Genomic DNA, 56,868 nt, shown 5'->3' on the forward strand with positions numbered 1-56,868 from the left:
AGGTTCGATTGCGATGTGGTTCCCCCAATCCGTCGCTGCTTCGCAGCGCCACCTTTCCCCCCTCCGGAGGGAAAGGAAGGGAGCTTTTCTGGACGGGCGTCGTGCGCAAAAAAGCCAAGCGCCTTTCCTCTCCCCCGTCGATCGGAGGAGAGGTGTCGAGCGAAGCTCGACGGAGTGGGGGTCGACCTGCGCGGCATAAGACAATTCGCCAAGCTGCCGCGCACGCACGCCAACGACCAACAACCTGGAAATGCATCCCTGGCCGCGATCGGCGGGGGCAGGAACGGCACAAGGTCATCGCCACCACCTCACCTGCAAAAAACGCAGCCCCTGTCGGGAACCACGAGCGCCGTTCGTCCTTTGGGAACAAGACCTCACCCGGAGCCTCCCATGATCCCCACCATCACAGCCTTTGAACGGTCGCCCGATGGCGGCAAGGGACTGGCGCGCGATACACGCGTGCGCTGGGCGCTCGAGGAAGTGGGCCAGCCTTATGAGGTTCGTTTCCTTTCCTCTGCCCGGATGAAGGCGCCCGAGCATCTGGCCATCCACCCGTTCGGCCAGATCCCAACCTATGAGGAAGGCTCGCTGTGCCTGTTCGAAACCGGCTCGATCGTTTTTCACCTTGCCGAGCGGCATGCGGGCTTGCTGCCGGCGGAACCCGATGCCCGCGCCCGCGCGATCAGCTGGATGTTTGCCGCGCTCAACACCATCGAACCGCCGGTCCTCGATTTGACGACCGCAAGAATATTCGAAGCCGACAAGCCCTGGGCTCAGCAGCGCCTGCCGCTGGTGAAAGATCGTATTCGGGCAGTGCTGGACAGGCTCTCGGCCTATTTGGGCGCCGCCGACTGGCTGGACGGCGCCTTCAGCGCCGGCGATCTGTTGATGGTATCGGTGCTGCTGCGGCTGCGCATGTCGGGCATTCTGGACGAATATCCAAACCTGGCCGCCTATGTCGCGCGCGGCGAAGCGCGGCCCGCCTATGCCAGGGCCTTCGCCGCGCAATTCGCGGTCAACGCTCCAGCATAAGGCAATGCTCAGCGGTCCTGCGACCATGCGCCGAGCCCGGCCATGTCGGTCAGCCGGATCGCCGCCAACGTGTCGAGTTCCCTGGAAATCGGCGTCGGCCGGGTGGTCTGCGCTTCCGGCTCGCTCTTTGGCGCGGTAATGCGGGTTTGGCCAAACATGGCCCGAACGGCGGTCAGCATGTGCGATGTCCCTTCGCTTGTCCTGACGCTAGAAACTTCACCGGGGCATTTGCGTTCCAAGGCCGGTGACAAAAACGCTGGCTCAGGCCGATCTCCCCAGGGCAGCTTGCTGGATACATCGGTTCAAACTGCCGCGCTTTCCCGTCGCGATGGTCCGGGACGCATTGGTCGTCGGCAACGCCAGGAAGCGTCTGCCTCCCGGCAGCGCCCTCGCCTGCGCCACCGATGCCGAGCCTGTTCCGGAGGTCACTGCCCAGGCCGTATGCCACGGACGCCGAGTGGATTGGAACGAGGTGAATTTGACTCGCTGGTAAACACTATTTGCACCATCTGGCCTACTACTTGACTGGTCGTGAGGCGTGGTAATAACAAGCCGGTGGGATGGGGTGATAAATTGCAACGCGATGTATTTTCATTCGCTTTGGCTGCGAACTGCTTGCCATGCATATGCGCGGCCAAGCGGCGGTCCGTGCGATGAGGTGTCTGGTCATCAATCTAGACCGATCGCCTGGTCGGCTTGCTCACATGACTGCCGAATTTGCACGCATCCAGATCAAATTCGAGCGTGTTTCCGCTGTTGATGGGTTGATGCGGCCGGAGATCGTCGAAATGTCGCAAATCCTGTCGCCCACCGAAATTGCCTGCCTTTTAAGCCACAAGGCATGCTGGCAGATCATCGCGGAAGGTGACGAAGCCTATGGCGCGGTCTTCGAGGATGACACCGTCTTTGCCGCCAAGGCAGGTCCGTTGCTTGCCGACGTCAGCTGGATACCGGCTGACGCAAGCATCATCAAGCTGGAGACGGTGTTCAGGAAGGCCGTGATAGCGATGATGCAGTCGCATGTCGGCTTCGGCTTTTCGGTGGCGAGGCTTTACGGCGTGCATCTCGGCGCCGGCGCCTACATCATTTCAAGAAAGGCGGCCCGCGATCTCCTTCAAGCAGCCGAAGATTTCAACATTCCAGTCGATCACGTGCTTTTCGACCCCACACTGGCAACATCGTCGTCCAAGACCATCTATCAGATCTTGCCGGCGGCCTGCGCGCAGGGGCTGTTTCTCAAGGACAAATCGATCGAATTGGCGAGCCAGATGGAGCAGGATCGATCGCCGTACCTGATGAAGCGCAATCCCGCAAAAAACCGCAGGAAAACGCCGTTGACGAACGTCAAGGCCGAAGCACGGCGGATAGGCTTGCAAATCGCCAACATCTGCAGGCTAAGGCTGGAGAAGAGGATCCCCTTCCACCATCATGGTGCGCGCATCCAGCGCGGCATGAACTGGATGGAATATCCGACAAACCATGCGGTACCGCTTAATGCCAATACCAATCTTGATGTACCATCAAATCGATGAGGCCGCCGGAAAGGACAGCCCGTTCGCTCATTTGACGGTCTCTCCGCGCGCCTTCCGCCGTCAGATGAACTGGTTGAAGCGCCTGGGATGGACAGGCCTGTCGATGCGCGACCTGAAACCCTATTTGAGCGGAGAAAGGTCCGGCAGGGTGGTTGGCATCACGTTCGACGATGGCTTTCGCAATGTGCATTCGAGCGCGCTTGCGACCCTCGCGAGATGTGGTTTCACCGCAACCAACTACCTGGTCAGCAGGCAGATTGGTGGTTTCAACAAATGGGATGCAGGGCTCGGCATTCCGCGCTGGGACTGCATGTCGAAGGAGCAGGTGCTGGATTGGAAACGCTCAGGCCATGAGGTAGGCGCCCATACGTTGGACCACATTCACCTCACGGCTGCCGCGCCGGCCGAATCCCGGCGTCAGATCACCGATGTTCGCCACGAATTGGAAGATCTGACCGGCGATACGGTCGATGCTTTCTGTTACCCCTACGGCGATGTTTCCGAGGAGATCAGGAGCGTGGTTGAGGAAGCCGGCTACACCAGCGCCACAACCATCCGCAGCGGCCGGGTGCGATCGGGAGACGACAGGCTGCTTCTGCCACGCATATCCGTGCGCCAAGACGACGGCTTCTACAGAATCCTGCGCAGGTGGCTCACTGGCTGATTGCCGTTCTCGCACAGCGCCGGGGCGTGGACTGTGCAAGCCGGCTGGACCAGAGGAACTGTTTTGGCCCGATCTCGGTTGTCCACCGTGCTAAGGTCGTTCCAGCAAGGCACCTGTTGGGTGAAAAGAACACATGGCGGAGAAGAAGCGCGGTTCCCTGCGCAAGATCGTGAGCGGCATCGTCGCGGCAATTGCCACCGTTCCCGATCGCACATCCGAACGCGGCGAGAGAACAACTGCGTCAATGGTCGCCGAATGGCCGCTGCCGCTCTCGGCAACGCTTGGCTCCGCTATACGCCTGAAGGGTATCGAACGCGAAATCCGAGCCCGCCTGCCGTGGGCGATACAGAAATACGCCAAGGCCGAGACGGGCCGCATTGTACTGCGCATGTTGAAGACCGAAGCGGATGCGTTCCAGGCCGGCTCGGCGACCATCTCCCGGACTCTTGAAGGGATCGAATCCCTGCCCGTGCTGCCGCGCGAGGCGGAGGACATCCTGACCATCTCCGGCCGCGAACGCCACAAATGGCTCAGGGACGGGCGCCTGAAAAGCATTGGCACCCGCACCGTCAAGATGCGTGGCCGATCCAGGGCCGTAACATTCCATGTCTTCGACCCGCGCCACATCGAGGACATTCTCGATCGCGATTTGGCGAGCGCCTGGCGGGATGAGGATGCGCTCGAAGTCACCGAGAACAGGCGGCGCGGCGCCGGCAAGGCCGCGCTGACGCGGGCGGGAAAACGAGAGCGCAAGGCGCGCGGTGCAGGAGGCCCGGGAAAGGACGGCGGTCCGCAGCCAAAGCTGCAAGGCTGGAACACATTCGAGGCGGAAGGCCTGCTGCGCTAGACCGAAGACCGGGGCAGTTCCGGATCGTCCAATCCACGGCCGGAAAAAACGCGGCAGCTGGCGCTATGTGCAGATAAGCCAGCGCGCTGCGCCCCACCAGGATTACGGATATTTCGCCTTCTCGCCCGCCGGGCTCGGATCGCCCTGCAACGCCTTCGGCAGGGGCAGGCTGGAGCACTGCAGGTGCACGTCACGGGCATGAAGCTTGCGTTGCTTCTGCTCGGCCTCCTTGGTGGCGGCGATGATGCCCAGCCCGTATGGCCCGAGCGCCGCGAACTCCCAGCCGGGGTGCTTCTGTTCGCGGGCCGCGTAGTCCGATGCCGCCGTGCGGGCCTGCTGGCATTGGGGCGACGCCCATTTCGGATCCTGCTGTGAAAGCGAGGCGCCGTAGTCGACCGGAGAAGTGGCGCACCCGCTCAATGCCGCAGCCAATGCGGACATTGCAATTTCCATCGCAATTTTCATCCCGAAGCCCTTGCCAGCCGCTGCTGAGAGTACAGGGAATCGTTCCTGCCACAAGCAGGCCGGTGCCGCCAAACTGCCCTGCCCTGTCTCAAGATGGCTTTCCCAGGCGGATTCCGGCCCAGATTCAGACCACGAGCCTTGGAACCAAATGACGGGCGAGACTGTTCAGTTGAAACTTGAATGCGACGCTGACATCTTGGCCACCGGGCACGGCGGCGACTCTCCAGGAGCTCTCACCATGAATCTTCCATCCGGACTTCGTTCACTCGCGGTTGCCGCCATCGCCACCGCGGGCATCGGCTTTGCCAGCGCAGCGCACGCCGACAGCGGCACGATCCGCTTTTCCGTCTACAAGGCGGCCTTCTTCGTCGGCGGATCCGGTGGTGAAGGCACGTTCACCTTCCGCGGCAAAACCTATCCGATCTCGATCGGCGGCGTCTCGGGCGGCCTCGCTTTCGGCGTTTCCAAGACCTATTACCGCGGCACCGTGCGCCACATCCGCAATGTGCGCGACGTGACCGGCGTCTACGGCGCGGCCGGCGGCGGCGGCGCGCTCGGCAAGGGCGCGCAGGTGATCGTGATGACCAATGACAGGGGCGCCCAGCTCGAACTCACCGGCAAGCAGGTCGGGCTGCAGGTCAACGCCGACCTCAGCGGCATGGCCATCTCGCTGCGGTAGGAGCGGTTATTCCGCAGGCAAGCTGATCCCAAGGGCGGCGTCGGTTTCGGCGACCGCCCTTTTCGTCAGCTCCGCAGGCCCGGCGCTTCCTGCCCGGTGCGCTCGACATATTCGGTATAGCCGCCGCCATAGGTGTCGATGCCTTCGGGCGTCAGCTCCAGCACGCGGTTCGAAAGCGCTGCCAGGAAATGCCGGTCGTGCGAGACGAACAGCATGGTCCCCTCATACTGCGACAGCGCCTCGATCAGCATCTGCTTGGTGGTGATGTCGAGGTGGTTGGTCGGCTCGTCGAGCACCAGCAGATTGGGCGGGTCGAACAGCATCAGCGCCATCACCAGCCGCGCCTTCTCGCCGCCTGACAGCACGCGGCATTTCTTCTCGATCTCGTCGCCGGAAAAGCCGAAGCAGCCGGCAAGCGCCCTGAGCGGCGCCTGGCCCGCCTGCGGGAAATTGTCCTCCAGCGTCTGGAACACGGTCCGCTCGCCCTCGAGCAGTTCCATCGCGTGCTGGGCGAAATAGCCCATCTTCACGCTCGGCCCTCGCGCCACCGTGCCGGTGTCGGGGTCGGAAGCGCCGGCCACCAGCTTCAGCAGCGTCGACTTGCCGGCGCCGTTGACGCCCATGATGCACCAGCGCTCGCGGCGGCGGACCTGGAAGTCGAGCCCCTCATAGATGGTGCGGCTGCCATAGGCCTTGTGCACATTCTTCAAGGTGACGACGTCCTCGCCGCAGCGCGGCGCCGGCTGGAACTCGAAATTCACCACCTGGCGGCGCTTGGGCGGCTCGACACGGTCGATCTTGTCGAGCTTCTTCACCCGGCTCTGCACCTGCGCGGCATGCGAAGCGCGCGCCTTGAAGCGCTCGATGAAGGCGATCTCCTTGGCCAGCATCGCCTGCTGGCGCTCGAACTGCGCCTGCTGCTGCTTGTCGGCGATCGCGCGCTGCTGCTGGTAGAATTCGTAGTTTCCCGAGTAAGCGGTAAGCGAACCGGCATCGATCTCGACGATCTTGTTGACGATGCGGTTCATGAATTCGCGGTCGTGCGAGGTCATCAAAAGCGCGCCGTCATAGCCCTTCAGGAACTGCTCCAGCCAGATCAGGCTTTCCAGGTCGAGATGGTTCGACGGTTCGTCGAGCAGCATCACATCGGGCCGCATCAGAAGGATGCGGGCCAGCGCCACGCGCATCTTCCAGCCGCCGGAAAGCTTGCCGACATCGCCGTCCATCATTTCTTGCGAAAAGCCAAGACCATCGAGCACCTCGCGCGCGCGGCCGTCCAGCGCGTAGCCGTCGAGCTCCTCGAAACGGTGCTGCGCCTCGCCATATTTCTCGATGATCTCGTCCATGCGGTCGGCCTGGTCGGGATCGGCCATGGCGGCTTCCAGCTCCGCCATCTCGGCCGCCACTTCGCTCACCGGCCCGGCGCCGTTCATCACTTCGGCCACGGCGCTGTGGCCTTCCATGTCGCCGACATCCTGGCTGAAATAGCCGATCGTGACGCCGCGATCGACTTGCACCTGGCCCTCGTCGGGCAGTTCCTGCCCGGTGATCATGCGAAACAGCGTCGTCTTGCCGGCGCCGTTGGGCCCGACGAGCCCGACCTTCTCGCCTTTCTGCAAGGCGGCCGACGCCTCGATGAAGACAAGCTGACGACCGTTCTGCTTGCCGATATTTTCCAGTCTGATCATGCGGATTCCGGAGGAACTTTGAATCTGAGAGGATTTTCCCCGGGGCCATACGCGATGGCGAGCGCCAGAGGAAGAGGCGCAAGCGCCGCAGATAGCCGATCTCCCCCCTTGTGGGGGAGATGGCCGGCAGGCCAGAGGGGGGCGCTGTCCCGCCAGCCTATCAATCCGTCGACACGCGCCGAAGCGTCGTGATCCTATCGCGACACAAAAACGGAGGTTGGCGATCCTTCACGCCCCCCTCTGCCCTGCCGGGCATCTCCCCCACGAGGGGGGAGATTTGCAGCTTCACCCTCAGAAACACTCCAGAAACAAGATTCAACATCCGGGAAAAACTGGCGAAAAAATCACCTGTCATAACCATACCCATGGCAGCCGGATCAGTGGCCGCCACAAACGCACAAGGGATGGTCCCGAAAATGCAACGACGTTCGACCGGATGGATGGGTGCCCTCGCCGGCATTTCGCTCGCCATGCTTGCGGTCGCGCAGTCGAGCGCGGAAGCGGCGGTTACCCGGAGCGAATACTGCAGCCGGCTCGGTCTTCAACTCGACGGAGCCATCCAGACCAAGGCCAAACCCGGCGCCAGTGCGAGCGAGATCGCAGAGGCAACGGCACTCCAGGACAAGGCGAACCGGTTCTGTGCAGAGCGCAAGCAGGCGCAAGGCATCCGCACCTACGCCAACGCCCTGAAACTCCTCGGCGTGACGCCGGTAGATCTCGACCAGTGACAGCAACCCTCAACAAGGAAAGCCTATCATGAACAAGCCCATCCTCTCCGCGCTCGGCCTGGCCATCGCTCTCGGTCTGGCAATGCCGGTCGTCGGCACCGCCTATGCGGACTCGACCACCACCACGACGACCGCTCCGGCAACGACCACCGCGCCCGCAACGACCACCGCCCCGGCGACGACGACTGCCCCGGCGGCGGCCCCTGCCGCGGCCGATGCGGCGAAGACGCCAGTGAAGGCGCCCGCGCACAAGCGTCACCGCCATCACAGGAAGCATCACAGGCATGGTCACAAGCATGCTCACCGCCACGCCCACAAGAGGCATGGCCACAAGCACGTCGCCAAGAAGCATCACCACAAGCGTACCCACAAGAAGCACGGCCACAAGCACGCCAAGGCCGCTTGATATCAGCCTCTTTCTGACTTCCTCCCTCTTCTGACTTCCTCCCGGGAAAAGGCCGCCATCCGCAAAAGCGGAGGCGGCTTTTTCTTGTGCGAAAACAGTTTATTGGAGTGATCCGGCGATTCAGGCCATGAACGGCCTCACGGCAAGCCGGGCGCTGCTTCTATTTCTTGCCCTGCGGATAGATCGTCTCGCCGCGCTTCAGCATCGCCACGAAGGTCTCGATCTTCTTCTTGCGGCCGGCCTCGGTCTTCATGTTGTGGGTGCGGAACGCCAGCGAGAAGCGGTTCTGCGCGCTGAGTTTTTCCAGCATCGCCTTTGCCGCCGGCTCGGCATCGATCGCCGCCTGCAGATCGTCGGGGATCTTCATCTCCTTGCCGCTGCCATAGGCACGTGCCCAGCGCCCGTCGGCCTTGGCCGCCTCGACCTGTTTCAGCCCATGTGCGGTCATGCGGCCCTCCTCGATGAGCCGCGCGACATTGTCGATGTTGATCTTGCTCCAGATGCTCTTCCTGCCGCGCGGCGTGTAGCGCTGCAAAAAGCTCTTGTCGTCCAGCCCCTTGCGCACCGCGTCGATCCAGCCGAAGCACAGCACGACGTCGATGGCCTCCTTGGGCGTGATCGATTTCAGCCCCGACCCGACCTTGTGCACCTTGATCCACACTTCGGTCTCCGTGGCATGGTTTTCGCCGAGCCAGGCATGGAAACTGGCCGGATCCGGGAATTCGCGGACCTTGTCGGGATCGACCTTGACCGGCGCCATCAGGCGGCCTGCCCGTTCGGAACCGTTATCGCTGGCGTCATTGTCATCCTGCCTCCGTCATCGCGCGATTCCCGGCATCATGGCATGGCCCGCTGTCAGTTTCCGTCAGCAGAGGGACGCGCTGCAAAGCCAGGGAACGCACCATAAATCGCCGTGTTGCGGCAAGAGCGCAACCGCTCCTTACGTCGCGTTCCTTCGCGCCCCCCTCTGTCCTGCCGGACATCTCCCCCACTTGGGGGGAGATCGAATATCGCCACGGCTTTCGCCAATCATCAACGTTAGAAAAGGCGCCATGGCCGAAGCTGCCAATCTCCCCCCTCGTGGGGGAGATGTCCGGCAGGACAGAGGGGGCGCTCAAGCGCAACTTGGCCAAACTTCAATGCGGCTGCGCGCCGCCGCGAGAAAGGTCCTGAGCAGTCTTGGATGCATCGCTGGCCAATGCAGCCCTATTGCAGCTGCGGCTTCTTCAGGAAACTGCCGCGGTCGGCGGATTTCACCCGCAGCCAGGTCTCGCGACCGTCGCGCACCACCCGCATCGGGATTTCGGCGCCGGCCGAACCGCTTTCCCAAAGCTTGCGGTAGAAATCGGCGAGCCCGTCGACGGCGCCGTCGCGCACTTCGGAGATGACATCGCCTTCGCGGAGACCAGCCTTGGCCGCCGGGCCGCCCTCGGTCACGCTCATCACCACCACCTTGCCGTCGCTTTCGGCAGACAGGGCGCCAAGCCACGGGCGTGGCGGCTTCGCCACCTGGCCGCGCGTGAGCAGATCGTCGAGGATCGGCGGCAAAAGGTCGATCGGCACCACCATGTTGATGTCGGCGACCTCGCCGGCGCGGCTCATCTGCAGGCGCAGCGAACCGATGCCGATCAGCGCGCCGTCGGCGTTGAACAGCGGCGCGCCGCCCCAGGACGGATGCGCCGGCGCGATGAAGATCGCCTCGTCGAGCAGATATTCCCAATAGCCGGCGAATTCCTGCTTGGTGACGATCTTGGCCGCGACCGCCCGGCCGATGCCGTCGGCGAGCACGACCGCGTCGCCGATCCTGGTCTTTCCGGCATCGCCCAGCGCCACCGCCGGCAGCCCGGTCGGCGCCAGCGCCTGCACAAGGCCGAAGCCCGATTCCTGGTCATAGGCCAGCGCGTGCGCGGGAATGACGCGACCGTCATGCGCGGTCAGCCACACCTCGTCGGCCTCGGTGATGAGATAGCCGATGGTCAGCACCAGCCCGTCGTCGCGGATGACGACGCCGCTGCCTTCCCTGAGCGTGCCCAGCGCGCCGGCGGTGAAGGCATCTTCGGGAACGGTGGCCCGCACGGCAACGACGGAGCGGGGATTGGGATTGACGGTCATGCTGCTTGTCCTGCGAATGCGGCTCTGTCGGTTTCTCTATAGGTATGCCGTTGAGAGGAGCGCGCAAGGGGTGGTGGCCTTCCCTTCTCCCCTTGTGGGAGAAGGTGGATCGGCGCGCAGCGCCGAGACGGATGAGGGGTGTTCCAGCGGAGTGAGGCGTTGGCGTTCCCTGGAACACCCCTCATCCGACCTCGCTTCGCGAGGCCACCTTCTCCCACAAGGGGAGAAGGAAGAGCCGACACCGACATTAGTTCAACGCAAGTTGAACTTTCCCCTCCGCAGCCCTAACTTCACACTGACCTGCCCACCTTCCCACCACCCGAGGCCCGATATGACCGACTACACCCCGCCGAAAGTATGGACCTGGAACAAGCCCAGTGGCGGCGCCTTTGCTAGCATCAACCGGCCGATCGCCGGACCGACGCATGACAAGGAACTGCCTGTCGGCAAGCACCCGCTGCAGCTCTATTCGCTGGCGACGCCCAATGGCGTCAAGGTGACGGTGATGCTGGAGGAGCTTCTGGCGCTTGGCCACGAGGGCGCGGAATATGACGCCTGGCTCATCCGCATCAACGATGGCGACCAGTTCGGCAGCGGCTTCGTCGAGGTCAATCCCAATTCCAAGATCCCCGCCTTGATGGATCGTAGCGGCAAGACCCCGGTGCGCGTCTTCGAATCCGGCTCGATCCTGGTCTACCTCGCCGAGAAATTCGGCGCCTTCCTGCCGGTCGAACAGCCGGCGCGCGCCGAGGTGCTTTCCTGGCTGTTCTGGCAGATGGGCTCCGCGCCCTATCTGGGCGGCGGCTTCGGCCATTTCTACGCCTATGCGCCCGAGAAGATCGAATACGCCATCGACCGCTTCTCGATGGAAACCAAGCGCCAGCTCGACGTGCTCGACCGCCGGCTTGCCGTGTCGGACTATCTCGGCGGCAAGGACTATTCGATCGCCGACATGGCGGTCTGGCCCTGGTATGGCGGGCTTGTGCTCGGCCGCATGTACAATGATTCCGCCGAGTTCCTGTCGGTGCATGAATACAAGCATGTCCAGCGCTGGGCCAAGGCCATCGACGAACGCCCCGCGGTGAAGCGTGGCCGCATGGTCAATCGCGCCTTCGGCGACCCGGCCATGCAGCTGCACGAACGCCACGACGCCAGCGATTTCGACACCAAGACGCAGGACAAGCTGGCCGCTGCCGCCGAATAGGGCTTTCGCGTCCACTCATCAAAAAGCCCGTCACGGCCGTAAGGCCATGGCGGGCTTTTTCTCGAGCCGATTGTTCGGCTTAGAGCAGTTCAGCGCTTCACGGAATCGTTGAACGGCTCCAACTCTTTGTTTTTACGCAATTCCCAAGGGGAAGCGCTTTGCGCTTCCCCGGGAAAACCGTTTCACACTTTTCCTGGAATTGCTCTAGCTGCGATCAGTGCAGAACCTCGACGATTTCATGCGTGTCGGGGTCCACCAGCACGGTCTGGTCGTTGATCACGGCGACGCGGTACTTGACGTTCGGAACCTCGCGCAGCACGACCTTGTCGGGAACCTGCGAGCCGAGCTTGAGCTCGACGCCGAGCAGGTTGACCGAGGCCAGCGGTTCCTTCTTCACGTATTCACGAACGACCGTTTCCTGCTCGGGCTGGACAACAATCTGATCGGCCGGTTTGACGACGACGACCTCGTCCGCCCAGGCCATTCCGAGCCCGCCCATGAGGATCACGGCAGCGGCAGCACCCGAAAGATAATGTTTCATAACAACCTCCATAGTGGCTAACTGAATTCCGCCCTGGCCAACAAAACCCGGATGACGCCGCGAGGTTCCGCCTCACCTTTTATATTGCTATAACACACAGGTTTATCCAACAATCGCGCGGTGTGTTCTTGGATTCTGTGGAATGTCGAAGTACATGGCGACGCATGGCGCGCCAATTTCCTTTGACGGCTGAATTATTTCGGAAAATTGCGTTCGAATCACTTCTGCGCTACGCGCGTCCGCCCAAGCGGCTTGCCATTGCCTTAGCGATAACTAACGTAATGTCGGTGCGCCCGTTCCCAACAAGTTTGCGCTCGATATGAAAAAGGCTCGTCCAGCCGGGAGCAGGACGAGCCTTCAGACTTGCCGGCGGAGGTGGCGGCCTCACCGGTCATAGGGCAAAACGCGGGCCTCGGCGCCTGGTTCCGCCGGTGCGGACGGATATCGCCCCACGATGCAACCATGTGCCCCAGGCGACGTTGTCGTCGGACCCCGCAGTGTGATCCAGCAGTCTAACGGCTCCCAGCGGGCAAATGGCCTCCAGCAAGGATGATTATCGCATGGCTCCCAGACCCTCCGTGACGAAACACCCTTTCACGCTGATGTTCGTCGTCATCGCGCTGATGGCGCCCTTTGCCGGCCTTGCCTGGCGCACGCGCGAATGGATGGGTTGGTAGTTTCCGGCGCCCGCGATCACAGTTGCGTCCTGGCCGCTGTAACCATGTCAAAATGCTGGGCCGGTATATCTCAATTGACTAAAATAGCGGAACGTCCAATGGACATTGCCGGAACCGAACGTGGCCCCTCGGACCTTTGAGCACCATCACCTAAGACCTTGGTCCTACAGGGAAACCGGGCGGTTCGATGACGGAGAACGGGCGTCTTGAAACGATACAGGAAGCCGCGCCGCTTGCAATGACGGATATCATCGTCCCCGGGAATCTCAGTTGGCCGGTTGCGCCCCATATCGCGGTGCGCCGCCCTTGAAATGCCGCCGGACGGCGTCGTCCTGCGCGCCCGTAGCCTTACAGTCTTCAAGCCCCTGGATTGGCTGCTGATCACGAATCTCTGGGCGTGGCCTTCCCCGGCCAAATTCCATGCCGCGGGATTAGCCGGCGCCGGCGCTACCAGGCGACCGTCACGCCGGCGCGGCCGCCGACAGTGTGATTGCTGGCGCCCACGCCGATGCCGCCGCTCAGGATGACATTCTCGCTGATACGGGCTTGCGCGCTGCCGGCAAAGGCGTTCTCGCCCTGGAACGTGCCCCAGTTCAGCGAGACGGCGTAGTTCTTGTCGCCGGGCAGGCCGCTGCCGGCCATCGCCAGCGCCATGGCCGTGCCCTCGAACGCCTTGTCGATCCTGCCGTTGGCGGCGCTCAGGCCGCTTTCCAGGCTGCCGACACGGCCATCCAGCAACGCGATATTGTTGGTGTTCGTGGCGATGTTCGCCGTGTTGGTGGCGATGTTGGCGGTGTTGACGGCAATGTTGGACGTATTGGTGGCGATATCGGCGGTGTTGGTGGTCACCCTGGAGTCGAGCGAGGAAATCTGCGTCGTGTGCAGGGCAATGTCGCTCTCATTGTTGGTGATGCGCGTTTCGTGGTTGGCCAGTTCGGTGGTGTGACCGCTCACCGTTCCTTGCAGCGCGCTGATGTCGGAACTGTTCTGCGCGACCGTCGCCGGCAGTGTCGACAGCGATGCGAAGTCGAACGTCGAGGCTGCCAGGTTTCCGGCGCTGTCCGTGGTCACCATGTAGGTGGTGCCCGACTGGTTACTTGTGCTGGCTGCGGAAGGAAGGCCGGCCAGCGTGTAGGTCGACTGACCGGTGCCGATCGCCACCTGGTCCGCCCGCGTCGTGGAGACGCCCTGGCCCAAAGCCGTGGACCCGTTGAAGCTGGCGGTAGCACCTTGGCCCACCGCCGTGGCGCCGGAGATCCCGACGCCTCCGGCTGAAGCGCCCTGACCAATCGCCGTCGTGCTGGTGCCAAACGTACTCGAATTATAGCCCAACGCCGTGTTGGATGCGCCATTGGCGCTGGCAGCCGCGCCGATCGCTGTGTTGCCGCCATTGCCGAAGGCGTGGGAATCGTTACCGAACGCACTGTTGGCCTGGCTGTCGCTTGCCACCGCGTTGACGCCGCAGGCATATGAGCTGTCGAGGCCGGACCCGTCGCCACAGTCGTCGGCAAAGGCTGACGTTCCTGAAAAAATCACGATACCGAGCACGAGCGATGAAGCCCTGAGCAGACATCGCATCTTCGTCGGGGATCCGGAAAAAAGGCCATCCCTCGAACCGCCAGCCGCCGACTCGCCCCGAGCCCCGTCACACCGCTTTGTCATCCGCAAACGCCCCCGCCTGATCGAACACAAGATTCGCAATCTGAAAGGACGCTAGCCTCCCTATCTCGCGGCGGCATCCACCAACTGGTGGATACGGCGCAGGTTGTTCCAATGTATCGGTGGCGGCGCGACGATTAACTCGGCGGCTTGATTGCGCAACCTAGCCAAGACAGCGCCACTATGCTGTATTTCCGTCATTCAGCGCTTTCGGGGGAGAGCAGATCTTGCCAGATGATTTTTCCGAACTCGCCGGCATGATCGGCACATTCTATGACGCCGTCATCGAGCCCGATCTCTGGCAGAAGGCGCTCGACGACGTCAGGCGCCATTTCGGCTTCCATCTGGGCGCGCTGTCGGTCATCGCCCTGCCAACCGGTTCGGGTGTGGTGCAGGTGACCACGAACATTCCGGACGGCTACCTCGCCGGGATGAGCGCCTACAATGACGACGTCATCCAGCTCTGGGGCGGTTTGGCCCGGATGGCCGAATTCCCGCTGGAGGAGCCGGTCCTGCAGTCGACGGTCACCGGCCCCGAAATCTGGAATGGAAACCGCTTCTACGAGGAATGGGTGCGGCCGCTCGGCCTCGTCGACCAGGTCGGCATCCTGCTGGCGCGAGACAGGACCATGGTCGGCAATCTCGGCCTCGGCCGCCACGAATCGGCGCCGCCGCTGACGGAGCGCGAGATGGACGGCCTGCGCCTGCTGGCGCCGCACCTGCGCCGCGCCGTCACCATCAGCCGGATTCTCGATGTCGCGACATCGGCCGCCACCACATTCGAGGCCGCGCTCGACGCGACGCGCTCGGCCGTGGTGCTGGTTGCCCAGGATATGGCGATCGTGCATGCCAACGCCGCCGCCAGGACCATGCTGGGCAATGGCGACCCGATATCGTCGGTGCGCGGAAAGCTCACCCTGCCGCGCGAGCTCGTGCCGAACCGGCTGCAGGCGGCCGTGCAGGCGGCGGCGCGCGCCGAGCAGGAACTCGGCCGGCGCGGCATCGGCATCGCCGCGAAATCGCGCGACGGCACGGCGCTCGCCGTGCAGGTGATGCCGCTGGAGAACCGCTCGCTGCGCGGCGGGCTCGACCGGCGCGCCGCTGTCGCGGTGCTCATCAGCGACGCCGCCGCGCCGCTGGAAATGCCGGCGGACGCCATGCGCCTTCTCTACGAGCTGACGCCGGCCGAACAGCGCGTGTTCGAACTGGTGGTGGCGGGAGAAAAGACGGCCGACATCGCCCGCACGCTGGGCGTGGCGCCAAGCACGGTGCGAAGCCATCTGTTGAAAGTGTTCGAGAAGACCGGTCGCCACACGCGTGGCGACCTGGTCAAGCTCAGCCGGGAAATCACCTTGCCGGGCTAGGCCGCATAAGGCGGCGCCAGCAGGGCCGGATCAGACGGGCACCTTGCCGTTCGACAGCGAGGGCGCCGCCGTGACAGCGGACAGTTTCTGGCGGCGAGCCAAAGTCGGCTTCTGATACGTCTTCTTCATTTCAGCCCCTTGCAATTGATGGCTCTTCGTTCGCCGGCGCGCCTCGCGCTGTCAATCCGTTCGTGGTGTCCAATGCCGCAAAGCCATCACTTGACGGTGCGGCGTTGCACAACCGACACGAAAACAAGGACCGGAACGCTTCGATAAGGCGCGCCGAGCCGATGTCAGACCCCGGTGTCGCAATGTCCGCGTAATCCTTCGCGGCTACCCCCCGCCCCATATTGACTGTGGGACATATCTTGACGACTGAAACAAGCGAGCGCGATCGGCTGCGGGACGCCGCCGCCGTGGTTGGCCAGGTCATGAGCCTGTGCGGGCGGCTGGGGCTGCGCCAATCCCGGATTTTCCTGAGCCGCTTCGCCTGCAAGCCGGTCAGCTACTACAAATGGTTTCGCTTCCTCATCGAATACCGGCGCCGTCATGGACTCGGCCGTCCCCATGACGATTTGCTGCGCAAGAAACCCTACAAGTTCCTCGCGCTCGGCCTTTCGGGCCATCGCGGCGTCGATCTCCTGGCCGGCCATTTCGAGCTGGCGGCGGCAGGCATGCCGCGCGACAGGCTGGAGGCCGCCTGGCGGGGAAGGCCGATGGATCTCGGCCTGGTCGGCGGGCGGCGCGATGCCTATGCACTCACCATGCGCCTGTCGGTCCATTCCGGCACCAGCCACGAAGGCGCCTTCTCGATAAAGCTGACGCGGCAGAGCGACCGGCTCGACCTGGTCAAGCTGAGCTTCATCCTCTACCCGCTGGATCAGGACGACGTTTCGTTGAATCGCCATCCTGATCCAACGCCCTCCTGGAGCATGAACTTTTCCGGAAAACCGGTTCCCGCTTTTCGCGATCCTGCTCCGGGTTGCAACCGCTACACGGTGGCGGTCGGCGGCCTGCAGGGCAGCCGCGAGGCGCGGGCCAAGCGCGCCGTCGTCGACGCCACGCGCGACATGTGCGGGCTGAGGCCGAAGGATGCGGCATTGCTGGTCATGGAAGGCATCGCCATCGGCGGCGGCGCCCATCATTTGCTCGGCGTCTCCGACGCCAGGCACACCATCAATTTCCGCGCCTCGGCCAAACGCGCCCGCAAGCGCGCCGACATGGACCAGTACTGGATCGACCGTGGTGGGCTCGAAGGCGGGGAATTCGGCTTCGCCATACCCTTGCGCAACCGCGAGATCACCGAACCGTTCAGCCGCCGCGATTTCTACAAGGCAGAGTTCCTGGAGATCGGCAAGGGCCTGTTCGCACGGTCAGCCGATCCGGCCACGCCGGGCGCTGCGTAACCTAGCGCCTAAGCGGCTGCCCGGATCTCCTGCAACGACCTGATCTGGCGGCCCTCGGAGAAATTGTCTGGAGACAGCCAGGCCCGGAAGGCCGCGTCCGCCAGCGTCCACTCGCGCGCCAGCATCGAATACATGCAGATGTCGCGCGCCTTGCCTTTCAGAACCAGGCCATCGCGCAATATGCCCTCGAAGGCAAAACCCAGCCGGTCGGCCGCCCGCCGGGATTTCGCGTTGTCCGTGGTGCAGGTCCATTCCAGGCGCCGGTAGCCGAGATCGTCGAAGACATGCCGCATGATCAGGTAGAGCGCCTCGCTTGCGGCGACGGTCCGCTGCAGCGCGGGCGCGAAGAGCACATAGCCCAGTTCGATCACCCGATGCGCGGGCCTGGCCTCCATCAGGCACAGCCAGCCTGCCGGCGCGCCGCCCGCCGTCCTGCGCAGCGTCAGTATCACGCGCGAGGGGTCGTTCAGCAGTTCGCCGACGTGGGCCCGGAAAGACTCCACCCCGTCGAAGGGCCCTATCTTCATCTCGGCCCAGATCTGGTCGCACTCCTCCGCATGGGTAAGCTCGAAAATACCGTCGGCGTCCTCGAGCTGGAGCGGCGCAAGCCCGACATGGCTTCCCGTAAGCATCACCGCCCCCGGCTTGCCGGCGCTCCCCGCCTCATGCGACAGCCTCTTCCAGGCCTCCTGCCCCGCCATTCCGCGCCCCCCTCCGGCCGATATCCACCTGCCTTGCCCGCCTCAAACCTCTCACGGTCTTTGTCTCCAGGCAATTCCATCCACGGCCTCGGACACCGCCCTGCCGGGCCCCGTCTCAGCCCAGCATGCTGCCGTCCCGCGCCACCGCCCTGCCCGCCCGGTAGACAGTGCGCGCCTTCGGCACCGCCACCACCGCCTCCGGCACATGTTCGGCCCGCATGGCCACGAAATCCGCCTTGGCGCCGACCGCGATGCCGTAGCCTTCCAGCCCAAGCGCCCTGGCGCCGGCATCAGTCACCACATCGAAGGCTGCTTCGAGCTCGTGGTCCTCGTAGAAGCCGGAGCGGTAACCGATCATGTTGGCCCGGTTCAGCATGTCGCCATCGCCATAGGGCCACCAGGAATCGCGGATGTTGTCGGAACCGCTGAACACGGTGACGCCGGCGCGCCTCAATGCCGCCACCGGCGGGAAAGCATGGTTGCCCGGCGCATTGGTCATGATCGCAACGCCGGCGTCCGCCAGCATCTCGCCGGCCTTCTCCAACGCGTCGGCGGCAATGTCGCCCAGCCCATAGGCATGGCTGACCGCGACATGGCCCTGCATGCCGAGCGCCTTTGTCCGCGCCGCGATCTCCTCGACCTCGAACAGACCGAGCAGGCCGCCATCATGCAGGTGGATGTCGACGCCGGCGCCGTGCTTGTGCGCCAGGCCGAACACCACGTCGAGATGCCCCTTCACGTCGCGGTCGAAGCTCGCGGGGTCGAGCCCGCCGATCAGGTCGCAGCCGAGTTTCAGCGCCTCGTCCAGAAGCTCCGGCGTGCCGGGCGACGACAGGATGCCGCTCTGCGGGAAGGCGACGAGCTGGATGTCGATCAGCGCGCGGTATTTTTCGCGCACCGCCAGGATGGTCTCGATGTGTTTCAGCCCGACCGAACCGTCGACCATGACATGGCTGCGCATGGCGAGGCTGCCATGGCCGACGCAAAGCTCGAGCTGGTTTTTCGCGCGCTCCGCCATCGGCGCCGCGGCGGCAAGGCTGCGCGCCTGGAAAGCGACCCGCTCGCGCACGTCGAAGCCGTCCGTGCAGGGAATGTGCGGCCGCCAGGCATCGCCGTAGAACGAGGTGTCGAGATGGATGTGGCCCTCGACAAAGGCCGGCACGACGAGCTCGCCGGCAAGGTCGATCGTGGCGGCGTCGATAACGGCCGAGGCCTCCTTGACCGGCGTGATCGCGCTGAAGCGGCCATCGCTGACGGTAAGATCGGCCAGCGAGCCATCGGGCAGTCTGGCGTTGGCAAAGCGGGTGTCGGAAGGAGCAGTCATGGCATCACCATCATGGGGTTATCGCCAAGGGGCTAATCATGCGCGGCGCGGGACCGTCAACACGGCAACTGATGGAAACAGTTTCAGGCCAGACCACGGCACAATGCCGAAAATCGTGTCCGAACAACGCTGTGCGGCGGGTTGATGACTCTGGACGGCAGGCTTTTGGTCTCGCGTCACCGTTCGCCGCGCGGCTCCAGTCACGCGGACCGCCATATCGGAAAATGGACCAGCGCGGCTCCCGGCTATTCCGCTTTCGCGGAAGTTCGGCCCGTCCGGCAATATGCGATGGTCTGGTCGCGGCGGTACGAGCCGCCCTGGTTGACGCGGGCGCCAAGCCATCCCAACAATGCGCCCCCCGCGTCCGCGTCGGCCATGGCAGTCACGCCTTGCCCGTCAGTCCGGCAAAGGCCAGCAACGGGCCGAAGTCGTGGAGATCGGCCGCTCTCAGCGCCGAAATATATGCTGCCCGCCTCTCATTCATCTTCATCAGGTCCGCGCCGGCGGTCCAGTCGATCGGCTCGGCACCGTAAACCTTGTCGAGCATCGCGTCCGCCAGGATTCTGCCATGGCGCCCATTGCCGTTCGCGAACGGGTGGATGAAAACGACCCTGTGATGAAGCCGCACGGCCGCTTCTCCAGGCGCATAGATGCCGTGATCCGTCCAGTACAACGCATCGTCCAGGGCCGCTCGCAACCGCATGCCGATCTGCGCCGGATCGACGCCGATGTTCTTGCCGATCCTCCTGAAGGTTCCGGCCCAGGTCCAAACCTCGCCGAACAGCCTCCGATGCAGCTCTACGGCAAAACCGTGGGTGAGGACGTCTTTCCTTCGCGTACGCGAAAGCCACAGCAGGCCGGAGGTGATGTTGGCCTGCTCCAATTCGTCGAGCTCGGCCTGGGTCTTGATATGCCTGTGCCTCAATCCGCCGAATTCGTTGGGGTCAAGTGGTGTCGCGCCCTCGGGATAGACGGACGCAATCGTCATTTGTCACGCCAGAAATCGGCCGGCATATCGTGGATCAGCGTGCTTGTCAGACGGGCCACCTCTCTGTCCGTCCCGCTACCGGTTACCGCCTGATCTTCGAGCGCCATGTGCTTGCCGGCGGTGGCAACGATCGCCTCGGCCTTCCGGCGTGCCTGTGCGGCAATGATCGCATCGATGGAATCGGACGGCACGAATGCGTAAACGAAGCGGCATCCCATCGCCTCGGCCGTTGCCCGCATCGACTTCAGGGTGACGCCGCCTTCCAGCTCGGCCTGTTCGGCCTGGGCAATGCGGGCGCGGGTCACGCCCATGCGGGCCGCAAGCTGGGCGCCGGACATGCCGAGCGCCTTGCGCACAGTCCTTATCCAGCCTTCCCCGGGCATCTGGAACGTGCCGCCCCGGGCGAGTTCCACTATGGCCTGATACTGGTGGCGAACGGTTTGCTTAACACTCATTGTAAACTCATATATCGACAAATCACGATGTTTTGTAAATTCATACCTATACAAATTCGGAAGAAATGTCAACTTTTGTATTGACAATTGACCTACTGCGGTGCGCCCGCAAACAGCACCACGCCATCGCCGCCCGCCGCCGGCCAGTCCCTGATCGTGCGGTCGTAGCCGCCGGTCAGCACCGTGCCGTCTGCGGCGAAGGCGACCGCGTAGATCGGGCCGGTGCGGCTGTCGAACAGGGCGGTCTGGTTGCCGCTTTCCATGTCCCACAGCCGCGCCGAGCCGTCGAGCGAGCCAGACAGCAGGCGCTTGCCGTCCGCTGACAGCGCCAGTGCGTAGACCGTGCCCTCATGGCCTTCGAAGCGCTTGACCTCGCGGCCACTGTCGAGATCCCAGACCTTGATCGTCAGGTCGCCGCTGCCAGTGACGAGATGATGGCCGTCGGCGGTGAACACCGCGCCATAGGCGCCCTGGTCATGGCCGTGCCAGCTGCGCAGCTGCCTGCCGCTTTCGATGTCCCAGAGCTTCAGCGTGCCGTCGATGCTGGCGCTCAGCGCCTTGCTCCCGTCCGGCGACACGGCGATGGAACTGATCGACCAGTCATGGCCGGTCAGCACATGCAGCACGCTGCCCTTTTCCAGGTCCCAGACGATGACATTGCCCGTGTCGTGCCCGCTGACGGCCCGTCTGCCGTCCGGGCTGATGGCGAGCTTGTTGACGCCGCCATTGGCGCCCGAGGAAAAGACATGCAGCACGCTGCCGTCGGACAGTTTGCGTTGCACGATCTCGCCGTCGTCGCCGGCCGTCAGCGCGGTGACGCCGTCGGGCATGAACAGCGCCGTGCGGGCCATGTCGCGGTGCACGCCCAGCGTGCGGATCAGATGCTTGCCGCTGATGTCCCAGAGCTTGATCGTATGGTCGGTGCTGGCGCTCATGATCTCGCGGCCGTCGGGGGCCACCGCCAGCCAGACGACGGCATCGCGATGGCCGTCGGGCTCTGTCGGCAGTGCCGGCGGCGCGGGCGGCAGCGGCGCCACGGTGACAGGCGGCGCGGCGGCCGGCGGCGAAGGCAGGACCTCGGGCGGCGTCGGCGGGGCCAGCGCGACCTGCGGCGGCGGTGCGGGAGCAGGCGCTGGCACTGCTTGCGGCGGCGGTGCCGCGGGTAGCGCCGGCGCGACCGGGGTCGGTTCGATCGGCTTGGCCGCCTGGGGTGGCGCGGGCGGCGAAACCGGCTCCGGCCTGGGTGCGGGTTCGACCGGAGGCGCGCTGGCGACATCCTGGCCCCGGGGCTGCCACGGGCCGAACCGGTCGCCAAGCAGCACCAGCACGACAAGCGCCGGCAGGACGAGGAAGGCGCGGCGCAAGCCCGGGCGACCCCGTGGCTCCATTTCGGCATCCCGCCCGAACAGCGGCGCTCCCGCTGTATGCACGGGCCGTGCGGGCAGCAGCCCGGCCACGAACAGCAGCGCGCCGATGAAACAGCCAAGCGCGCCTGCCGAATATGCTACCAGCCGCTGCGAGGCCGCATCCGTCGCGGAAAAACCCTGCTGGGAGACAACATCGATCAGCGCATAGATCCGCAACAGGCAGGCCGCCGTGACCACGGCAAGCAAAAGCGCGGGCCATCTCTCCGCCAGCCTGTTCATCAGCCCTCCCCCGCCTGATCCTTGGGCGCCAGATTACCAGCGTCGGCGGCGGACCGCAAAACGCCACGTGAAGCCCGGCCATATCAGACCGTTCCGGGTTGAAATCCGGACGCCTTCAAATCGAAGGCGGCAAGGCCTGATTCGAAGGCCGCAAGGCATGATCTCGTCCGAAAATCGCTTCGCGATTTCCGATATCGTGCCCCGAGACCCGCCTATAACCTGGTTGAAAGGTCGATATTGTGAAGAAGTCTACAGCCGACCTGATCGACCGCGCTCAGAAAGTGCCCAATTTACAACGGTAATTGTTGGCGAGGATCGACTATCCCCAGCGAAATATTGACAGCGGGCGATGATATGGCACACTTCGGATCGGGATATAGTGGAGAGCCAGCACGATGAAGAAGATCTACGAGCGGCCCGTTCTGATCAGGAAGGGCAATCTGAAGGCCATCACCGCCATCAACGGTCCGGTTGTGACTTCAAACCGCTCACCGGACTAGTCAGCCTAGCAGCACCAGATCGTCCAGAACCATTTGCCAGCAATGTTTCGTCGACAGGCGGACGCGGGTGACATGCCTGAGCATCGGCGCATAGTGCAGCGGCGTCAGCGCTGACAATACAACTTCGTCGCTGGCGATCAGTTTGTCACCCAGCCAGCTTTCGATCAGCGCCACCTCGCCTTCCGCCTTCAGCCATGCCGCGCTGAGCAGCACCGAGTGGAACCCGAACGGGATTTCGCGGCTGAACTCGGCCGAATAGCCGCTGCTCGTATAAGCGACATGATCGCCCGAAACGTTGCCGTTGACATACCCTTCGCTGCCCTTGGTGTAGTCCTGCGCCATGGCATTGAGGTTGCGCCAGTCCAGCCCCGCATGGCCGCAGGGAATCTTGCGGAAGCCGCGTCCAGTGACATCATCGAAGCCGACCACGCGCAACGCCGTGTCACTCTCCATGGCGTGGGGCGAAAGCAGTCCGAGATCGGTCGGATAGGGCGAAAGCGCAAGCCGCCGGTCAAGGCCGCCGCCGGCGGCCACCATCATGTCGGCCTCATCAGCAAGATCGAGCCGGAATGTCGAACCAGGGGCGGGCGTCCGGCTCTCCAGCACCTCGCCTTTGGCCATCACCGACAGGGTCGCGGTGCTGCCCTGCGCCAACCTGCCGGCCAGGCTTCTCGCCGGCGCCAGGCCGACAGGGCCGGGCAGGTCCTGTGACAGCAGCCCGGCGGGCGAGCCGGGCGCGGCGCGGAAATGCTGTAGCTGGGTCTCGTTGGCGCTCGGCGCGCGCCAGCCCGGCGGCACGGAGACCGCAAACCGGTAGGCGCCGGGCGAGCGGATCGCCGCATCGGCCGAAGAGGTCGACATGGCGAAATTGGCAAAGCCGCCATTGTTGGTCCTGGCCGCGGCGAGCAAACCGCCCTGTTCGTCGAACAGCCGCACCATAATGCCGGCCATCGGCCGGTCGGCCACGCCGTATCTGCCGTCGCGGTCGACATCGAAATAGACGAAGGACGAATAGTTGACCGTGCCGGTGCTGCGCTGCCAGTCGGTGCGTATGGCATAATCTCTAGCCGGATCGGCACGCCGCCGCGCCCGGCGACGCAGGCGCGCCCTTCGCAACAGCCAGGCAATGGCGGCCGAGATGGCGGCGACAAGGGCCACTGCCGAAAGGATTGCGACGGGACCCGGTTCATGCATGGGGAGCACGCGTCGCCAGACGTTCGCCGGTTCCGGAAATCCATCGCATCAAGACCGTACCCCTCAACGGTAATGCCGCAAACCTAAAGCAATTCAAGAGAAAGTGTGAAACGGTTTTCCCGGGAAGAACGCGTGGCGTTTTCCCCCTAAGAATTGCGGCACCGTCCACCACCGCCTCGATGCAGCGGTCCTTGCGGTCCCCGTCGCCGCCGGGCAAGGCGCCGCCGATGCGAACACCGCATGGGCGGATTTGCGCCAAAAGTGGCTGGACATCGCTTGCCTCGCGGGAAACAAGGCTGGGCTGGAAAGGGAAGCCCCATGAGCCCAATGACCAAGCCGGTGCTGACCGGCAGGACAGTAACACTGAGGCCGCTGACCCGGCTCGACGCGCCGGCGATCCATGCCGGGCTGGAAGAACCGGAATCGAAAAGGCTGACGGGCACGCACGCGCGGCACACGCTGGCGCAAGTGGAAGCCCACTACGCGCGGGCCGAAACGGCAGGCGACCGTTGTGACTATGGCATCATCGCCGGCGGCGCCCTGATCGGCGAAGCCGTGTTGAACGGCATCGACTGGCCGAACAGGGCGGCATCGTTTCGCATCGTCATCTGGGACGCCACCGGGCGCGACAAGGGACACGGCACCGAGGCCGCCGCGCTGCTGCTTCGCCACGGCTTCGAGGCGCTCGCGCTGAACCGCATCGAACTGGAGGTCTACGCGTTCAACCCGCGCGCCAGACGGGTGTACGAGAAGCTCGGCTTCAAGCTGGAAGGCACGCGGCGCGAGGCCTTGATCTGGGACGGCGAAGCTGTCGACGCCCACATTATGAGCCTGATCAGGCGCGACTATTGCGGGGCGCCAACGGCTGGATGAATCCACCCGCGCACCCCCGATTATGAGAGGCGCGGCTACCCCAACTCCACCCAGACCGGCGCATGGTCGCTGGCGCCGTCCTGCCCGCGCACATCGCGGTCGATGCCGGCGCCTTTCAGCCGCCGCGCCAGCGTCTTGGACAGCAGGATGTGGTCGAGCCTGAGGCCGGCGTCGCGCGGCCAGCGGTTCCGGCGATAGTCCCAGAAAGTGTAGAGCGTTTCCCTGGGGTGCTTCTTGCGCAGCGCATCCGTCCAGCCCTGTTCGAGCAACGCCGCGAAGGCGGCGCGGCTTTGCGGCTGCACCAGCGCGTTGTCGTCATAGGAACGCGTGGCGTAGATGTCACGCGGCTCGGGCACGATGTTGTAGTCGCCGGCCAGCACGACGGGCAGGCCGGTATCGAGAAGTGCCGCCGCATGCGCCTCCAGCCGCGCATGCCAGGCAAGCTTGTACTGGAATTTCGGCCCCGGCTGCGGGTTGCCGTTGGGCGCGTAGAGGCAAGCGATCACGACGCCGTCCACCGCCGCCTCGATATAGCGCGCCTGGCGGTCCTCGTCCTCGCCGGGCAAGGCATCGCGGGTCAGCACCGGCTCGGCGCCGCGCGCCAGGATGGCGACGCCGTTCCAGGTCGGCTCGCCCTTCCACACCGCGCCATAGCCGGCCTTGGCGAGGCTCGTCAGCGGGAACTGCGTGTCACGCGCCTTCAACTCCTGCAGGCAGACGACATCGGGCTTTGCGGCGGCCAGCCACGCCAGCAGGTTTTCCAGCCGGCTGTTGATGTTGTTGATATTGAAGGTGGCGAGTTTCATGGGGGAGCCATGAAAGCAGGAAGGCGAAGCGGGGAGCAAGAGGGCATGCGGCGCTTTGTGCCGGGGCAATGGCCGATGCCGGCGCCGCCCCTCATCCGACTGCCGGCACCTTCTCCCCGTATAGTGACGGGGAGAAGGAAGCTGTCACGAATTTCGCCGCTTTTTCCGCAGCGTCGGCGATTGGCCAAACCATCGGCGACAGCGTCTTTCTCCCCGTCACTATACGGGGAGAAATGTCCGGGCAGGACAATGAGGGGCGGCGCCAACGTTTCAGAAAGTGCGAGACCCAACGCGCACCCTAAATCCGCTCCACCCACCCCTTCACCGTCTCCGCCATCGTCTTCAGATGATCGGCCGTCGAGAAGCCCGACACACTCTTGCGCGGCTTCAGATCATGGTCGCCGTCTTCCAGCCAGATCACCTCGATCGCGTCCGACAGGCCGTAACCCGCCACCTCGTCCGGCGTGCCGAACTCGTCGCGCGTGCCCTGGAAGATCAGCGTCGGCGTCTTCAGTCCGGCCAGATGTTTGGTGCGCAACTGCTCGGGCTTGCCGGGCGGATGGAAGGGATAGCCGAGGCAGACCAACCCAGCGATCTCGCCCTTGGCCAGCATCTCGTCCGCCACCATCGAGGCGACCCGCCCGCCCATCGACTTGCCGCCGATGACGAGTTTGCCCGTCACGCCCCTGGCGCGGAGATCCGCGATCGCCTTCACATATTCCGGGTTCACCGTCTCGGCGCGCGGCGGCGGCTTGCGCTGGCCGTAGCGGCGCGCCGCCATGTAGTGGAACTCGAAGCGCGCGACCTGGAAACCGGCCTCGGCCAGCGCCCTGGCGGTGGCCGTCATCGAGGGCGAATCCATCGAAGCCCCGGCGCCATGGGCAAGCAGGATGGTCGTCGGGGCGGTATCATGACCGTCGAAGAGGAAGCTGGTGGACATCAGGCCGGAACTCCCGGAAAAGCAAAGGCAATCCGCTCTGCCCGGCATGCTACCACATGAAGTCGCCCGTCGCCTCGGTCGCGATTGTGGAAAATCGGTCACCCGGCGTAGGGAATCTTCCCTTTCAGCGGCGCCAGATCTCCGTCTGGCAGAAAATCTTGAGCGCGCAGCCGGTGAGCTTCAGCGTGTTGCCCTTCAGCGTGGCGCGGCCCGAATATGTCCGCTCATCGCGCGGATCGGTGATCGTCCCGGAATAGGTGCCCTTGCCCGCCGGCTTGACCCGGCCGATCTCCCTGCCCGGCCAATCGCCATTTTTCGCGATGATGCAGAAACGGTCGCCACACCCTTCGATCAAGGCGATGGATATGCCATCCGTCGTTATCCACTCCCCCTCGATCGGATCGGCCCAGGCCATGGCGGGTGCCATGACCATGGTGAGCAGAACAGACAGTCGCGGCAGTTTCATGAAGCACCTCCCCCTTTTCGGCAAGATTTCAGCAGGCCATGCCGACGAAACCAGCCCCGCCGATGTCGCCTCGTCGATGATCCGGCTCTCCCACGAAGACTTGCAGCGCCTCAACGGCGCTGCCAGACTTCCGTCTGGCAGAATATCTTGAGCGCGCAGCCGGTGAGCTTCAACGTGTTGCCGTTCAGCGTGGCGCGGCCCGAATAGGTTTTCTCGTCACGCGGATCGGTGACCGTGCCGGCATATGTGCCCTTGCCCGCCGCCTTGAGCTGGCCGATCTGCTTGCCCGGCCAGTCGCCGGTCTTCATGACAATGCATAACTGGTCGCCGCAGCCTTTGATGGTGGCGAGCGAGGTATCGGCCGTCTTCCATTCCCCCTCGATCGGATCGGCCCATGCCATGGCGGGCGCCAGGACCATGGCGAGCAGAACTGACAGTCGCAACAATTTCATGAAGCACTTTCCTCTTGCAAGATTTCAGCAGCCCGTGCCGACGAAGCCCGCCGAGACCAGCGCGGCCGATGTCGCCTCGTCGATGATCCCGCTTTGCGCCAGGCCATATTGCCGCTGGAAGCGGCGAACGGCTTCGGCCGTGGCCTCGTCGTAGACCGTATCGGGGAATTCAAGCAGCAGGCCGAGCCGGCTGAGCAGCCGTTCGGCGCGTTGTACGCGCGGCGAGATATCGCCCGGGGCAAGTCCGACGAAAACACGGTCCGGAGCCATACGGCACAGCTTGTTCTGCGCATCTCTGACGACCCGGAATTTTCCCAGCAGCGAGGCGACATCGGGCATCCCCTGCACCGAGAACAGGCTGTCGGAACCGGTCATCGAATAGAGCAATGAGCTATCCAGTTCCCATGCCCCGTCCGGCGCCGCCGAAACCGTGACGTGGCCACCATCGCAATCGATCTGGCATTCCAGCTTGCCGTTCACGAGATAGCACTTGGCGCGGGTCTGGAACTCGGTGTTGGGTACGTCCCACTCGGTGAACGAAATGCTGATGATGTCGTCTTGCAGCTGAACGGCCATGTCCTTCACAGGGCCGTCCTTGCGGTCATTGTGCAGCGTCATGCATTGCCCGGACTCGAACTTGTCCGCCGCCCGCGCGATTTCCGGAACCAGGCCCAGCAGGGCCATCGCCAGCATCATGGAGAAGATCCGCGTCATGCTCATCTCTCAACGCCAGTTGCCGGTCAGCAGGAAGGGAGCCCAGTAGTAGGGGTGCGAAAGCCCGCCCTGGGCCTTCGGCGCCAAGGAAATAGCGCCCCGCGCCGCGGTCTCGGTGACGATGCTCGGCCCCGCGGCGATCTCCGTCGACCCGATCTTGCCGGCGATGAATTCCCGCTGCGTCAGCGCCAGCGCCATGGCTTTCGACATATTGCCCCGCTCGCGGATCTCGTAGAAGCGCTGCATGCTGAGTGCCGTCGAGGCATCGTCGACCGGCCACAGGCTTGCCAGTATGGCGCGCGCGCCACGGCTGCCGGTCAGCATGGAGAGGCTTTCGAGCTCGCGCCCGTCAAGGCTGGGATCGACATAGCCGGTCTCACAGGCCGAAAGCGTCAGCAGATCGACGCGGCCGAAATCGAAGGCTCGCCGCTCCTTCTTGATCTCGCGCAGCGACAGTCTTTCGCCGGTGCCCAGCAGCAGGAAAGACGACCCATCGCTTCCCGTCAGGCTGAAATGCGACGAGATGTGCACGACGCCGACGCCGGCGGGCGAGCGCGCGCCGATCCGCAACGCATCGGCAAGCGCATCCTTGTTGAACGCGGCATCGAAGAGCGCGCGCCCCTCGAAGAGGCCGTATCCGTCCTTGCCCTTGATAATGCCGTCGATCTCCACCTTGACGCCCGGAAGCGCCTTGAACCCCTCGGCGGCGCGCGTCATCCCGAGCGCGGCGAACGGCAGGCCTGTCGTCTTCCGGCCGGCGATCTCGTAGCCGGCATCGGACAGCATGGCGAACTCGAAATGTTCGACCGCATAGCCCTTGCCGTCATGGAGCGCGGCGAACGGGATGTAGCGCAGGCGCCGATCCGGCGACAGCAGCACGAGCTTGGTCTGGACCGCGTCGAGATCGGCCCTGAAGGGGGCGATGAGCAGGTCGTAGAGTTTTTGCGCCTGAGGCTTGGGATCGAGCGACGGCGACGTCATCGCGACGTGCAGCTTCTGGATCTCCTCGTTGAGATGCGCCTCCGAGAAGGGCTGCCCGTCCCATTGGTCGATCGTCACGCTCTTGCGGTCATAGGCGGTCGTCAGGATGATGTTCAGCCTGTCGGGAAGAACCAGATAGTGCAGCACCGCCGGCTGCTCGGGTTCATCCCTGAGATAACCTTGCAGCGATCCGAGCGCGTCGATCCGCGCGACCTCCTCGCCGCGTCCCAGCGCCTCGGCCTTTTCCACGATGGCATCGAGCGCCTTGTCATAGGCGGCGTCCGCCTCGGCGAGCCTCGCCTGAAGCGTATCGAGCTCTTTCGTCTCCGCGTCGTCGAGACCGCCCTGGCCGCGCTTGACGATCAGTTCCTCGGAGCGCCTCGCATCCTGCGTCGTCGGCGGACGCAGCGTATCGATCGCCGTCTTCAGCCCCTGCTCGGGCGCCGACAGCGGCAGCGTGTCATAGGAACGCCCGCGGAAATCGGCATCGCGGTCGACGAACTGGAAGGCTTCGAAATCCTTCAGCATCGCAAGCACGGACTCGGCTTCGGCGAGACGGTTCTGGCGTACGAAGAAGTCCGCCAACCAGCGATAATTGTCGGCGACCAGGTTGCTGAAACAGGTCTGCAGATGCTCGGGCAGGCTCGAAAGCCCGGCGCGCACCGTCTGCAGCGTGTTGACCGCGTCCTTGGCCAGCACCATCCCCACGTCATTCGAGCCCAGGGCCAGCGTCCGCTCGCTGGCCTTGGACAGCAGGCAGACGCGCGTGAGGTCGCGCTGCAGGGCGCCCTCGGAAAGCCCCGCGATCTCGTTGAGCTGGAGTTCGGCAGACAGCGCCGTCAATTCCATGCGCAGCGCCTCTTTCGGCTGCTCCGCCTGCTTGAGCGCGCCCGACAGGTCTCGCGCGGCGTTGACGAAGGCACGCGACAGGCCGCCCCTGGCGGCGACGCGCCCGAAGGCAGTGCGGGCTTCGTCGAGCGGGAGCACCACCGGCTCCGGCTTGCCGGCCGCACCGCGCTGCGTCAGCGTGTCGAGGAAGGATCTGGCTTCCTCGTCGCCATTGTCGGACAGGAAGGTCAGAAGCGGCACGAACCCCTCGGGCAGAGCCTTGAGATTGCTGGCGTCGCGGGAGGCGACGAGGCGCCGGAACGTGGGTGTCCGGGCATGCTGGTCGCTCGGACTGGTCACCAGGATCATGTCATAGCTGGTCGGAGCGATCCGGCGGGCCCGCGCCAGCGCGCCGTCGAAATCGCCATACGCGGCCAGTATGTCGACCAGCTGGATCGAATCGAGCTCGGTGAGCTTGGCCAATCCGGGAGCCACCGCCGCCAGGTCGAGCCGGCCGGAAGCCATGACCCGCGCTGCGTCCTCGCAAGGGCCCGCGTCGCCCTCGCAGACGCGGTCGAGCAAGGTTCTGGCCGCGCCGGCGACCGCCTTCTGGCCATCCTTCTCGCGGGCTTGCTCGAGCGCCGCTGCGACGAAGGAATCGATGTGCTCCGTTCCGCCCGCGCGCAGGCGCTCCAGTCCTTCATTGGGCTCCAGCGCGAGATCGGGCCGGGCGCGCAGCAGAAGATAGAGCTCGTAGCCGGCGTCCTGGTTGCCGAAATCATGCGCCAGCCGAAGCCATTCCGCGGCCCGGTCGACATCGATGACGCCGCCGCATCCGGTGCACAGATTGACCCGCGCCAAAGCGAGCGCGAAGTCGGGCGCCACTTCCGCCACGTTCATGATCGCGGTGGCCGCCGCCTCGGACGACAGCGCCGCTCCGGGCGACATCATCCTGTTCGCCATCAGCAGGGCCGCGGCCGTCGGTCCTTCGGAGCCACGGAAACGCGCCGGCTCCGACAGGAACCGCTGATAGAGGGCGAGCGCCGCCGAAACGCCCGCGGGCGTCTTGTCCGCTTCCTCCATGCGCGCGAGCTGGTAGATGGCGAAACCCTCGCCGGCATCGGCGGCAAGCTTGGCCCACCGCCTGGCGGCGGACGCGTCCTTCGGGACGCCGAGGCCCTCCAGGTACAGGAAGGCCAGGCGCGATTGCGCCAGGGGACTGCCCGCCTCGGCCGCCATTTCGAAAAGGCGGGCGGCGGCGGAAGCATTCCGCCCGTCGATCGTCCCCTCGAGCAGCCGTTCCGCCACCGCGACCTGCAACGCCGCCGGGGCGGGGCGCAACGCCTCCATTCCGGCCTCGTAGCGCCCGGCCAGCGTGGCGACGCGGGTGAGAGTGGCAATGTCGGCGACGCTGACCTGTTCCCAGGGATGGGTGACGAAAGGGCCGGCCACGCCGAGTTCCGCATCCGCGTCCTCGGGGCTGGCGGCGCCCGACTCCTGCTTCTTGCCTTCGGCCGGCGGCATCCATTTTCCGGCAGCGACCTCGCCGCGCACGAAGAATGTGACAGCATCGGCGGCCGTGTCCGGCTTGTCCAATGCCTCCAAATAGCGCTTGTAGAAAATGTCAGAGGCGAGCGGCGCCGAAAAATCTTCGACCGCATCGCTTTGCGCCTGCGACGCACACATCCAGCACAGCGCCAAAAACGGCGCCAGCATAACACCCCTCAAACGCATATTGCTGCCCACGCAAGCTGCTATTGACCCACCCGGGCGCAACATATCTGACGGGTTGAGACAATTTCAAGGCCGTCCGACCGGCTTTGACTGTCAACAGCAACGTTGAAATGGCAATCGAACCGGCGAGCTACGCCTGTATCGCGCCCATGCCGCAAACCTGCGACTGCAGATACTCCACTTGAGCCGCCAGCAATTTGGGCCAGCCGTTCGCATCAATACCGCTTATCCATGTGCAAGCGGCCTCACGCCCATGAACCTGCTCAAGCAAACAGAAATAGGCTGTGTTTCGCCATGCGCCGCACAACTGCTCGTTATCGTCCATCATTTTCAAGGCTGAAGCCCAACTGAACCATCTCTCGATCCAAGCGCCGACCTTGCCATCGAGATCGGCAATGCTCTGATCGATAAAATCATCGAGCTCTTGCTCATTGGCTACCCATAGAGCGTGTCGAACGGGCGGACGGAAATCCCTGTCGATGCCATCGAAGCCTGTCCGGAGGAATTCGTGGCTCGGCTTTCGGGAACTGCGGGATATCGACAGGGTGGGACTTGAGCCCTTGACTTCATACCAGGTGCTAAAATCCTTCCAATCCCTGGCAAATTTCTTCCACTTGATGACGACAGAAAGCTGGCACTCATAAGCGTCGTAGCGGCGGTCCGTATAACAATCCAACTCGATAGCAAAATCAGTTAGGTTGTTTTCGGACGCGACGAGCAACTTGGCACTCCCTGGCTTGAACCATCTCCCGCCAAGGCGGGCACTGAGTTTCTCGGCAACACGGCTTCGAATAGTCTTGGCATCGAGTGGCACGCCCTCACCCCGCCGACTTCGCCAGTTGCATATCCACGAACTGCACGCCCTTGGACGCCACCCCGGCCCACTCCGAATCCGCGTCGAGTTCGAGATAGCGCAGCCAGAGCCGGCGCGCTTCCGGCAGGTTGCCGGCGTCGAATTCCAGCCGCGCCAGGTTGAACACAGGGTCGGCGTAGTTCCTGTCCAGCGCGATCGCCTTCTGCAGATGCCGTCGCGCCGAAGCATCGCGGCCTTGTTCGCTCATCAGTCCGGCCAGATTGAACCAGGCTTCGACGAAGGCCGGGTCGAGCTTTATCGCCCTGGCATAATCATGCGCGGCATCGGCGGCGTGGCCGCCGGCGCGCAGGCAATTGGCGCGGTTGAAGGCGGCGATGGCGTCGGTCGGGTCGATGGCGAGGCAGCGCAGATAGAGCGCCGCGGCGCCATCATGATCGCCACCCTCCTCCGCCGCTTCCGCCTCGGCGAACAAGTCTTCCAGCGTGTCGTCGCCGCTGGTGGCGGCGCCCAGGTCGAACAGCAATTGCCCGTCGAGCTCGCTCTGGCCGCCTTCCAGATAGATCTGATCGGGCCGGCCGTGCTGGGAGCCGACATTGAGCGACTTGGCGGTGAGCGAGGCGACCGGGCCGGAGCGGTGCACGGAGCGCGCGATCGCCCCCCATGTCGCGCCCCCGGCAACGAGCCCGGCATATTTGCGCGCCAGGATCAGGTCGCGAAAGGAATAGGGCTCCGCATCATGTTCGAAGGCGTCGAACAGGCTCAGCATATCAAGGTCGACGCCCGACAGGCGCGACTGCTCGATCAGCGACTGCCGCGACAGCGACGAGGTCTCGGGAGCCTTCATCAGCCCGAGCAGGCGCAGGAACCCGTTCTCGCTGAGCAGCGTGCGCCCGGCGGCACGCTCGGCGGTGGCGCGGCGCTCGATTTCGGCATCGCCGTTCTTTGCGAGCCCCGCCTTGGCCTGCCCCGCCTTGGCCAGAACCGTGCGGCCGAACACGACATGCGTCGTGCGCCTGGTTATGCCGTGCCTGAGCTGACCGTGCTGGCGCTCGACTTCGCGCGCAGCGAGCCTGAGCGGAAACGCCGCCAGCGCGCCGATGGTGCCGAAGACAGCCCCGGCGGATGCCGTCATTTCTTGCTCTTGCCGACCGCCTTGAGCAGGCTCGCCTTCAGCGGATTTTCAGGCGCACCGCCGGCTGCCGCCTTCTTGGCCGGCTTGGCCGGCGCCTCCTCGGCCTTGCTCTTCGACTTGGCCGGCGGCTTCGACTGCGAAAGGCTCGCCTTCAGCGCATCCATCAGGTTGATGACATTGCCGCGCTCGGGTGCGGCCGCGATGATCGGCTTGTGGCCCTTGAGCTTCTCGCGGATCATCGACATCAGCGCGATCTCGTAGCGGTCCTCGTAGTTCTTCGGGTCGAAGGTGGTTTCCTTCTGCTTGATCAGCGCCTCGGCGAGCTCCAGCATTTCGGCGTCGGGCTTGCCGGCCGGGATGTTGCCGAAATATTCCGCCGTGCCGCGCACTTCGTTCGGGTTCCTCAACGTGCACACGAACATGCCGTTCTCGCGCGCGCCGATCGTCACGACGCGCTCGCGGCTGGAGAGCACGAGGCGGGCAATGGCCAGCTTGCCGGATTTGCGCATCGCTTCGCGCAGCACGGCAAAGGTTTCCTCGGCCATGGCGCCGTCCGGCGCCAGGTAATAGGGCGCGTCCTGATAGATGACATCGACCTCGCCCTCGTCGACGAAGGCCTCGATGTTCATCGTGTGATTGGATTCGATGCGCACCGCGTCGAGGTCGGCATCATCGATGATGATGTACTGCTTGTCCTCGTACTCGTAGCCCTTGACCAGGTCCGAGCGCTCGACGAGCCCCAGTTCCGGATCGACCGGCTTCATGTTGATGCGGTTGTGCGTCTTCTTGTGCAGCTGATTGAACGAAATGCGCTCGCTGGCGCTGGTGGCGGGATAGAGCCGCACCGGACAGCTGACGAGACTGAGCTTGAGATAACCCTTCCAACTTGCCCTGGGCGCCATGATGAACTCCTACGCGGCCATGCACTGATACAACTCAGCGCTTTCGTCCGAAGGACGACTGGCGCCGTGGAAATCCTACACCGACCCCCGATGATAAAGCTAAATCCCTGACGAAATGTTTTAGGGAGCCTGAGGGGTCTGCAACGGAGGATAGTTCAAATTGTATTGAGCGTCGATGGAGTGAGACGCTGGCGGGACAGCGCCCCCCTCTGTCCTGCCGGACATCTCCCCCACAAGGGTGGAGATTGGCTGTCATCAACGACCTTCGCCAATCTCCAACGTTTGAAGGAAAGCGCCGACCGCGCGAACTGCCAATCTCCCCACCTGTGGGGGAGATGGCCGGCAGGCCAGAGGGGGGCGCGAAGGAACGCGACGCTCCTCTCGCTATCTCGGCACCGCCAACACCGGCAAATCCCGCGCGAAATCATCGATCTCCGCCCAGGGATCGCCCGACGTCTCCAGCAGCCCCGGCAGCGAGGAATAGTTCAGGTCCTGCGGCGCATCGATCGCTTCCAGATCGCTCCAGCTCACCGGCGTCGAGGCCGGCAGGTTGGTGCGCGCCCGCAGCGAATAGGGTGCGGCCGAGGTGTGGCCGCGGGCGTTGCGGTGATAGTCGATGAAGATGCGCTTCTTGCGGTTCTCCTTGCCCATGGTGGTGGTGAAAGTGTCCGGTGCGCTTGCCGCCAGCCGCGTGGCGATGGCGCTGGTCGCCTGATGCAGCTTCTTCCAGTTCTGCTTGCCCGTGACCGGTACGGTGATGTGGATGCCGCTGCCGCCCGACGTCTTGGCGAAGGGCACGAGGCCCAACCCCTCCAGCTCGCCCTTGATGTGAACGGCGGCCTCCACCACTTCGCGCCAGGAAATCCCCTCGCCCGGGTCGAGGTCGAAGACGATCTGGTCGGGCTTGTCGAGGCTGGTGCGGTGCGTACCCCAGGTGTGGAATTCGACGACGCCGAACTGCGCCAGCGCCAGATAGCCCTTGGCGCCCTCGACCGAGAGATAGGATTTGGTCTCGCCCTCGGAATTTGTCGCCTGGAACGTCACCACCGAGGGCGGCATGCCGGTGAAGGCATGCCGCTGGAAGAAGCAGTCCTTGGGCAGGCCGGTCGGGCAGCGCACCAGCGACACCGGCCGGCCGAGGATATGCGGCAGCATGAAATCGCCGACCAGCGCGTAATAGACGGCGATATCGAGCTTGGTCGGCCCGGTCTTGCCGAACAGCCGCCGCTCCGGATTGGTCACCCAGATGGTGGCGAGATCGGCCTCCGAGATCAGCCGCTTGCGCTTGGCCGAGACCGGCGTCGACAGGCCGACATCCCTGAGACCGCGAAACACGCCATGGCGCAGCGAATTGTCCGCCGTGCGGTTGGCGTAGTGGATGCGCGCCGAAAACAGCGGCTTCACCCAATGCATCTCGCGCATGATCTCGCGCGGTACCCCTTCGGGCGCGGACGCGCCTGACGTCAGCGGCTCCAGCCGGGAGAGCAAATCCTCCGCCGTCTCGCGGTCGAATCCGGTGCCGACCTTGCCGCGATAATGCAGCTCGCCATCCACGAACTCGGCCATGCCGAGTGCCGCCAAACCCTCGGCGGCGTCGGAGACAGTGTAGCCGGCAATGACGAAGTCACCGCTTTGCAGCGCCTTGGTCTTGGTCCAGCTCTTGCTGCGGCCGCTTTGGTAGATCGCGGTGGCGCGCTTGGAGACGACGCCCTCCAGCCCGAGTTCCGTCACCTGGTCGTAAAGCCCCTGCCCCGAGCCTTCGACATGGTCGGAATACTGGATCGCCGAGTTGGCGCCGAGGCCGGCGAGCAGTTCGGCCAGCAGCGCCTTGCGCCTCGCCAGCGGCGCCTTCATCAGGTCCCAGCCGTCGAGATGGAGGAGATCGAAAGCGTAGAAATGCAGCTTCGAGCCCGCGCCCTCGGCCAGCGCGTCCTGCAGCAGCGCGAAGTGGGAAATGCCCTTGGCGTCGAGCACGACGATCTCGCCGTCGATGATCGCTTCGCGGCACGGCAGCTTTGCGAAAGCGTGCGGCAGATCGCCATAGCGCTTCGTCCAGTCGATGCCGCCGCGCGTGATCAGCCGCACCTGCCCGTCGCCGACATGCGCCATGGTGCGGTAGCCGTCGAACTTGATCTCGTGCAGCCAGGCCTCGCCTGTGTCCTCGCCGTCGGGCGGCCTGGGCACCTGGGTGGCCAGTTGCGGCTCTATGCGGCTCAGCGCCTGCGCCTTGACCGCGCCGGGCAATTCGCCGGGCTTCAGCGAACCGCGCTTCGGCGCCAGCTTGGCGGCCGGTTTCGCGGCGGCCAGCAGTTGCTCGATGCCGAGCCCCGATTTCACGCTCTCCGGCCGCGCCTCCAGGATGTTCAGCGCGGTGTCGGCGGCAAGGTCGCGCTCCTTGAACAAAAGCCAGTTCTTCTTGTGCTCGTCCTCGCCGGGCTTCGGCTTCAGCCTGGTCAGCATCCAGCCGCCATTGAGCTTCTCGCCCGAGAGCCGGAACTTGAAGGCGCCGGTCCGCAGGCTCTTTTCGACATCGTCCATCGGCGCCCAGGTGCCGGTGTCCCAGACGATCATCGGCCCGCCGCCATACTCGCCCTCGGGGATGACACCCTCGAAGTCGATATATTCGAGCGGGTGGTCTTCGGTCTCGACCGCCAGCCGCTTGTCGGCCGGATTGAGCGACGGCCCGCGCGGCACGGCCCAGCTCTTCAGCACGTCGCCGACCTGCAGGCGCAGATCATAGTGATCAGCGGTTGCGTGATGCTTGTGGACGACGAAGCGGTTGCCGTCGCCGGACATGAGCCCGCCGGCGGGTTCCGGCGTTTTGGAGAACTCGCGCTTGGCGCGGTAGGATTTGAGCTTGGGCGGCGTGGCCATGAATTAGCAACCGAGGCGCTCGGTAAGCAAGGGCAGCCGCCGCGCTCCTTCCCACCCCTCTCTGGGAGATGTCCGGCAGGACAGAGAGGGGTGCTGTCCCTCCGGCATGTCAGATTTCCCAGCGTGAAACAGGCGCCGCGCTCAATCGTCGGCGGCCGGCGTCAACTCAAGTTCCGCAGGCGTCAGCCCCTGCCGCAACTGGCTGAGGCGGAATTCGTCGACCCAGTAGGCCTCGCCGTCCACCAGCACGCGGGCGCTGTAGGCGCCATTCGCGAAGCTCTGCGCGGTGATGTAGACCTTATGGCGATCGAGCGCCTTGCGCACGGCGGCGCGCTTGGCATTCTGGCCGATGACGGGACTGAACATGATGCTGCCCTCGGTCGCCTTTCGAACGCAACACGGCCGCTTCCGCAGCCTGGCGACGGCAGAAGGATGCAGGAGACCCGCCGTCCTGTCAATTTGGCCTTACGAACCGCTGCTGTTGAGCTTTGTGCCGATCGCGGTGAACTTGCCGTTGATCGCATTGCCGAGCGCGCCGGCGCCGGTGATGATGGCAAGCGCGATGAGGGCGGCGATCAGGCCGTATTCGATGGCGGTCGCGCCGGATTCGTCCCGGATGAAACGGGAAACTGTTGCTGGCATTGCAGGCCCCTGATGACTGATCCCTCACGCAACCCAATAGCGACCGCAAGTTGCAGTTCGGTTAAGTTTTGCCAGTCTTTTTAAGACCTTCCAGGACCGCATTGAATCAGGATTTGAAGTCCGGGCGCTGATTGCGAAGCCCCGGAGCGGATCAGTTCTTCAGCCGCCGCAGCTTGCGCATCACGCCCTGCACGGCCTTGTACAAAGCCGGTCTGGAACGCACGTAGAGCTCGGTCTTGCCGCGCAGCCTGATATAGCCGGTCGCGCCCCTGCCCTTCAGCGTCATCGCCTCGCACAGCTCGGCCAGCACGGCACTCGAGGCGCCGATATGCTGCTTGTATCCCTGGCTGCCGACCGAGAGGTCGAAATAGTCGAGCCCCTGGGCGCGCGCCCACATCATCAGCTTGCCGATGGTCGTCAGGCCGGGCGAGGCATTGGCCACCGCGTCCTGGTCGATCCCGAGCAGCAGGGCGTGCAAGGTGCCTTGCCTGATCAGCACATAGATGGAGGCGAGCCAGGCGTCGCCGACGCGCAGGCCGAACAGCCGCACCGAGCCGTCGGACAGGCCCTGCAGGGCGGCGTTGCGGTAGAATTCGACGACCGGCGCCTGCGTCAGAAGGTCGAAACGCCCGAGTTCGCGAAAGCGGTTGAGCCTGAGCTCCAGCAGCGTGGCGAAATGCTGCTCCACCATGGCGGGCGTTTCAGCTTCAACCAATGCGAGGCCGCCGAGCTGTTCGAAGCGGCGGCAGTGCTTGTGGAAATTTTTGGCAAACGACGATTTGCAGACGCGCTTGATCAGCGTCTCCGGCTCGCCGTGCAGGGCGAGGCCCGAGGCGATCTGGATGGAATCGCGCGACATGGAAAGCAGCGCCAGCGGATTGGCGACGCCATGGATCTGCTGGGGAATGCCGGCGACATGGATGCGGTCGGCCGGCGGCAGCACGGCGCGCGCCGCCGCCCAGGCGGCGTCGGCGCTCTCCCTTGTCCACGGCCTGGCATCGGCCAGCAGCGGCGCGGAATAATCGCACACGCCGCGGCTCAGCCATTCGATGACATAGTGGCCGAGCGCCCGGCGCCGCATCAGCGGCAACAGCATCACCGGCGCGCCTGTCGCCGCCTCGCGAACCTCGACGACGAGCAGATCGGCGCTTCTGGGCATCAGCCGTTCGGCGATCCCCTCCACCCAGGCGAAGGACTGGTGGCCGGTGCACAGGCCGGTCGTCTCGAAGCGCAACCAAAGCGGCTTGACGGTCTCGAAGCTGGTGTGCAGCCGGGCCGTATAGCGCGCGACGGCGCTCACGCTGGCCGCCACCGGGGAAGCCACTTCGCCCGGCTCGTCCATCGTGGCGGCCTTTCTCAATGCCTGGCTTGCCACATGCTTCTCCTGTTCTTCTGGTCCGCTCTCAACATCCTCCACGCAAGCGCCTTACACCCCGCATCGTCCCCTGGACCGCTTTCAGCAGCCTTGGGTTGGAGCGCACGAAGGCCTCGGTCCGGCTGCGGACATTGATGGCGGTGCTTGCCACACCGCCCCGCATCGTGAACCCGTGGCAGAGTTCGGCCAGAACCGAACCCTTGGCGCCCATGTGTTCCTTGTAGCCCTGGCTGCCGACCGACAGGTCGAAATAGCCGAAGCCCTGCCCGCGCGACCATTCTATCAGCCGGCCCATGATCAGAAGGCCCGGCGAGACATTCGGCACCGCGTTCTGGTCGATGGCTATCATCAAGGCATGAACGGTGCCTTGATGCACGACCAGATATTGCACGGCGATGAAGGCCCCGCCGAGGCGCAGGCCGAAGAGCCGCACTGATCCGTCCGCGAGGCCCTGAAGTGCCGCGTTGCGGTAGAAGTCGACGGCCGCGCTTTGGGTCAGCAGGTCGAAGCGGCCCATTTCGCGAAAACGTTCGAGCCGCAAGCGCACCAGTTCGCCGAAGATCTGTTCGACCAGGGCCGGCGTGCCGGCCTCGACCAGTTGCAGGTCGCCCAGCCGCTCGAGCCGGCGCCAGTCCTTGTTGAAGGCCTTGACGAAGGACGGCCTGCATACGCGCTTGAGGACGGTTTCCGGCTCGCCGTCGATGGCGAGCCCGAATGTCGTGTGGATGGACTCGCGCGTCGCCGCCAGCAGGGCCATGGGATTGGCGACATCGCCGATGGTTTGCGGAATTCCCGTGATGTGGACGCGGTCCGCCGGCGGCAGCACCGACCGCACGGCGGCCCAGGCGGCCTGCGCGGATTGCGCCGTCCACGGCCTGGCATCGGCCAGAAGCGGCGCCGAATAGTCGCAGACGCCGCAGCTCAGCCATTCGATCACGCGATGCCGGAAAGCCGGCCGCCGCATCAGCGGCACCAGCATGCGGGGGGCGCCGGTCGCGGCGTCCCGCACCTCCACGATGAGCGGCTCGGCGCCGTCAGCCATCAGCCGGGCGACGATTCCCTCGGCCCAGGCGAAGTGCTGATGGGCGGTGCACACGCCGTTCAGTTGCAGGCGCAGCCAGAGCGGCCTCGCCGTCTCCAGGCTGGTGTGGAGGCGCGCCGTATAGGCGTCGTTCGCCGCCGCTGAACCGGAATGGGCGACTTGCCCGTCAGGCAAACCGGTCGCCACGGCAATTTGCACTGCCTCGACTGCCACGTCCCTCTCCTATCGTTTCGCCGGCGCGAACGTGACCGCCCGCCGCCACGAGCCAAGCAGGCTGTTGCGCTGCTTGTCGGGATGTTCGATGTTCCATATGCGGTGATGCGCGAAGTACCAGGACAGCGCGAGCACGAAGGTCTCGGAGACCGCGGAACCCAGCAGCGCCCATGGCGGCGACGCGATCGCGAGCAGGATGGCGATCAGCGCCAGTCCCACGATCGCCCCGCCCGTCGTGATGAAGGCCACGATGCGGAAATCCCCGAGGATCTCCAGCACGATGCGCGGCATGATGTAGAGCATGATCGGCACGAAATTGGCGATCACGAAAAGCCCGATGAACCCGACCGAGGCATCCTGCAGAGCCTGCGACCTTATCATCGGCAGCAAGAACAGGATGGCGCAGCCATAGACGAGGCCGCCGGCGCCCATGACCAGCGACCACATCTTGGCCTGCGCCCAGACGCGGCGCGTCTCGTTCCTGCTCATCAGCTTGGCGAGTTCGGGCTGGGTCATGTTGACGAAGGCGAGGCTGATGATGCGCAGCGGCGCAAACAGCACCAGCACCGCCGCCAGCGGCGCGTAGGCGGCAGGCCCGGCGATGCCCGCCACCAGCAGCGCCAGGCATTGGCCCTGGATGTTGGTGGTGGTAGCGCTGAAGGCCGACCAGCAGAGCTGCCGCCAGAGCTTCACATAGCGCCGGCGCGTCGGCATGCGGAAGGAGACGCGCAGCGTGCGGCGCGCCAGGCGCACGAGCATGGCAATGCCGATCACGTTCGCGGCGGCGAGCGCGTAGAACACGCTCTGCAGCACATCCTTGCCCATCCAGACCGCCAGTCCGGCGAGAAGCGTGCCGGCCACGGTGAAGGCGGCGTCGCTGATGGAAACGGTGACCTGCTGGCGGCGGGCGAAGAAGGCCGTGCGCATATGGCTGCGCAGCGACCAGGCGCCGACGAAGCAGCCGGCTGCGAGCCCGCTGGGGTCGCCCAACAGATGCATCAATATGCCGGTGCCCACAGCCATCAGCAGCGCCACCACCAGGGCGGCCGAGCCGAAGGCCACGTCATGGGCATCGACGCCGGCGCTGTTGGTGCTCTTGCCCATCCATATCGAGGCGGGCACGGCGGTGAGCGACCTGATATAGGACAGGCCGACGCCGCCCATCACCATGGCGATGGCAAACAGGCCGTAGCCCTGCGCCGACAGCATGTGCAGCAGCATGAGGTTGAGAGCGAAGTGAAAACCGCTCTGCATGGCCTCGCCGCCGATCATCAGCACGAGGCGCCGCACCAGATGGCCAGGGAACTTCACGACCGTGTCTCCGCCTGGCGAGAGGTCGCCGCCCTGCCCGGCCTGGCCAGCGTCGTCTTGAGCTTGTCGGCGGCGATCGCCGCGATCGCGGCGGCGGCGACCGGCTCGCTGAACACCGTCTCGTAGCGCCTGCGGCCGGCGGCGACGAAGCCGCTCCAATCCTGCGGCCGCAGGATGATGTCGCGCAATTTCGCCGCCAGCGCGGCAGCATTGCCGGGCGGAACATGCCAGCCGGTCTCGCCGTCGGCCACCACTTCCACCAGCCCGCCGATCGCCGACACCAGCGGCGGCCGGCCATAGGCCATCGCCTCGATTGCAACGCGCCCGAGCGACTCGGGACGACGCGACGGCACGGTGACTATGTCGGCCCAGCGGTAGTGCTCGGAAGGGTCCGGGATGAAGGGCAAGGCGCTGACCTGTCCGGCCAGCCCCATGGTCTCGACCAGTTCGGCCAGCGCGCGCTCGCGCTCGGTGCTTTCGAAGGCGCTGCCGACCAGCCGGACCTCGATCCTGGACTTCAGTTCCGCCGGCATCGACGCGATCGCCTCGAGCAGCACCTCCTGGCCCTTGATCCGGTTGATGCGGCCAAGCAGCAACACGCGCAGCGGGCGCTTGCCGTCATAGGTCATGGCCTCGGGCGCAGCCGGGCCGGCGACGCCGTTATAGACGACATGCGAGCGCGCCGACTTCGGCTCGCCGAACGCGGCGCGCGTGGCGCGCGAATTGAAGATGAGGTCGGCATGGCTCCAGTGCATCAGGCCGACGAGCACGCGGCGCATCGCGCCCTCGGGTATCTCGTGGATATGCAGCACCGCCTTTTGCGGCAGGAACCGCGCGGCCAGCGCGTAATCGGCCACGATCGAGGTGTTGACATAGGTGAGGTCGCAGGCGCGCATGCGCCGCCATGCCCTCGCCACCGCGACCGGCAGCCGCGCCATTTCGACCGTGGCAAGGCGCATGATCGCCTGCCTGCGCAGCACCCAGAGCGGCTCGAAGACGATCCGGCTGGCATGCGGTTCGAGAATCTGGACGATCGGTCCGCTTCGCGGCAGCACCACCTCGATGTCGGCCGAAGGGAACGCGGCGCGCAACGCAGCCACGCTTTCCGCGAAGCTGCGGTCGGAACCGTAGAGTTCATAGCCCTGATGGATGCAGGCAATCCGCATATTCACATGCATCTTTCTGTCAGGGGTGGTTTGACGATCCCGCCGCCTGACGGTATCAGCGACCGGATACTTCAAGTCCAACACCCCTTTGGACTTCACTGGTGGCCAGTATGGTCAAGACACGGAAGTAGAAACCGGATCGCCACACCAATGCTGCACGCCTCCGCCGATTTTGGCGCACAGAAGTCCTCTAGCAAGGATTATGCCGGGCCTGATTTGTCTGTTGGCTGGTTGCCAGACCCCGGCAATGCCTCGTTTCGACACACATACGCGTGGAAAGTTGACCGATAGTGAAACAACCGAGGCGTTCGGAACAAATATTTTACAACCCTAATGCAAGGATGGCCGTGACCGGGTCTGGCGGACACGCCGCAAGGCCGCGGTTTTTGAAATGATTGAGCCCTCCACAGCGGATCGAGCGGACCCGAAAGCGCCAACCAAGATGAAACCGGAACAGCCATCCATCCTGATCCTGGGGACGCGCGGCATCCCCGCGGCCCATGGCGGCTTCGAGACCTTCGCCGAGAAACTGGCGCTGTTCTTGGTCGGACGCGGCTGGAAGGTCGGCGTCTACTGCCAGGACGAGGTCGAGCGGGTGGACCAGCGGGTGCGCACCGACACCTGGCGCGGCATCGACCTGATCCACGTCCAGGTCGCCTCGAAAGGCCCGCGCGCCACGCTCGAGTTCGACTGGCAATGCGTTCTCGACGCCGCCCGGCGGCCGGGCGTGTGCCTGGTGCTCGGTTATAATGGCGCGGTCTTCCTCACCTGGCTCAGGCTGATGCGGCGCAAGGTCATCACCAACATGGACGGCATCGAGTGGCGCCGCCCCAAATGGGGGCCGGCGGCGCGAAGCTGGTTCTGGCTCAACGAATGGATCGGCGCCTGGGCCTCGCATCGCCTCGTCGCCGATCATCCGGTCATCGCCGACCATCTGGCGACGCGGCGGCCGCGCAAGGCCATCTCAACCATCACCTATGGCGCCGACCCGGTGACCTCGGCGCCGGAAGCGCCGGTGCGCGCGCTGGGCCTCGAACCCGGCAAATACCTGATCTCGATCGCGCGCATCGAGCCCGACAACAACATCCTGCCGATCGTCGAGGCCTTCCGCGGCCAGAAGAGCGACATGAAGCTGGTGGTGCTGGGCACGCTGTCCGACCAGATCCCCTATCACGTCGCGGTCCGCAAGGCAGCCGATGCCTCGGTGGTGCTGCCCGGCGCCATATACGACCAGGCGGCGGTGAAGGCGCTTCGCTATCACGCGCGCGCCTATATGCATGGCCACACGGTCGGCGGCACCAACCCGTCGCTGGTCGAGGCGCTGGCCGCCGGCAACATGGTGATCGCGCACGACAATCCCTACAACAGGTGGACCGCGGGTGCTGCCGCCATCTTCTTCAAGGACACGGCAGGCTGCGCCGAGGCAATGCGGCGGGCGATGGAGGATGACGCCCTGGTCGCGGCCTGCGGCGAAGCGGCCCGCACGCGCGCCCGCGAAGCCTTCCGCTGGGAAGACGTGCTGCTGGCCTATGAGACCGAGGCCTACCGGCTGCTCGGCGTGAAAGCGGCGCGGCCGGCCGGCATCGAGCGCGCCTCGCCCGGCGCGGTATGACCAGCTGGTCGCGGCGGCGGCTGCTGGGGACGGCGCTGGCGCCCGCCATCGCCGCGATCGCGCCGCTCGCCGCCACGCCGGCAGCGCGTGCCGCCACCGGTGAGTGGCGCTTCCGCCGGGGCGTCAACGCCTGGCCCTGGTTCGCGCTGACGCGCGAATTCCCCGCGCCGCGCACCGACTATGCCTGGCCGCCCTTCCAGACGCAGCGCCCGGTGCCGACACCAGACGACCTCCGCCGGCTGCGCGCCAGCGGCCTCGACTTCATCCGCATCCCGGTCGACCCCGGCCCGTTCCTGGCCGGCGACGCGGCGACGCGCGGCAAGCTGCTGGACATGCTGGACGCGGCCGTCTCCGCCGCGCTCGACGCCGGCCTCGGCGTCATCGTCAACGTGCAGGCCAATGCCGCCACCCATTACTGGAACCCCGACCGCATGGTCTCCAGCACCGCCGCGCCGGAATTCGAAGCCTATCGCGGCCTGGTCGGCGAGCTCGCGGGCCGGCTGCAGCGCTTCACGCCTGGCATGGTGGCGCTGGAACCGGTCAACGAGCCGGCGCAATCCTGCTCCTCCAACGTCTGGTCGCAAGTCCAGGCCGCGCTGCTGACGGCGGCCCGGGCATCGTCCGCGACCTTGCCGCTGGTGGTCACCGGCGGCTGCGGCTCGATGGTCTCCGGGCTCGCCGCGCTCGACCCGGCGCCGCTGGCCGCCTTCGAGCCGATCCTGTTCACCTTCCACTTCTACGAACCCTATCTGTTCAGCCACCAGGGCGCGCCGTGGATGCGCGAACCCGTCTACCGCGCGCTGAACAACGTGCCCTGGCCTGCCTCCGCCGGCTCGCTCGAACAGACGCTGGCCTCGGTGCGGGCGCGCATGGCCGGGGATACCGAGACCTCCGAGGCCGACAAGAAGGCCGCCTATGCCGAAACCGAGCGCGTGCTGAAAGTCTATTTCGACGCACGGCCCGACCGCTGGTTCATCGACAAATATCTCGACCAGGCGCGCGCCTGGGCCGACGCCCACGGCATCGCGCCCGAACGCGTCATCATGGGCGAATTCGGCGCCCTGCGCACCGACGCCCGCTACACCGCCGCCCCCAACCCCGACCGCGCCCGCTATATCGCCGATGTCAGGCAAAGCGCCGAGGCCGCCGGCTTCTCCTGGGCCTTCTGGGACCTCTTCGACGGCATGGGCATGATGGACGACAACACGCGAGCGCTCGATCCGGCGATGGTCGATGCGCTGGGATTGAGGATGGTGGAGTAGGCTCCGTTCCATACGGGCAATCGTCGAGTTCCTTCGCGCCCCCCTCTGTCCTGCAGGGCATCTCCCCCATGCCGCGCTGGTCGACCCCCACTCCGTCTCGGCTTCGCCGAGACACCTCTCCCCCGATCGACGGGGGAGAGGAAAGGCGCCAAACTTTGTACCGTCGACGCTCTTCCAGCAACGCTCCCTTCCTTTCCCTCCGGAGGGGGGGAAGGTGGCGCTGCGAAGCAGCGACGGATTGGGGGAACCACATCGCAACAAAGCCTCCGGCCGATCGGTCACGCCAGTCACGCAAGACGGGTGCATAGCGTAGCGTCGATCGGGAAAGATGCCCGGCAGGGCAGAGGGGCGCGCCGTAGAGCGCTACCTTCATCCCGCTTGCGCGCCAACCCGCCATCGGTAACCTGACGCCAGCGCCCCCGCGCATGCACTCACGGGCGCCGGCGCCGGATGTCGGAATCAGGCGCCAGCCCGGCGCATTTCTCACCGAATCCCGCCCGCCCCGGCACTAAGCTGGGCTTGTTGACTGACGGAGATCTGCATGCGTGGTCATTGCTTATGCCGCACCATTGCCTTTGAAGTCGACGGCCCGGCGCAGGCCTGCGTGGTCTGTCATTGCGAAAGTTGCCGGCGGCAATGTTCCGCGCCGATGACCGCCTATATCGGCGTCCTCGACGGCCAATGGCGATGGCTGGGCAGGCCGCCAAAGGCGTTCAACTCTTCTCCCGGCGTGGAAAGAACATTCTGCGATCGCTGTGGCACGCCGCTCTCCTTCCGCTCACAGAAGATGTCCAACGTCATGCATTTCTTCGCGGCAGCGATGGAGGAGCCGGAGAAGTTCGAGCCTACGCTGCATGTCGCTTTCGAGGAGAAGCTGCCGTGGCTGAAACTCGCCGACGGCCTGCCGACACGCGTCGGGCCTGACTATACGAAAGACCCGGCATGAAGAACGAGGAATGCCCGAGCGGATTCCGACAGGCGCCGCGCGGACTCTAGGATGACGAAACGCGGGGTTGCGCCTGGGGGCGGTGCCCTGCCTGCGCCTTCGGCCGCCCCACCACCGGCCGATACAGCACCAGCGCGATCACCACGAACTTGGTCATCAGCGTCGTCTTCGACGCCAGGCTCTCCGAGGTGTTGAGCAGGATCAGCCAGCCCAGCATCAGAAGCCAGATGCCGGCATGGCAGCGGCGGGCGACTTCATGCATGAACAGCGCGAAGCCGACGAACAGCAGCAAGGTGAAGAAGGCGCCCTGATAGAGGACCATGCGGATGACAGGGTTCTCGATGCCCTGTTCCAGGCCGCTGATGCGGCGCAGGCTCTCGATGAGGTCGATGTCGGGCCCGACGATCACGTCGCGCCATTCCAGGTGGTTGAACAGTTCGAACATCTCGACGCGGGCATTGGCGCTGCCGGAATCCGAGACGAAGCGTTCGAGCAGCGCGTCGAAGAAGCCGTAGGACGCCGCCACAGCGATGGCCACCGGCACAAGCGCTGCAAGGATGAGGCCGAGCGCCGCGCCAAGCAGGTTGACGCGGCCCGTGCTCAAGCCGCGCAGGCCCTGGAGGAGCATGTAGCAGCCGCCGAGCACGATGGTCAGCACCATCGCCGAGCGGCCGCCGAAGGCGACGAGCGCCGCGCATTGCAGGCCGATCAGGCAAAGCCGCAGCGGCATGGACAGCGATCTCGAACCGGAAAGCAGCGCCAGCACATAGATCGAGGTGACCGTGGCATTGGACAACGGATGGCCCTGGAGCGCGGTGGAGCGCAGATCGGTCATGAATGCCTCGCCGTCGAGGCGATAGGGAAAGATCAGCGTCTTGGTGGCGAACTCGAACAGCGCCAGCAGCGCGTTGGCGGTCATCACCACATGGATGACGGTTCGCAGCCGGGCGAAGGTCTTCTCGTCCCCCTCGGCGAGCATCATCACCAGCAGCGCCGGCGCCACGAAAGTGTCGATCATGCCGGCCATGCCGGGGCGCTGGCGCGCGATGACGACGACCAGCAGCACGATCGACATGACCGCCAGCAGCGCACTGGCCGGCCGCCGGTCGGCAATGGCGACCATGTAGCCGACCGGATTGCCGAAGGTGCAGGCGCGCCAGGCAAACACCAGCACGAGCAGATAGGTCGAGGGATGGATCTTGGTCGCGGGGTTGCCGGTCAGGCCGTCGTAATTATAGCCGACCAGCCACAGCATGCCGCCCGAGACGGCGAACAACAGCGCCACGACCCCGACCAGGCCGAAACCGGTCAGCCAGTCGATTGAGCTGCCCGAGCGCGCGGTGGCTTGACCGGCCCAGCCGGCTGCCGGGTTGGCGGCCTCCCGGGCGACGGTCCCCGTGGCGGCCCTGACGGTGGTCATGTCAGGCTGCCTCGTCGACCAGCAAGGCGCCGGTCGGCAACCGCCCCATGACGGAGATCGCCTGCGAGGCAACCGTGACATCGCGCATCGGCGTCGAGTTCAGCGTCGCGACCATCACGATCTCGTCGACCATGGCGACCAGCGGCGAGGCGTTGAGATTGTCGGCCAGCGCGCCGCCGTCGACGACCACGAGGTCGAAATTGCGGCCCGCCTGCGCCAGCATGTGCTGCGTGAAGTAAATGCCCTGCGACTCGGAAAAGACGGCCTTCTGCCGGCCCCGGCCCAGCACCGCGACACTGCTGCCGGGCGCGTGCTGGCTCACCGCTTCGAAGGCGTATTCGCCGCGCAGCACGTCGAGCAGGCCCGGCTGCGGCTCCTTCTTGCCGCTGCCGGCATTGGTGTCGATGTAAAGCACGCGGCTGCCCCGCGCGGCGGCGGCATTGGCAAGCAGGCGCGCCACCCGGCCCCGGTGCGCCGCGTCCTCCGGTGGCGACGTCAGCAATATGGACGGCACCAGCGGCCAGTTCGGCGGACGCCGGCTGGAGGCGAACAGGCGCCGCAGCGCCAACCCCGCGACCGCATCCGTCTTTTGCCCGGCCGCTGCGGCGGCGCGGCCGAAAGGCCACCAGCGGCGGCCGCCACCCGACTTCGCCGGCAGCACGCCGAACACCGGCGCGTCGATGGCCGATTGCATCTGCGCGCTGGAAAGCACGGTCGGCGAGGAATATTCCGCGATCAGCGCCAGCGCCGTGCCAAGTCCCAGCCCGCCGAAGAGGGCGCCGAACAGCAGCAGCGGCAAAGGCGGCCAGCTCTTCTTCAGCGCCGGCATCGCCTCGGAGATGATGCGCGCATTGGTGCTGTCGACATTGATCTGCTCGCGCGTTTCCTGCGCGCGCTGCAGGTAGGTGGCATAGACCGAGCGCACCGCCTCCAGGTCCCGCTGCAATTCGCGCAGCCTGACGGAGGCCTGGTCGGTGTCGAGCGACTTGCTCTTCATGCCGGCGACCTTGGCCTCCAGTGCCTGCTGGTTGGCGAGCGCACGCTGGTAGTCGGCATCGGCCGCCGAGGCGATGCGGGCCAGCTCACGCCCGATGAGCGCGCGCGTGTCGCGCAATTGCTGCTGCGCCGCGATCAGCGCGGGGTGACGCGGTCCCAGCTGCGTGCCGAGCTGCGAGACCTGGTCGACAAGCGTCGCCTCCTGTGCCCGCAGGCTCGAAATCACCGACGAGCGCATGGCTTCCGAGGTCGCGTCCGGCGCGCCGCCGGAGCTGCGCAACTGGTCGACCTGCGCCTTGAGTGCGGCGGTGCGGCTTTGCGCGGCCGACAGCTGGGTGTTGATCTCGGTCAGTTCCTGGTCGCTGACAAGGTTGCCCGCCGCCATCACCATGTTGTTGGCGGACTTGTAGGCCTCGACGGCGTTCTCGGCCGCCTGCACCCGCTTGCGCTGTTCGTCGAGCCGCGCGGTGATGGAATCGGAAGCGTCGGTCGCCATCTTGGCGCGCGCGCTCCGCTGGTCGGCCAGATAGGCCTCTGCAACGGCCTGAGCCAGCATCGCCGCCTTGTCGGCGCTCTTGGCGGTGACGATCACATCGAGCACCAGCACCTTGTCGGCGCGTTTCACCGCCAGCCGACGGCGCAGCGAATCGAGCGTCTTGCCGGTCTTGTCGGTTTCGGCCGAACCCGAGCCCAGCAGGCCGCCGAGCAGACGGCTCACCAACCCGCCCTGCCCGTTGAACTCCGGATCCTCGGTCAGGTTGGTGTCCTTGATCGCGCGCAGGAGCACGCCGCTCGACTGGACGACGGCAACCTGGCTCTCCACCATGGTGATGCCGCCGTCGGGCGGGACACGGCTGGGATTGACGTCGTTAGTGACCACCTGCAGGTCCTGCGGGTCGACGATGATTTCGGCCACCGAACTGTACAGCGCCGGCGTGAGCAATCCATAGGCAAGCGTCGCCAGCGTCAGCAGCGCGGCGGTGGCGAAGATCAGGAACCGGCGGCGCACCAATATGCGCTTGAGATCGCCCAGCTCGACACTGGAGCTGGCCTGCGACGGCATCGGCGTCGGCTCCGGGACATAGTGAATGACTTCCGGAGCTTTTTGTTGCGGCAACGAGAGCAGGGATGATTGCAAAGGTCGCTCCGACAACACTCCATGTGCCTGCAAGTTAAAATTGCGGCTTCAACCCTAGCTATTCCTCCAACTGTTAAAACACTGTTAATTATGTTGGGAGCTCTTCTGATTTTTGGCACGGACTTTGCGTAGTAAAGGCACGGGCGTGTTGATAAAGGCGCGAGCGGCGGGAGACGGATGGAAATGGGGCGAAACTTCACTTTACCCCATCCCCCGGGCATCTCCGATGCCCTGATTTCGGACACGAGACGGATTTCGAACACGACACGAGGGGTGCGACATGCGGGTGAGCCTGCGCCTGGACAGTGAATGCCTGCGTGAAATCCACCTGACGCTGCTCAAGCGCCTCTCGGTGCTGGCCGATGTCGAGGTGTCCGCCGATGCGAGGCTTGCGGCGGGCGGTGTCCCCGGCAATGCCGCGGCCCTGTTCCAGCTTGAAACGGTCATCCACGGCCTGCCAGCGGACGGCGCGGCAAGGCGCGTGCCCCTGTCGGCGCTCGCCCCGTACGCGGCGCGGCCGGCGGCGGCGCCCGACCTGGTGATCGACCTCTGCGGCGACGTCGCCCGCGACGGTGCGCGCGTCTGGCGCGTCACCTATGACGGCGCCGCCGGCGAAGCCGCCCTGCTGGCGACGATCCTCAACGGCCAGACCCCGGTCGCCCGCATCGAAGAAAATGGCGCCGTTATCGCCGAGGGGCGCCTCGGCACCGAATATGGCGGCGTCGCCCTCGCCTCCTTCCAGGACATGCTGGCGCGCACGGCAAGCCTCGTCGTCGCGGCCGTGACCGGCGCGGCGCGCGCCCCCCTGCCCGTGTTGCCTGAACCGGCGCGGCCCGACGGCCCGCCGGCCATGCCCTCCGGCGTCAAGCTCGGCATCAGGGCCGGCAAGGCGCTGGCGCGGCGCATCGTCCAGAAGATCTACCATCTCTGCTACAACGCCCCGCACTGGAAAGTCGGCTGGCGCCGGACCGAAGGCCGCGACCTCTACGACCTGCGCGCCCATCCGGCGGCGGGCTGGCAGGATCTGCCCGATGACGGCAGCCGCTTCTACGCCGACCCGTTCCCGCTGCTTTACCGGGGACAGGTCACCCTGTTCGTCGAGGACTATATACACCGCACCGGCAAGGCCATCCTGTCGGCGGTGCCGTTCGGCCCGTCGGGGCCGCTCGGACGCCCCGAACCGGTGCTCGAACTGCCCTACCACCTGTCCTATCCGTTCGTGTTCGAGCGCGACGGCGAAGTCTGGATGGTGCCCGAAAGCTGCGCCAACCGCACGGTCGACCTCTACCGCGCCACTGCTTTCCCGGGCGGATGGGTCAAGGAAGCGACGCTTATCTCCGATATCGTGGCCAGCGACGCCACGCTGGTCGAGCATGGCGGGCGCTGGTGGCTGTTCGCCACCGTGCGCGACGGCGGCGGCGCCTTCTCCGACGCGCTGCATCTGTGGTCGGCGCCGGACTTTCGCGGACCGTGGACGCCACATCCCGCAAATCCCGTGCTGGTCGACATCGCCTCGGCGCGTCCGGCGGGGCGCATGGTCGAACGCAACGGCCAGTTGCTGCGCCCCGTGCAGGACTGCCGCAGGAGCTATGGCGCCGCGCTCGGCATCGCACGCGTCACTCACCTTGATTTGACTGGCATGGAGCAGGTCGTGGAGACCATCTTAACGCCTGGCGCATTATGGAATGGGCGCAAGCTGCACACGCTCAACGAGGCGGGCGGCCTGGAATTCATCGACGGCTCGGCGATCGCGCCGCGCTGGAAACAACGGCCCGGCCGTTAAGGTAAACAAGTGTTACTACCGGGTGCGCGCATGGGTTGCTTGAGGTTGATAAAGGGCTGGAAGATAGTTTCCACCACAGATTGTGGAGAGAAACAATGACCAGCAGAAAGGGTAACGACATGACTACCGCCGCGGCTGGCCAGGCCGAAGTCGACGTGGCGATCATTGGCGCCGGAATGGCCGGCATCACGTTGGCAACGGTGTTGGGAAACGCCGGCCGCAAGGTGGCACTCATCGATCCGCACCGCATCCATCACGATGAATTCCGGGCCGAGAAGATCGGCATGAGCCAGATGCGGCTGTTCGAGAAACTTGGCCTCGACAAGATGCTCATGCCTCTGGTCACCCCTTTCACGGACATTCATGTGTTCCGCCTCGGCCAGTACTTCGCGTTTGAAAAGAAGTGGGAATACGCATTCTCCTATGGCGAGCTGATCAACGGCATGCGCGATGCCTTGCCGCCCCAGGTGCCGCTGACGGTCGGCAAGGTAACCGAGGTCTCGACCGGACCGGACCGGCAGCGCCTGGTGCTGGCCGACGGCGCCGTCATCGACGCGCGCTTGCTGGTGGTAGCCACCGGCTACAGCGAAGCGATACGGCGCGCCATCGGCGTCGAACGCGTCGAACTGTCGAAGGCGCATTCGCTGTCGATGGGATTCGACCTCGCGATTGCCCCGCAGGACTGCGCCTATCGGTCCGTCACCTCCTACGGCAAGCGGGCGTCCGACCGCATCGCCTATCTCAGCGTCTTTCCCATCGGCAACAGGATGCGGGCGAACATGTTCGTCTATCGCACCGTCGCCGATCAATGGACACGGGATTTCCGTGACAATCCGCAGAAGATGCTTTGTGAACTCATGCCCGAGATCGCGGCGCAATGCGGCAATTTCGAAGTGGCAAGCCCCGTCGAGGTACGGCAGGTCAGTCTGACCTCGACCAAGGGCCATCGCCGCGACGGGGTCGTCTTCATTGGCGACGCCTTCGTGACGACATGCCCGACGCCGGGCGTCGGCATCGGGCGGGTCATGGTCGATGTCGATCAGCTCTGCTCGGTCCACATTCCGCGCTGGCTGGAAACGCCAGGCATGACGGCAGACAAGATCAACGCCTTCTACGACGACCCGATCAAGGTCGCTTCGGATGAGGAAGGCATGCGCGTGAGCGTCTACGCCAAGCGCATCACCACCGAGACCGGACTGGAATGGCGCGTAAGGCGCCTGCGCAACAACACCGCGCGCCAGCTGATGATCATCGGGCGCAAGGTGCGCCATCTGGGATTGCGGCGGGAGCCCGGAATGGCGTGAGGGTCCTCCCACTCTCTCGCGCCGTCGAAGGCAGAGGCGTCTTCCCTTCTCCTTTCCCCGGGGAGAAGGGAAGCGCTCGCCGTTAGGGCGGGCGCTGGACGGTCTGACAGGCGGACATTACCAAAGCAAAAGGCGCGATCGACAGACCGCGCCTCGCATTTTGTCAGGACTATGCCGGAACGCTCAGGGCGGCGGCTTGCTGCCCAAGGGAGCCGCCGTAACGACCGACAGCCGCTGGCGCTTCTGCCAGCTTGGCTTCTCGTATTTCTTCACCGGATATGCCCTCCGCATTGGATACCGCGCCAGAAGAACTGCTTCGTTGCCGGCTGTCAATTGTGACAGGATGGTTGCGCACGGCTTCGTGAACAGACCGCCATGGGCGCAGGCCCGTGCAGGATCCGGGTTCCTAGCCATGGAAGGGGCTACACTATGCACACATCTTGTGTGAATGGCTTGGCTGGTCAGGGTGGGGCTTGATTGCGATGTGGTTCCCCCAATCCGTCGCTGCTTCGCAGCGCCACCTTTCCCCCCTCCGGAGGGAAAGGAAGGGAGCCTTGCTGGATGAGTGTTGACGGCAAAAAAGCCTGGCGCCTTTCCTCTCCCCCGTCGATCGGGGGAGAGGTGTCGAGCGAAGCTCGACGGAGTGGGGGTCGACCGGCTCGGCATGGACAATGCATGCGCCAAGCGGCCATGAACACTATCGCCAAAGACCAGATGCTTGGAAATACGCGCATGCCGTAGCGCTTCGCGAGGCGAAGAAGCCCGCCACCTCCTCACCCCAATTGCAGCCCAGCCTTCCTGGCTTCCTCGCGCAGGAACGGCAACCCTACCCCAATCACATCGTCGGGATTCTCCGCCACAGGCCGCCACACGGCGAGCCCGCCGGCGATGTCGGCATCGACATGGTTCATGCTTTCCAGCGTGATGGCGCCGGTGTAGCCGATCTCGGCTATCGCTTTCATGCAGGCCGCCCAGTCGAGCATGCCGCGCCCGGGCACGCCGCGATTGGCTTCCGAGACGTGGACATAGCCGAGATAGGGCGCCGCCGCCTTGAAGCCGGCGTCAAAGCTCTCCTCCTCGATATGCATGTGATAGGTGTCGAGATGGATGAAGACGTTGTCGGCGCCGACGCGTTCGATGATGTTGGCCGCATCGATGCCCCGGTTGATCAGATGCGTCTCGTAACGGTTGCAGGGCTCGATGCCGAGCTTCAACCCGTGCGCCCTGGCGGCCTTCGCTGCCCGCGCCAGGAAGCGGCACATGCCGTCGATTTCCCCTTCCGTCGGCGCGCGTCCTGATGTCTTGCCGATCGTGCCGTAGGTGACGCCGCCAAGGGCCGCACTTCCCACCGCTTCACAGACGCCGAAGGCCGGCTCGAGAAAGGCCAGCGCCTCGTCGGGGCGCGCCACCACGTCGAGTGAGGCCGGCAGGCCAAGCGACGGAATAAGCTCGACATTCCACCGCCCGGCGAAAGCGCGTGTGCGCAAAGTGTCGATCTCTTCCGGGCGCAGCAGCGGGATTTCGAGCAGGCCGATGCCGAGCCCCTTCAGCCGTTCCATCTGCGGCTCGATCAGGTCGAGGTCCCAGACCGGCGCGATGGCGAAAGTGTGCAGTCCAAAGATGTTCATCTCAGCCTCTCTGTTCGTGCGCCGCCGCGGCGCTGGTGTCGCCGCCGCCGACGATGCGGCCGACGACTTCGTTCATGTTGGTTCTGGCGGTGGTGAGATTGGCCTCGGCCCGGCCGTGGCGCAGCACCACGATGCGATCGGTCACCGCCAGCACGTCATTCAGCCGGTGCGAGATCAGGATGACGGCGATGCCTTCCGACTTCAGCCGGCGGATGAGGTCGAGCACGCTCTGCACCTCGCGCACGGCAAGGGCGGCCGTCGGCTCGTCCATGATGACCAGCTTGGGGTTGAAGGTCAGCGCACGCGCGATCGCCACGGTCTGCTGCTGGCCGCCCGAGAACGAGCCGACCGAGCGGTTGATCGACGGCAGATGCGCGCCCAGCCGCTCGATCATCTTCTGCGCCTGCCGGTCCATCTCGGCCTTGTCGACGAAACCGGGAATGAGACCGAACAGCTTCTTCACCGGCTCGCGGCCGAGGAAGATGTTGGCGGCCACGTCCTGCTGCTTTGCCAGCGAGAGGTCCTGGTAGATCATCTCGATGCCGAGCCTTCGCCGCTGGCCCGGGTCGAGCGGCAGGATGTCCTTTCCGTCGAGCTGGATCGAGCCTGAATCGGCGCGATAAATGCCGGTGATGGTCTTCATCAGCGTCGACTTGCCGGCGCCATTGTCACCGACCAGGCCGATCACCTCGCCGGCCTCGACACTGAGGTCGACGCCATGCAGCACGTCGACCGCGCCAAAACTCTTGCGGATGCCTTGCAGGCTGAGGAGCGTCATACGCGGGCCTCCTTGCGCACCTGGTACTGGTCGATGAACACCGCCAAGATGAGCACCGCACCGATCGCCATCTGCTGGTAGTAGGATTGCACGGCGAGCAGCGTCAGCCCGTTCTGCAGCACGCCCATGATCAGCGCACCGATCATGGTGCCGAGGATCGAGGCGCGGCCGCCGAACAGATTGGTGCCGCCGATGATCGCCGCCGTGATGGCGGTGAGCTCGTAATTGATGCCCGCGGTCGGGTCGCCGGCATTGACGCGGGCGGTGAACAGGAGGCCGGCAAGACCGGCAAGCGCCCCCGACAGCGTGTAGATGATGCGGCGGTGATGCTCGACGCGGATGCCTGCCGCGCGGGCGGCACCCTCGCTATCCCCCAGCGCCAGCGTGTGGCGGCCAAAGCGCGTATAGGCAAGCAGGCAGTGCGCGACGATGGCCGTCAGCACCAGCAGGATGACCGGCATGGGCACGCCGAACGGCCTCCCTTGCCCGATATAGACGATCTCGGGCGGCAGGCCGTAGATCGCCCTGCCCTGCGAGATGACCAGCGCCAGCCCGCGCGCCAGGCCCAGCATGCCGAGCGTGACGATGAAGGCCGGCACGAACGCGCGCGTCACCAATTGCCCGTTGATATGGCCGGCAATGCCGCCGGCGATGATGCAGGCAAGCACCGCCAGCGGCCACGGCCAGCCGAGATTGACGGCGACGAACGCGCCGGCAACCCCCGACAGCCCCATCACCGAGCCCAGCGACAGGTCGAGCCCGCCCGAGCCGATGACGAAGGTGGCGGCGATCGCCAGCACGCCGATCGTCGAGGTCGCGAGCAGGATGTTGAGGAAGTTGCTGAGCGACAGGAAATAGGGCGACAGCACCGCCATGACGGCGCTGAGCGCCACCAGCACCAGCAGCGATTCCAGCCGGATGTGA

At 65.1% G+C, this 56,868-nt stretch carries 52 protein-coding genes (1 of these 52 only partly in view); 17 read left to right on the plus strand and 35 right to left on the minus strand.

Annotated features, from left to right (window positions below; all coding sequences use genetic code 11):
• Window positions 1-390 precede the first annotated feature (390 nt).
• Window positions 391-1,032, plus strand: a complete 642-nt coding sequence (locus FFS37_RS24920) for a glutathione S-transferase family protein (protein ID WP_137933626.1) — start codon at window positions 391-393, stop codon at window positions 1,030-1,032.
• A gap of 8 nt (window positions 1,033-1,040) precedes the next feature.
• Here FFS37_RS24920 and FFS37_RS35840 read toward each other — a convergent pair whose 3' ends face one another.
• Complete coding sequence (locus FFS37_RS35840; RefSeq protein WP_171026406.1) at window positions 1,041-1,211, minus strand: hypothetical protein; 171 nt, start codon at window positions 1,209-1,211, stop codon at window positions 1,041-1,043.
• A 441-nt stretch (window positions 1,212-1,652) separates the two neighbouring features.
• On the opposite strand from FFS37_RS35840, the gene FFS37_RS24925 reads away from it, so the two are divergent.
• The 3 genes from FFS37_RS24925 to FFS37_RS24935 all read left to right on the plus strand — a co-directional run bounded on the left by FFS37_RS24925 (window position 1,653) and on the right by FFS37_RS24935 (window position 4,075).
• Window positions 1,653-2,564: a glycosyltransferase family 25 protein gene (locus tag FFS37_RS24925; RefSeq protein WP_232375761.1), complete on the plus strand. Its 912-nt coding sequence runs from the start codon at window positions 1,653-1,655 to the stop codon at window positions 2,562-2,564.
• Complete coding sequence (locus tag FFS37_RS24930) at window positions 2,527-3,228, plus strand: polysaccharide deacetylase family protein (protein ID WP_137933627.1); 702 nt, start codon at window positions 2,527-2,529, stop codon at window positions 3,226-3,228. Before FFS37_RS24925 ends, FFS37_RS24930 begins: the two co-directional genes overlap by 38 nt.
• Window positions 3,229-3,361: 133 nt before the next feature.
• Entirely contained in the window at window positions 3,362-4,075 is a 714-nt protein-coding gene (locus FFS37_RS24935; RefSeq protein WP_137933628.1) for a hypothetical protein, read from the plus strand.
• 102 nt (window positions 4,076-4,177) lie between these two features.
• Here the strand turns inward: FFS37_RS24935 and FFS37_RS24940 are convergent, their stop codons facing one another.
• A complete protein-coding gene (locus FFS37_RS24940) occupies window positions 4,178-4,540 on the minus strand; it encodes a hypothetical protein (protein ID WP_171026414.1) in 363 nt (120 codons plus the stop codon).
• Window positions 4,541-4,778: 238 nt separating this feature from the next.
• Here FFS37_RS24940 and FFS37_RS24945 point away from each other — a divergent pair, with 238 nt between their 5' ends.
• A complete protein-coding gene (locus FFS37_RS24945) occupies window positions 4,779-5,219 on the plus strand; it encodes a lipid-binding SYLF domain-containing protein (protein ID WP_137933630.1) in 441 nt (146 codons plus the stop codon).
• 65 nt (window positions 5,220-5,284) lie between these two features.
• Here FFS37_RS24945 and FFS37_RS24950 read toward each other — a convergent pair whose 3' ends face one another.
• A complete protein-coding gene (locus FFS37_RS24950; protein WP_137933631.1) occupies window positions 5,285-6,907 on the minus strand; it encodes an ABC-F family ATP-binding cassette domain-containing protein in 1,623 nt (540 codons plus the stop codon).
• Between the two features lie 416 nt (window positions 6,908-7,323).
• Between FFS37_RS24950 and FFS37_RS24960 the strand changes: the two genes are divergently transcribed.
• Together FFS37_RS24960 and FFS37_RS24965 are read left to right on the plus strand one after the other, a co-directional pair.
• Complete coding sequence (locus FFS37_RS24960; protein WP_171026407.1) at window positions 7,324-7,635, plus strand: hypothetical protein; 312 nt, start codon at window positions 7,324-7,326, stop codon at window positions 7,633-7,635.
• 28 nt (window positions 7,636-7,663) lie between these two features.
• Window positions 7,664-8,041, plus strand: a complete 378-nt coding sequence (locus tag FFS37_RS24965) for a hypothetical protein (RefSeq protein ID WP_137933632.1) — start codon at window positions 7,664-7,666, stop codon at window positions 8,039-8,041.
• 160 nt (window positions 8,042-8,201) lie between these two features.
• Here the strand turns inward: FFS37_RS24965 and FFS37_RS24970 are convergent, their stop codons facing one another.
• The gene (locus FFS37_RS24970; RefSeq protein ID WP_137933633.1) at window positions 8,202-8,801 is read right to left on the minus strand and encodes a YdeI/OmpD-associated family protein; all 600 of its coding nucleotides are present in this window, start codon (window positions 8,799-8,801) and stop codon (window positions 8,202-8,204) included.
• Window positions 8,802-9,247: 446 nt separating this feature from the next.
• Window positions 9,248-10,153: a S1C family serine protease gene (locus FFS37_RS24975; protein WP_137933634.1), complete on the minus strand. Its 906-nt coding sequence runs from the start codon at window positions 10,151-10,153 to the stop codon at window positions 9,248-9,250.
• Window positions 10,154-10,484: 331 nt separating this feature from the next.
• On the opposite strand from FFS37_RS24975, the gene yghU reads away from it, so the two are divergent.
• Window positions 10,485-11,357: a glutathione-dependent disulfide-bond oxidoreductase gene (yghU, locus tag FFS37_RS24980; protein WP_137933635.1), complete on the plus strand. Its 873-nt coding sequence runs from the start codon at window positions 10,485-10,487 to the stop codon at window positions 11,355-11,357.
• Between the two features lie 214 nt (window positions 11,358-11,571).
• On the opposite strand, the gene FFS37_RS24985 is transcribed toward yghU, so the two are convergent.
• Both FFS37_RS24985 and FFS37_RS24990 read right to left on the minus strand, forming a co-directional pair.
• Entirely contained in the window at window positions 11,572-11,898 is a 327-nt protein-coding gene (locus tag FFS37_RS24985; protein WP_137933636.1) for a DUF1236 domain-containing protein, read from the minus strand.
• Window positions 11,899-13,022: 1,124 nt separating this feature from the next.
• Complete coding sequence (locus tag FFS37_RS24990; protein ID WP_137933637.1) at window positions 13,023-14,123, minus strand: YadA-like family protein; 1,101 nt, start codon at window positions 14,121-14,123, stop codon at window positions 13,023-13,025.
• Window positions 14,124-14,461: 338 nt separating this feature from the next.
• Here FFS37_RS24990 and FFS37_RS24995 point away from each other — a divergent pair, with 338 nt between their 5' ends.
• Window positions 14,462-15,598, plus strand: a complete 1,137-nt coding sequence (locus tag FFS37_RS24995; protein WP_137933638.1) for a helix-turn-helix transcriptional regulator — start codon at window positions 14,462-14,464, stop codon at window positions 15,596-15,598.
• Window positions 15,599-15,628: 30 nt separating this feature from the next.
• Here FFS37_RS24995 and FFS37_RS25000 read toward each other — a convergent pair whose 3' ends face one another.
• Window positions 15,629-15,727 (minus strand): putative RiPP precursor, encoded by a 99-nt coding sequence (locus FFS37_RS25000; protein ID WP_137933639.1) that lies wholly within the window; start codon window positions 15,725-15,727, stop codon window positions 15,629-15,631.
• Between the two features lie 239 nt (window positions 15,728-15,966).
• Here FFS37_RS25000 and FFS37_RS25005 point away from each other — a divergent pair, with 239 nt between their 5' ends.
• Window positions 15,967-17,004, plus strand: a complete 1,038-nt coding sequence (locus tag FFS37_RS25005; RefSeq protein ID WP_137933640.1) for a DUF535 family protein — start codon at window positions 15,967-15,969, stop codon at window positions 17,002-17,004.
• An 8-nt stretch (window positions 17,005-17,012) separates the two neighbouring features.
• Here the strand turns inward: FFS37_RS25005 and FFS37_RS25010 are convergent, their stop codons facing one another.
• From FFS37_RS25010 to FFS37_RS25030, 5 genes are all read right to left on the minus strand, one after another.
• The gene (locus tag FFS37_RS25010) at window positions 17,013-17,705 is read right to left on the minus strand and encodes a GNAT family N-acetyltransferase (RefSeq protein ID WP_137933641.1); all 693 of its coding nucleotides are present in this window, start codon (window positions 17,703-17,705) and stop codon (window positions 17,013-17,015) included.
• Between the two features lie 115 nt (window positions 17,706-17,820).
• Window positions 17,821-19,029, minus strand: a complete 1,209-nt coding sequence (locus FFS37_RS25015; protein ID WP_137933642.1) for an amidohydrolase family protein — start codon at window positions 19,027-19,029, stop codon at window positions 17,821-17,823.
• Window positions 19,030-19,411: 382 nt separating this feature from the next.
• A complete protein-coding gene (locus tag FFS37_RS25020) occupies window positions 19,412-20,017 on the minus strand; it encodes a mobile mystery protein B (RefSeq protein WP_137933643.1) in 606 nt (201 codons plus the stop codon).
• On the minus strand, window positions 20,014-20,472 hold the full coding sequence (locus tag FFS37_RS25025) for a mobile mystery protein A (RefSeq protein WP_137933644.1): 459 nt from the start codon (window positions 20,470-20,472) through the stop codon (window positions 20,014-20,016). The genes FFS37_RS25020 and FFS37_RS25025 overlap by 4 nt, the downstream gene beginning before the upstream one ends.
• 92 nt (window positions 20,473-20,564) lie before the next feature.
• Complete coding sequence (locus tag FFS37_RS25030) at window positions 20,565-22,118, minus strand: WD40 repeat domain-containing protein (RefSeq protein ID WP_137933645.1); 1,554 nt, start codon at window positions 22,116-22,118, stop codon at window positions 20,565-20,567.
• A 395-nt stretch (window positions 22,119-22,513) separates the two neighbouring features.
• Here FFS37_RS25030 and FFS37_RS36025 point away from each other — a divergent pair, with 395 nt between their 5' ends.
• A complete protein-coding gene (locus tag FFS37_RS36025) occupies window positions 22,514-22,618 on the plus strand; it encodes a putative RiPP precursor (RefSeq protein ID WP_210240475.1) in 105 nt (34 codons plus the stop codon).
• Here FFS37_RS36025 and FFS37_RS25035 read toward each other — a convergent pair whose 3' ends face one another.
• Complete coding sequence (locus FFS37_RS25035; RefSeq protein ID WP_137933646.1) at window positions 22,619-23,812, minus strand: hypothetical protein; 1,194 nt, start codon at window positions 23,810-23,812, stop codon at window positions 22,619-22,621.
• A 318-nt stretch (window positions 23,813-24,130) separates the two neighbouring features.
• Between FFS37_RS25035 and FFS37_RS25040 the strand changes: the two genes are divergently transcribed.
• Complete coding sequence (locus FFS37_RS25040; RefSeq protein WP_137933647.1) at window positions 24,131-24,685, plus strand: GNAT family N-acetyltransferase; 555 nt, start codon at window positions 24,131-24,133, stop codon at window positions 24,683-24,685.
• A 35-nt stretch (window positions 24,686-24,720) separates the two neighbouring features.
• Here the strand turns inward: FFS37_RS25040 and FFS37_RS25045 are convergent, their stop codons facing one another.
• The 16 genes from FFS37_RS25045 to FFS37_RS25130 all read right to left on the minus strand — a co-directional run bounded on the left by FFS37_RS25045 (window position 24,721) and on the right by FFS37_RS25130 (window position 43,077).
• Window positions 24,721-25,491 carry an exodeoxyribonuclease III gene (locus FFS37_RS25045; protein ID WP_137933648.1) on the minus strand — a complete coding sequence of 257 codons (771 nt, stop codon included), beginning with the start codon at window positions 25,489-25,491 and terminating at the stop codon, window positions 24,721-24,723.
• A 298-nt stretch (window positions 25,492-25,789) separates the two neighbouring features.
• On the minus strand, window positions 25,790-26,431 hold the full coding sequence (locus tag FFS37_RS25055) for an alpha/beta hydrolase family protein (RefSeq protein WP_137933649.1): 642 nt from the start codon (window positions 26,429-26,431) through the stop codon (window positions 25,790-25,792).
• A 124-nt stretch (window positions 26,432-26,555) separates the two neighbouring features.
• Window positions 26,556-26,897 carry a DUF2147 domain-containing protein gene (locus FFS37_RS25060; RefSeq protein ID WP_137933650.1) on the minus strand — a complete coding sequence of 114 codons (342 nt, stop codon included), beginning with the start codon at window positions 26,895-26,897 and terminating at the stop codon, window positions 26,556-26,558.
• Between the two features lie 110 nt (window positions 26,898-27,007).
• Entirely contained in the window at window positions 27,008-27,349 is a 342-nt protein-coding gene (locus tag FFS37_RS25065; protein WP_137933651.1) for a DUF2147 domain-containing protein, read from the minus strand.
• A gap of 24 nt (window positions 27,350-27,373) precedes the next feature.
• Window positions 27,374-28,063, minus strand: a complete 690-nt coding sequence (locus tag FFS37_RS25070; RefSeq protein WP_210240476.1) for a peptidoglycan-binding domain-containing protein — start codon at window positions 28,061-28,063, stop codon at window positions 27,374-27,376.
• A gap of 9 nt (window positions 28,064-28,072) precedes the next feature.
• Window positions 28,073-31,588, minus strand: coding sequence for a CHAT domain-containing protein (locus FFS37_RS25075; RefSeq protein ID WP_171026408.1), 3,516 nt, complete (start codon window positions 31,586-31,588; stop codon window positions 28,073-28,075).
• A gap of 148 nt (window positions 31,589-31,736) precedes the next feature.
• A complete protein-coding gene (locus tag FFS37_RS25080; protein WP_137933654.1) occupies window positions 31,737-32,420 on the minus strand; it encodes a hypothetical protein in 684 nt (227 codons plus the stop codon).
• Between the two features lie 4 nt (window positions 32,421-32,424).
• A complete protein-coding gene (locus FFS37_RS25085) occupies window positions 32,425-33,552 on the minus strand; it encodes a tetratricopeptide repeat protein (RefSeq protein WP_137933655.1) in 1,128 nt (375 codons plus the stop codon).
• The gene (ku, locus tag FFS37_RS25090; RefSeq protein WP_137933656.1) at window positions 33,549-34,454 is read right to left on the minus strand and encodes a non-homologous end joining protein Ku; all 906 of its coding nucleotides are present in this window, start codon (window positions 34,452-34,454) and stop codon (window positions 33,549-33,551) included. Before ku ends, FFS37_RS25085 begins: the two co-directional genes overlap by 4 nt.
• A gap of 384 nt (window positions 34,455-34,838) precedes the next feature.
• Window positions 34,839-37,328: a DNA ligase D gene (gene ligD, locus FFS37_RS25100; protein WP_137933657.1), complete on the minus strand. Its 2,490-nt coding sequence runs from the start codon at window positions 37,326-37,328 to the stop codon at window positions 34,839-34,841.
• A gap of 141 nt (window positions 37,329-37,469) precedes the next feature.
• Entirely contained in the window at window positions 37,470-37,694 is a 225-nt protein-coding gene (locus FFS37_RS25105; protein WP_137933658.1) for a hypothetical protein, read from the minus strand.
• Between the two features lie 99 nt (window positions 37,695-37,793).
• Complete coding sequence (locus tag FFS37_RS25110) at window positions 37,794-37,970, minus strand: Flp family type IVb pilin (RefSeq protein WP_137933659.1); 177 nt, start codon at window positions 37,968-37,970, stop codon at window positions 37,794-37,796.
• A 151-nt stretch (window positions 37,971-38,121) separates the two neighbouring features.
• The gene (locus FFS37_RS25115; RefSeq protein ID WP_232375762.1) at window positions 38,122-39,345 is read right to left on the minus strand and encodes a GNAT family N-acetyltransferase; all 1,224 of its coding nucleotides are present in this window, start codon (window positions 39,343-39,345) and stop codon (window positions 38,122-38,124) included.
• Between the two features lie 28 nt (window positions 39,346-39,373).
• Entirely contained in the window at window positions 39,374-40,600 is a 1,227-nt protein-coding gene (locus FFS37_RS25120) for a GNAT family N-acetyltransferase (protein ID WP_137933660.1), read from the minus strand.
• Between the two features lie 9 nt (window positions 40,601-40,609).
• Entirely contained in the window at window positions 40,610-41,911 is a 1,302-nt protein-coding gene (locus tag FFS37_RS25125; RefSeq protein WP_171026409.1) for an MATE family efflux transporter, read from the minus strand.
• On the minus strand, window positions 41,908-43,077 hold the full coding sequence (locus FFS37_RS25130) for a glycosyltransferase (RefSeq protein ID WP_137933706.1): 1,170 nt from the start codon (window positions 43,075-43,077) through the stop codon (window positions 41,908-41,910). The genes FFS37_RS25125 and FFS37_RS25130 overlap by 4 nt, the downstream gene beginning before the upstream one ends.
• Window positions 43,078-43,519: 442 nt before the next feature.
• On the opposite strand from FFS37_RS25130, the gene FFS37_RS25135 reads away from it, so the two are divergent.
• From FFS37_RS25135 to FFS37_RS25145, 3 genes are all read left to right on the plus strand, one after another.
• The gene (locus FFS37_RS25135; RefSeq protein WP_137933661.1) at window positions 43,520-44,689 is read left to right on the plus strand and encodes a DUF1972 domain-containing protein; all 1,170 of its coding nucleotides are present in this window, start codon (window positions 43,520-43,522) and stop codon (window positions 44,687-44,689) included.
• Window positions 44,686-45,951 carry a glycoside hydrolase family 5 protein gene (locus FFS37_RS25140; protein ID WP_137933662.1) on the plus strand — a complete coding sequence of 422 codons (1,266 nt, stop codon included), beginning with the start codon at window positions 44,686-44,688 and terminating at the stop codon, window positions 45,949-45,951. The genes FFS37_RS25135 and FFS37_RS25140 overlap by 4 nt, the downstream gene beginning before the upstream one ends.
• Window positions 45,952-46,492: 541 nt before the next feature.
• Window positions 46,493-46,897: a GFA family protein gene (locus FFS37_RS25145; RefSeq protein WP_137933663.1), complete on the plus strand. Its 405-nt coding sequence runs from the start codon at window positions 46,493-46,495 to the stop codon at window positions 46,895-46,897.
• A gap of 46 nt (window positions 46,898-46,943) precedes the next feature.
• On the opposite strand, the gene FFS37_RS25150 is transcribed toward FFS37_RS25145, so the two are convergent.
• Window positions 46,944-48,317, minus strand: a complete 1,374-nt coding sequence (locus FFS37_RS25150) for a VpsF family polysaccharide biosynthesis protein (protein ID WP_137933664.1) — start codon at window positions 48,315-48,317, stop codon at window positions 46,944-46,946.
• A 1-nt stretch (window position 48,318) separates the two neighbouring features.
• A complete protein-coding gene (locus FFS37_RS25155) occupies window positions 48,319-50,376 on the minus strand; it encodes a GumC family protein (RefSeq protein WP_137933665.1) in 2,058 nt (685 codons plus the stop codon).
• Between the two features lie 355 nt (window positions 50,377-50,731).
• Between FFS37_RS25155 and FFS37_RS25160 the strand changes: the two genes are divergently transcribed.
• Window positions 50,732-52,234, plus strand: a complete 1,503-nt coding sequence (locus FFS37_RS25160; protein WP_137933666.1) for a glucosamine inositolphosphorylceramide transferase family protein — start codon at window positions 50,732-50,734, stop codon at window positions 52,232-52,234.
• A 95-nt stretch (window positions 52,235-52,329) separates the two neighbouring features.
• Window positions 52,330-53,538, plus strand: a complete 1,209-nt coding sequence (locus FFS37_RS25165) for an FAD-dependent monooxygenase (RefSeq protein WP_171026412.1) — start codon at window positions 52,330-52,332, stop codon at window positions 53,536-53,538.
• Window positions 53,539-54,311: 773 nt separating this feature from the next.
• On the opposite strand, the gene FFS37_RS25175 is transcribed toward FFS37_RS25165, so the two are convergent.
• The 3 genes in view from FFS37_RS25175 to FFS37_RS25185 are tightly spaced (at most 1 nt apart) and all read right to left on the minus strand, a layout consistent with a single transcriptional unit that may run on beyond the window.
• Window positions 54,312-55,166 (minus strand): sugar phosphate isomerase/epimerase family protein, encoded by an 855-nt coding sequence (locus tag FFS37_RS25175; protein ID WP_137933667.1) that lies wholly within the window; start codon window positions 55,164-55,166, stop codon window positions 54,312-54,314.
• 1 nt (window position 55,167) lies between these two features.
• Complete coding sequence (locus FFS37_RS25180; protein WP_137933668.1) at window positions 55,168-55,944, minus strand: ATP-binding cassette domain-containing protein; 777 nt, start codon at window positions 55,942-55,944, stop codon at window positions 55,168-55,170.
• Window positions 55,941-56,868 carry the 3' portion of an ABC transporter permease gene (locus tag FFS37_RS25185; protein WP_137933669.1) on the minus strand. 65 nt of this gene lie beyond the right edge of the window, so only the last 928 of its 993 coding nucleotides appear in the window; the start codon falls outside the window, past its right edge; the stop codon is at window positions 55,941-55,943. Before FFS37_RS25185 ends, FFS37_RS25180 begins: the two co-directional genes overlap by 4 nt.

Origin of the sequence: Mesorhizobium comanense, from assembly GCF_005503535.1 — a bacterium.
GTDB lineage: Bacteria > Pseudomonadota > Alphaproteobacteria > Rhizobiales > Rhizobiaceae > Mesorhizobium > Mesorhizobium comanense.

Bases quoted from the DNA above. Each gene is read 5' to 3' on its own strand.
- FFS37_RS24920 (WP_137933626.1), top strand. From the start codon at position 391: ATGATCCCCACCATCACAGCCTTTGAACGGTCGCCCGATGGCGGCAAG.
- FFS37_RS35840 (WP_171026406.1), bottom strand. From the start codon at position 1,211: ATGCTGACCGCCGTTCGGGCCATGTTTGGCCAAACCCGCATTACCGCG.
- FFS37_RS24925 (WP_232375761.1), top strand. From the start codon at position 1,653: ATGCATATGCGCGGCCAAGCGGCGGTCCGTGCGATGAGGTGTCTGGTC.
- FFS37_RS24930 (WP_137933627.1), top strand. From the start codon at position 2,527: ATGCCAATACCAATCTTGATGTACCATCAAATCGATGAGGCCGCCGGA.
- FFS37_RS24935 (WP_137933628.1), top strand. From the start codon at position 3,362: ATGGCGGAGAAGAAGCGCGGTTCCCTGCGCAAGATCGTGAGCGGCATC.
- FFS37_RS24940 (WP_171026414.1), bottom strand. From the start codon at position 4,540: ATGAAAATTGCGATGGAAATTGCAATGTCCGCATTGGCTGCGGCATTG.
- FFS37_RS24945 (WP_137933630.1), top strand. From the start codon at position 4,779: ATGAATCTTCCATCCGGACTTCGTTCACTCGCGGTTGCCGCCATCGCC.
- FFS37_RS24950 (WP_137933631.1), bottom strand. From the start codon at position 6,907: ATGATCAGACTGGAAAATATCGGCAAGCAGAACGGTCGTCAGCTTGTC.
- FFS37_RS24960 (WP_171026407.1), top strand. From the start codon at position 7,324: ATGCAACGACGTTCGACCGGATGGATGGGTGCCCTCGCCGGCATTTCG.
- FFS37_RS24965 (WP_137933632.1), top strand. From the start codon at position 7,664: ATGAACAAGCCCATCCTCTCCGCGCTCGGCCTGGCCATCGCTCTCGGT.
- FFS37_RS24970 (WP_137933633.1), bottom strand. From the start codon at position 8,801: ATGGCGCCGGTCAAGGTCGATCCCGACAAGGTCCGCGAATTCCCGGAT.
- FFS37_RS24975 (WP_137933634.1), bottom strand. From the start codon at position 10,153: ATGACCGTCAATCCCAATCCCCGCTCCGTCGTTGCCGTGCGGGCCACC.
- yghU (WP_137933635.1), top strand. From the start codon at position 10,485: ATGACCGACTACACCCCGCCGAAAGTATGGACCTGGAACAAGCCCAGT.
- FFS37_RS24985 (WP_137933636.1), bottom strand. From the start codon at position 11,898: ATGAAACATTATCTTTCGGGTGCTGCCGCTGCCGTGATCCTCATGGGC.
- FFS37_RS25000 (WP_137933639.1), bottom strand. From the start codon at position 15,727: ATGAAGAAGACGTATCAGAAGCCGACTTTGGCTCGCCGCCAGAAACTG.
- FFS37_RS25010 (WP_137933641.1), bottom strand. From the start codon at position 17,705: ATGGCGGGGCAGGAGGCCTGGAAGAGGCTGTCGCATGAGGCGGGGAGC.
- FFS37_RS25015 (WP_137933642.1), bottom strand. From the start codon at position 19,029: ATGACTGCTCCTTCCGACACCCGCTTTGCCAACGCCAGACTGCCCGAT.
- FFS37_RS25020 (WP_137933643.1), bottom strand. From the start codon at position 20,017: ATGACGATTGCGTCCGTCTATCCCGAGGGCGCGACACCACTTGACCCC.
- FFS37_RS25025 (WP_137933644.1), bottom strand. From the start codon at position 20,472: ATGAGTGTTAAGCAAACCGTTCGCCACCAGTATCAGGCCATAGTGGAA.
- FFS37_RS25030 (WP_137933645.1), bottom strand. From the start codon at position 22,118: ATGAACAGGCTGGCGGAGAGATGGCCCGCGCTTTTGCTTGCCGTGGTC.
- FFS37_RS36025 (WP_210240475.1), top strand. From the start codon at position 22,514: ATGAAGAAGATCTACGAGCGGCCCGTTCTGATCAGGAAGGGCAATCTG.
- FFS37_RS25035 (WP_137933646.1), bottom strand. From the start codon at position 23,812: ATGCATGAACCGGGTCCCGTCGCAATCCTTTCGGCAGTGGCCCTTGTC.
- FFS37_RS25040 (WP_137933647.1), top strand. From the start codon at position 24,131: ATGAGCCCAATGACCAAGCCGGTGCTGACCGGCAGGACAGTAACACTG.
- FFS37_RS25045 (WP_137933648.1), bottom strand. From the start codon at position 25,491: ATGAAACTCGCCACCTTCAATATCAACAACATCAACAGCCGGCTGGAA.
- FFS37_RS25055 (WP_137933649.1), bottom strand. From the start codon at position 26,431: ATGTCCACCAGCTTCCTCTTCGACGGTCATGATACCGCCCCGACGACC.
- FFS37_RS25060 (WP_137933650.1), bottom strand. From the start codon at position 26,897: ATGAAACTGCCGCGACTGTCTGTTCTGCTCACCATGGTCATGGCACCC.
- FFS37_RS25065 (WP_137933651.1), bottom strand. From the start codon at position 27,349: ATGAAATTGTTGCGACTGTCAGTTCTGCTCGCCATGGTCCTGGCGCCC.
- FFS37_RS25070 (WP_210240476.1), bottom strand. From the start codon at position 28,063: ATGACGCGGATCTTCTCCATGATGCTGGCGATGGCCCTGCTGGGCCTG.
- FFS37_RS25075 (WP_171026408.1), bottom strand. From the start codon at position 31,588: ATGCTGGCGCCGTTTTTGGCGCTGTGCTGGATGTGTGCGTCGCAGGCG.
- FFS37_RS25085 (WP_137933655.1), bottom strand. From the start codon at position 33,552: ATGACGGCATCCGCCGGGGCTGTCTTCGGCACCATCGGCGCGCTGGCG.
- ku (WP_137933656.1), bottom strand. From the start codon at position 34,454: ATGGCGCCCAGGGCAAGTTGGAAGGGTTATCTCAAGCTCAGTCTCGTC.
- ligD (WP_137933657.1), bottom strand. From the start codon at position 37,328: ATGGCCACGCCGCCCAAGCTCAAATCCTACCGCGCCAAGCGCGAGTTC.
- FFS37_RS25105 (WP_137933658.1), bottom strand. From the start codon at position 37,694: ATGTTCAGTCCCGTCATCGGCCAGAATGCCAAGCGCGCCGCCGTGCGC.
- FFS37_RS25110 (WP_137933659.1), bottom strand. From the start codon at position 37,970: ATGCCAGCAACAGTTTCCCGTTTCATCCGGGACGAATCCGGCGCGACC.
- FFS37_RS25130 (WP_137933706.1), bottom strand. From the start codon at position 43,077: ATGCGGATTGCCTGCATCCATCAGGGCTATGAACTCTACGGTTCCGAC.
- FFS37_RS25135 (WP_137933661.1), top strand. From the start codon at position 43,520: ATGAAACCGGAACAGCCATCCATCCTGATCCTGGGGACGCGCGGCATC.
- FFS37_RS25140 (WP_137933662.1), top strand. From the start codon at position 44,686: ATGACCAGCTGGTCGCGGCGGCGGCTGCTGGGGACGGCGCTGGCGCCC.
- FFS37_RS25145 (WP_137933663.1), top strand. From the start codon at position 46,493: ATGCGTGGTCATTGCTTATGCCGCACCATTGCCTTTGAAGTCGACGGC.
- FFS37_RS25150 (WP_137933664.1), bottom strand. From the start codon at position 48,317: ATGACCACCGTCAGGGCCGCCACGGGGACCGTCGCCCGGGAGGCCGCC.
- FFS37_RS25155 (WP_137933665.1), bottom strand. From the start codon at position 50,376: ATGCCGTCGCAGGCCAGCTCCAGTGTCGAGCTGGGCGATCTCAAGCGC.
- FFS37_RS25160 (WP_137933666.1), top strand. From the start codon at position 50,732: ATGCGGGTGAGCCTGCGCCTGGACAGTGAATGCCTGCGTGAAATCCAC.
- FFS37_RS25165 (WP_171026412.1), top strand. From the start codon at position 52,330: ATGACCAGCAGAAAGGGTAACGACATGACTACCGCCGCGGCTGGCCAG.
- FFS37_RS25175 (WP_137933667.1), bottom strand. From the start codon at position 55,166: ATGAACATCTTTGGACTGCACACTTTCGCCATCGCGCCGGTCTGGGAC.
- FFS37_RS25180 (WP_137933668.1), bottom strand. From the start codon at position 55,944: ATGACGCTCCTCAGCCTGCAAGGCATCCGCAAGAGTTTTGGCGCGGTC.